The following is a 57,671-nucleotide window of genomic DNA, read 5'->3' on the forward strand; positions in this document are numbered from 1 at the left end:
GACGGTGATAAATATGACTTTAAATCAATATCAAGTAGGTCATCTTCTTAATATGATTTTACTTACTTTTTTGATGCTTAATACGGTTCATTCCAATATCTTATTTGCAGGTATATTTTTAATTTTGTCAGTTGTTCCAAGTTATTTCTTATTAGGTCAAATAGCTAAAACGAAACCTTATTTCGTGTTTTTACAATCACTTTGGGACTTCATCTTGTTTTCAGTATTTTGTTTCTTTATTAAGTAAGTTATCTATGAATTAAGCTACACCATGGAGTGTAGCTTTTTGTTTTGGTATACTATGAATTGGTGAAGTAAATGGAACTTATAAAAAATGAAAATTTAGCTGATTTATATTCTTTTTATGGTCAGTTATTAACGAAAGGGCAACAGGCCTATTTTGAAGATTATTATTATGATGATTTATCATTAGGTGAAATTGCTGATAATCATGGTGTTTCGCGTCAGGCTGTTTATGATAACTTACGCAGATCTAGTAAAAGCTTGGAAAACTATGAAAAGAAGCTTCACCTTAAGAGTGACTACGTTAAAATGGAAAATTTGGCTAGTAAGGCTTTAAAAGAGCTAAATAGTAATCCAGAGGCTTGTCACGATAACTTAACTAAGTTAATTAAATTAATTAGAGGAGAATAGTTAGATGGCTTTTGAAAATTTAAGTGAGCGAATTCAAAAAGCATTAAAAAATTTAACTGGGAAAGGTAAGGTTAGCGAAGCAGATATTAATGCTGCTAGTCGTGAAATTCGACTTGCCTTACTTGAAGCTGATGTTAATTTTAAAGTCGTAAAAGACTTTATTAAAAAAATTAAGGAAAGAGCTTTAGGTCAAGAAGTTCAAGGTAGTTTAACTCCCGGTCAACAAATTATTAAGATTGTTAATGATGAATTAACTAAGATGATGGGAGAAGAAGCTGCCAAGTTAAACAAAGCTCCCCATATTCCAACAATTATTATGATGGTTGGTTTGCAAGGTACTGGTAAAACTACTACTGTTGGTAAATTAGCTAAGTATTTAATGGATACTGAAAAGGCTCGTCCCTTATTGATTGCTGGTGATATTTACCGTCCTGCAGCAATTGATCAGTTAAAGCAAATTGGTGATCAATTGTCAGTACCTGTGTTTAGTGAAGATGAAAAAGATGTCGCTAAAATTGTGGCTGATGGTTTAGCTCAAGCTAAGGAAGCTAAAAATGATTATGTTTTAATCGATACCGCTGGTCGACTTGAAATTGATGAAGCGTTAATGGAAGAATTAGAACGAGTTAAAGAAGTAGCTAAGCCTGATAATATTGTCTTAGTTGTTGATGCAATGACTGGTCAAGTTGGTGCACAAGTTGCTGAGACTTTTGATAAGCGTTTAGATGTTACTGGTGTTATTTTAACTAAACTTGATGGTGATACTCGTGGTGGTGCTGCTCTTTCAATTAGAGCAGTTACTGGCAAGCCGATTCTGTTTACTGGTCAAGGTGAAAAATTATCTGAGCTTGAAGGTTTTTACCCAGATAGAATGGCATCAAGAATTTTGGGTATGGGGGATGTTTTAACCTTAATTGAAAAAGCCCAGAGAGATTACGATGCCAAAGAGGCAGAAAAAGTTGCGCAAAAGATGCGTGAAAACACTTTTGATTTTAATGACTTTATTGATCAATTAGAACAAGTTCAAAAGATGGGCCCACTTGACCAAATTATGAAGATGATTCCAGGCATGGCTAATAATCCACAACTTAAAAATTTCTCAATTGATGAAAAGCAAATCGCTCATACTAAAGCTATCGTTTACTCGATGACTGAAGCAGAACGTCAAGATCCAGATTTGCTTAATCCTTCTAGAAGACGGAGAATTGCCGCTGGTTCTGGTCGTCCAATTATGGAAGTTAATCGGATGATTAAACAATTTAAACAATCAAAAGATATGATGCAAAAAATTACTAGTGGTAATACCAAGGCTTTGGCAGGACTTCCAGGAATGGATTCACCAATGGCTCAAGCTGCAATGCGCCGTATGGGTAAGCAATTTAAGAAAGGTAAAAAGAAGCGTCTAAAACACATTAAAAGATTTAAATCATAAAAATTTAAACTGTTAAGGAAAAATACTTTACACCTTCTATTTTGTTTGGTATATTATATATCGTTAATTAATTAGGAGGAATTCAAACTATGGCAGTTAAAATTCGTATGCGTCGTATGGGTTCAAAGAGAAAGCCTTTCTACCGTATCGTAGTTGCTGACTCAAGAGCTCCACGTGATGGTCGTTTTATTGAAGAAGTAGGTTACTACAACCCAGTTTCACAACCTAAGGAATTAAAGCTTGACGAAGAAAAAGTTTTCGCATGGCTTCAAAAAGGTGCACAACCATCAGACACTGTTAGATCACTTCTTTCAGGTGCTGGCTTGATGCAAAAGTTGCACGACGCAAAATACAACAAGTAATTAGATTTACTTAGAAAGTTTGAAGTGAGAGCTTCAAACTTTTTTTATTAGCTAGAATGAGGATTTTTTAATGCAGTTTTATGATGTTGCCCAAGTTTTAACAAGTCATGGACTTAAAGGTGAAGTAAAGGTAAAGGTAATTACTGATTTTCCTGAGCAACGCTTTTGTGAAGGGGTTAAGCTTTTTATAAAAGATGATATGCGTCAATTAACCGTAGAAAGTGGACGACCATTTAAGCAATTTTGGCTGGTTACTTTTAAAGAAATTAAAGATATTAATGAAGCTGAAAGCTTATTTGGTAAAACTTTGGTAATTAGTGAAGAAGATCAAGAACAATTACCTGAAGGTCATTATTATTACCACCAGATTATTGGTTTATCAGTAGTAGATAATGAAACTGACGAATTGATTGGTAAAGTAACTGATATTGAAGCCCCAGGTGCTAATGATATTTGGCAAGTAACTCCTAAAGTGGGTAAACCATTTTGGCTTCCATATGTTCCAAGTTTTGTAAAGAGTGTTAATTTGGATAAAGAAGAGGTAAGAGTAGAATTGATGGAGGGATTACGCGATGAAGATTAATGTATTGACGCTTTTCCCAGATATGTTTACTCCATTACAGGTTTCTATGCTTGGCCGTGCTCTTGAAGATAAAAAATGGGATTTAAATTTAGTAAATTTCCGTGATTTTACTACTGATGTACACCACCATGTTGACGATACTCCATATGGTGGTGGGGCTGGGATGGTTTTGCAAATTATGCCAATAAAAAAAGCCCTTGATTCGCTTGAAAAAAAGGGAAAAGTTATTATTACTGCTCCACAGGGGAAAACTTTTAATCAAAAGATGGCTAAACGTTGGGCGGATGAAGAGCAAGATTTGACATTTATTTGTGGACATTATGAAGGCTTTGATCAAAGAGTTTATGAAATGGCCGATGAAGTTGTTTCAATTGGTGATTATGTTTTAACTGGTGGAGAATTGCCAACTATGAGCATGATTGATGCAACAGTCCGTCTTTTACCGGGAGTTTTAGGAAATTCAGCTTCTGCAGTGGAAGAAAGTTTTTCTCATGGTTTACTTGAATACCCACAATATACACGCCCTGCCGAATTTGAAGGAATGAAAGTGCCGGAAGTATTAATGAGTGGGAATCATGGGAAAATTGCTGAATGGCGTTTAAAAGAAGCTTTACGAAATACTCTTTTAAGGCGACCAGATTTATTAGAAACTCGAGAATTTACCCCAGAAGAAAGTAAATTATTAACTGAAATTAAGCTAGATCTTGAAAATAAGAACTAGACTTGTTAAACTATTCTGAGTGGTGTTTGTATCCACGTAATTAAGTTATGGGTATTCCGCTGGCAAGAGTATTGTTGAAGAATATCGTAGAAGGAGAAGATATATTATGGATCCATTAATTCAAGAATTGACTAAGGAACAACTTCGTGATGATATTCCTGCATTCCGCGCAGGTGACACTGTTCGTGTTCACGTACGTGTTGTTGAAGGTACTCACGAACGTATCCAACTTTTCGAAGGTGTTGTAATTAAGAAGAAGGGCGTTGGTATCAGCGCAACTTACACTGTTCGTAAGATTTCTTCAGGTATCGGCGTTGAACGTACTTTCCCAGTTAACGACCCACGTGTTGCTAAGGTAGAAGTTGTACGTCATGGTCGTGTACGTCGTGCTAAGCTTTACTACTTACGTAACTTACACGGTAAGGCAGCAAGAATTCGTGAAGTTCGTCGTTAATCTCACGTTAAAAAAGGCAGCTCGAAAGAGCTGTCTTTTTTTGTTTTTGCATGAAAGCGTTTTTTTGAAAAAGACTAATTCTTCAGATATAATTTAAGTATACAGTTATATTGCAATATTACAATAAATCGCCTGTTATGTGGGAGAAGAATCATGTTCAAGACAATTAAATTAAGTTTGTTTACGATTATTAGTATTGTAGCTTTCTTTTTATTAAGTACTGTAATTAGGCAATACGATTTAGAAACAATTCCAGGAGAGCAAAATGTTATAAAAGTATATGGCGATAAGCAGAAGGCCAATAAAGCACAAGTATTTTTTGAACTAAAGAAGGTGGCTCGAAAGGGCCACTACCAACTAACTTTAATTAGACAAAATACTATAAATAATTCAGTAACTAAATCAATCTATGTTTTTAACTCTGATTTACCATATAATGCCTCACTTTATCGAAATAGTGCTGTGAAGCAGTTTTCTAGTAAGGAAGTGGAATTGTTAGATCTTAAAGGAGAATACTATACTAATGCTTCATCATCTGAATTTGTTAAATTGCAATCTAAATTAACGGACTATGGCCTTAAATTTGAAGTAGGTAAGGATGATTTTTGGAAAGTTGCTTTTTTCAATGAAAATATCCTAAATTATCTTTTGATTTTTATTAGCGTATTCGCAATTTTCTTTACTGTTAGTGTTATGGAAAAGGTAGCAAATCTGAAAAAATATGCAATTTTACGACTTAATGGTTGGAATTTTTTCAAAATATTAGTTAGGGATTTATTAGATATTAGTCGGCCTTTTGCTATTATACTAAGTGCTTTGATAATCATTTTTGGCGTGGTTACTAGTTGGGAAATGAACCTGACAGGAATTATCTTTTTTGCAAAGTATGGACTAATTTTAGAACTTGTATTATTAATTTTTGCTCTGTTATTAGAATTGCTATCTTATTTTCCTTTACTGTTAGCAAAGTTAGGTGCAGCAATTAAAGGACAGACATATTCTGCTGCTTTAACTGCAGTAAGTTACTTGTTAAAGATAGTTTTACTAATAGTGGTCTTCTTTAATTTATTTATATTATATTCAAGCGTAAAAAATTTACATGACGACCAGAATATTATGAATATGTGGATTAGTCGAGGCAGTGGCTATACTATCCAGTATGGTTATGTTGATCCACAGGATAGGGCAGAAGAAGATAAATTGGGTAACTTAACTAAAAAATTGGTCGCTAAAAATTCAGATGTAATTATTAGTAGAACCAATCAGGAGTATCATCCTGCAAGCAATAATTTTGATGTTACTAATGGAAATGTATTAATTATTAATAAGAATTTCCTCAAATATAATAAATTAGAAGATTTAACAGGGAAGGACTTGTATAAACTACGCTATCAAGCCAAGACTCTTTATGTATTTGTCCCAATTACTCATAAGTCTAAATTATCTGAAATTAAGAAAAATGTGGTCGACTATACTAGCTTTCAACAAGAGTTGAGTGGAAGAAAAGGGCAAAAACTCAATTTTGAATATATTTTGATTAAAAATCCTGGCCAAGTTTTCAATTACTTAATAGGTAAAGAAATTAGCGATTCTATTTCAACTAATCCAGTGTTTATAGTTGATTCGGGTTTATTATCGAATGATTTCTATTTTTCTAGCGCGACAAAAGGAATGATTCAGTTTAAGAATTTGCAGAAATTAAAAACACAACTCAGTCAGTTGGGATTGCAAAGTTATATTGTAGGGATTACTGATGCTAAAACACGATTGTCAAACTTCAATATTACAATTTCAAGGAAATTGACAATTTTATCACTTACTATCGTACTTTCAATTGGTCAGCTATTTTTCTTGATGATTTTTATTGCTTCTTCATTTTTGCAAAAAGAACGTCCTCGGATGGCAATTAGAAAAGTATTCGGCATATCAAATTATGACTTAGTTTTAAAATTTACAAGTTTTAATTTATTAATTGATATTGGCGTTGCAATCTTAGTAGCAATTTTTTGTGGTATTAATTGGATCTTAATATTTGGCTTAATAGCCTATTTGATTTTGGAAACGAGTGCAATTATTGTGTTGGCGATGCGAGCTGAACGAGGCTTACTCACAACAATTAACCATGGCAATTAAGGGCGGTAATTAAAATGATTAAATTAAAAAATATTAGTAAAAGCTTTGGGAATCATTCAATCTTTGTAAATGTATCGGCTGATTTACATGCTGGCAAGAGTTATGCAATTATTGGTAAAAGTGGCTCAGGTAAGACTACTTTATTAAATATCATTGGCGGATTAGAAAGTGCAAGTAGTGGTCAAGTTGAGATAGATGGCCAAGTAGTTAAGGAAGCAAATTTGGCTAAATTCCGTAAAGATTACTTTGGCTTTATTTTTCAAAATTATGGACTAATTGATACAGATACAGTTGAACAAAATTTATTAATTGGACTTGCAAATCAAAAGATATCTAAAAAAGTGGCACAAGAAAAATTGAAATCTGTTCTTAAGTTGCTTGATTTGGATTATTTAAATTTAAGTCAAAAAGTTTTTGTGTTAAGTGGTGGAGAGCAACAAAGATTAGCACTTGCGAGAATTATTTTGAAAAAGCCAAAAATTATTTTTGCTGATGAGCCAACGGGTTCACTTGATCCAGATAATGCCCAAATAATTTTAAAGCACCTATTAAATGACTTTGGTTCTGATGCAACTATTTTAGTTGCAACACACGATCCACAAGTTTGGAAAAAATGTGATTATATTATTCAAGTTCAAGAAAAGAAAATAAAACTAATTAAAAATGAAGGAGAAGGACAATGAGCACGTTTAAAAAAGTTATGTTAACAGTTACAGGCGTTATTGTTGTAGCGATTTTTGCATTTTTCTTTGTTCATACACCACAAACAGATCGATTTAATCCTTTTATTCAGAAAACTACTAGTTATGCCAAAGTAAAGAAAGGAACGCAAAATTATTATCAAGTTCAAGCAATAAATCCAAAAACTGGCGAGAATCTATCATATAAACTTTCTGAAGTTGGCGGCTATGATAATAGCAAAGAATATATTGAAATTACTCATAAAGGGCAGTATGTTGAAAAAATAAGTTATATTTCCAAGGAAAAATTTGAAAAAGCTAAGCAAAAATAAAAAAAGTGAGAGTTGAAAAACTCTCACTTTTAAGTTAAGCGGATTTATTAGGGATATTTAGTCTATGAATGGCTTTCCCCTTTTTGCCAGCATAATTTTTTAATGCTTGCTTAACATGAATCTTTGATTTACTTGGGTTGAAATTTTTCTTCTTTAATTTGCTCATTGAAGTACCTCATATTGTAGAAATATCTTATGACATTTTGGAGAATTGATGTTTAACGTAATTTTACCATGAGTTTTCAACCTCGCTTTGTTTAATTAAAATATGAACTTAACGACTGTAAACAAAAAGAATCATGTTAATCACTCCTTTAACTTATTTGTTTAAATTATATCAAGATTAAAAATATAATACAAATAAACTGCACTATCTGATTTTTTTATGATAAGATTTGGATAATAAGTTTTTAGATATTTTAGTAAGAAGGGATAGCTATGAAGATTCTTGTCACTGGATTTGATTCTTTTGGTGAAGATAGGATAAATCCTGCACTTGAAGCAGTAAAACGTTTACCAGATAATATTGCTGGAGCTAAAATAATTAAATTAGAAATTCCTACCAAATTTAATATAAGTGCTGAAGTAGTTAAAGAGGCGATTGAAAATTATAAGCCAGACTACGTTTTAAATGTGGGACAAGCAGGAGGCCGCTTTGCTATTACACCTGAAAGAGTAGCAATTAATCTTGATGATGGCAGAATTGCAGATAATGCGGGATATCAACCTTTGAATCAAACTATTCAATCAGATGGAGCGACGGCTTATTTTACTCAATTACCAATTAAGGCAATGACTAAAGCGATTCGAGAAGTAGGTCTGCCGGCAACTGTTTCAAATAGTGCAGGTACCTTTGTATGTAATCATATTTTTTATCAAGTTCAATATCAAAGGGCAAAATTCTTCCCAGATATTAAAGCTGGCTTCATTCACATTCCTTATTTGCCTGAACAAGTTATTTCTAAACCGCAAATGCCATCTTTGTCATTAGCTGATGATATTAAAGGTTTAATTGCTGCAATTAGCGCAATTGTAGAGCGGGATGGACAAGGAGATATTAATACAATTGAAGGTAGTATCCACTAAAAAAGCTTTTCACAATGTGAAAAGCCTTTTTTATATCGAGTTACCTTTTACTAATGTAATTGGTAAAACATAATTTGAATCAGAAAGTTCTTCATGATTTATTCTTTTTATTAAAAGATCTACTAATAAGTTAGCAATTTCTTCTATTGGCTGGGCAATTGTTGAAAGATCGGGATTAAGTTGCCGCATGATTGATGTGCCATCATAACCAATGACCTTAATTCGCTCACAATCTTTGAAATGGTTGAAGCGACTATATTGCCAAAATAAGTTGGCTGAAAAGTCATCAGTAAAAAAGGCGCCATCAATTTCATGCTTACTAAGTAGCTTTTGAAATGCCATCTTTTTTAAATTAGCAGATTCATAAAAATTCATTGGTACTAAGATTTCTTGTAGACCATGTTCAATGATTGCATCATGATAGCCTTTAAGACGTAAATCAGTTGGATTATTAGACCCCTTGATATTACCAAAAAAAGCCACTTTTTTACAACCTGAATTAATTAAACTGTTAGTGGCAACCCAACCACCTTGATAGTTATCTGAACTGACAACTGGTACATCCGGACCGAGATTACGGTCAAATGAAACAATTGGCAGGCCTGTTTCTTGATACTCAGTAATATCTAAATTGTGAGTGCCAGATATGATTCCATCAACTTGATTAGCCTTTAACATGTTAAGATAGTCGCGTTCTTTATGGCTAGAATCTTGTACAGCATTACAGAGAATTAGTTTGTAATCTTTGCGATTAAGCAATTCTTCAATTCGACTGACTAATTCAGCAAAAAAAGGGTTAGTTAAACTAGGAACAATTGCACCAATTAAGCGAGTTTTTTTCCCTTGTAGAGAGCGGGCGAGGGAGTTAGGTTGATAATTGAGTTCGTTCATTGCAGAAAAAACTTTTTTACGCGTTTTTTCACTAATATATCCGTAATTATTGATAACTCGTGATACTGTAGTTGGTGAAACGTTAGCTAATTTAGCAACATCGGTTAATTTAACAGACATTAGATATCTGCCATTTCCCAATATTGACCTTTAAACTTGATATTTTCATCTAATAAAAGCTTATTGCTTCCTTTTTTAGGGAAGAAGCGAGCCGTTAATACGTGTTCCCCGTTATTTACAAATACTTCAATTAATGAATGATCCACGAAAATATCTAAGTCTAAAGTTGTGTTTTGTGGTAATTTGATTGCTCTCTCAGTTCCATATTTTTCATTTACAGTAAAGCCACTATTTTGCCGGTCGAGAATTAATTCTCCATTTGCAGTATCAATGTGTAATTTCAAACTTTCAGTATTGGTTTCATTTGCTGCAATGTGCAAAGTGGTCTTTTGGCTGGCAGCAACTTCTAATTTAAGTTCGTATTGATTCTTAGTGTCTAATTCTCCAGTGAAATTTACTTCTTCTTGACGCAAATTTTTAATGGTGGAAACAGGTTTTTGAATTAGTTGACCATCTTTAAGGCTCAATTCTTTTACTTGGCTATAACATCCTGACCAGTTTTCAATATCAGTAGGATAAGTTAAATCAGGCAAGCCCACCCAACTCAAGGCATATACTTTACCATCTGGCGCATTAAAAGGTTGAGTAGCATAAACATCAAAACCATCATCTAAATTCTGGATTGAATGTTTACTATCAAATTGAGCAGATGTGAAATCAAATTTATCACCAACTAAGACCATATTTGGATAAATATTTTCATATTTAACAATTGCCTTATCTAATCCTTGTGGGCAAAAAATTAAAACAGGTTTTTCATCAATAAAAACAAGGTTAGGACATTCAATCATGTAACCCATTTCTTCATTGGTGAAGTCAATATATCCTAGATCATGCCAAGGTCCTTTGATATCTTTTGCTTCGAAAAGGGCAATTTTTCCAGTTTTCGTAGCTTTATCTTGAGCTCCTAAAATACAGTAATATTTACCATTATGTTCAAGAATTTGGGGATCGCGAAAATGATCTGTAGTGTGTTGTGGTTGTTCAATTAATGAATTAGGTAATTTTTCGATATGGTTATTTTTATCCATAAAAGCACCCATTTGGTGTGGGTGTCTAACCCATTCAGTGTCTCGAGCATTACCTGTGTACATTAAGAATAACTTATCATCAATAACTTTTGCTGAACCGGAATAAGCTCCATGGCTATCTAATTCTGTATCAGGATAAATAGCTGTTCCTAAATCTTTCCAATGAACTAAATCTTTTGAAACGCAGTGTTCCCAAGATTTTAAACCATGAACTGGACCAAAAGGATATGATTGATAAAATACATGCCATTCATTATTAAAATAGGAAAAGCCGTTGGGGTCATTTAATAGTCCACTTTTTGGACGAATATGATAATGCAATTGATAAGGTGAGTTACTTGCCTGTGATTGTAATTCAAGTAAAGTCTTGGCAGACCATTTTTCATAAGGTAAGTAACGTTTTTCAGTTGACCATTCCATAATTATTCTCCTTGTTTATTTAATTTATAATCTTATTTTACATTATTGTCCCTATAAAATGTCAAGCGCTTAGCAATTAATAAATACTAATTTATCAATAATGTAAACCTTTTCGGAAAGCTTTTACATTTTTTAGTAAGAAAATTTATGTTAAACGATTGACAGAAAAAATATTATAAAGTATTATAGTAGCTGTAAGGGCTTTCAAATATTTATTTTAGAAACGAGGACGTGTAAACATGGCAATGGATTACAAGAAGGTTGCTTCTGAAGTTGTTGCTGCTGTTGGAAAAGATAATTTAGTAGCAGCAGCACACTGTGCGACCCGTTTACGATTAGTTTTAAAAGATTTTGACGCAGTTGATCAAGCAGCACTTGATAACAATGCAGATGTTAAAGGTACATTTAAGACTAATGGCCAATATCAAATTATTATTGGGCCAGGGGATGTAAACTTTGTTTATGATGAATTAGTAAAACTAACAGGTGTACAAGAAGCTTCAACAGAAGAGTTGAAGAAAATTGCTGACAAAGGTAAGCCATTTAACCCTGTAATGGCCTTCATTAAGTTATTGTCAGACATTTTTGTACCAATCATTCCTGCCTTAGTTGCAGGTGGTTTGTTAATGGCTTTGAATAACTTCTTAACACAACCTGGCTTGTTTGGACCTAAATCAATTGTTCAAATGAATGCAGCTGTTAAGGGTTTTTCAGATATTATTCAATTAATGTCTGCAGCACCATTTATTTTCTTGCCAATTTTAGTAGCTATTTCAGCTTCTAAGAGATTTGGTGCTAACCAATTCCTTGGTGCTGCAATCGGGATGATTATGACATCTCCTGATTTAGGTGCTACTGCAAAGTATTGGGACATTCTGGGATACCATGTAATGCAAACCAACTACAAGTATCAAGTTGTTCCAGTTTTAGTAGCAATTTGGGTATTATCAATTCTTGAAAAGAGATTCCACAAGATCTTACCACAAGCAGTTGACTTTACCTTTACTCCACTTCTTTCAGTAATGATTACTGGTTTCTTAACATTCACTGTTATTGGACCTGTTTTCAAAGAAGTTTCAGACTTATTAACTCAAGGTATTGTATGGCTTTACGATACAACTAGCTTTATTGGTATGGGTGTCTTTGGTTTGACTTATTCAGCAATTGTTACTACCGGTCTTCACCAAAGCTTCCCTGCAATTGAAACACAATTAGTTACAGAATTTGCTAAGAACCATGTTGGATCTGGTGACTTTATCTTCGTTGTAGCTTCAATGGCTAACGTTGCTCAAGGTGCAGCAACTCTTGCAATTTACTTCTTAACTAAGAATAAGAAGATGAAAGGTTTAGCATCATCAGCAAGTGTTTCAGCATTCTTAGGTATTACTGAACCTGCTTTGTTTGGGGTAAACCTTAAATACAAGTTCCCATTCTTCTGTGCATTAATTGGTTCAGGTGTTGCAGCAATGGTTGCTGGTTTAACTAAGGTTATCGCAGCTTCAATGGGTGCTGCTGGTTTTATCGGATTTTTATCAATCTACCCAAGTTCAATTCCATTTTATGTAATGTGCGAAATTCTTAGCTTTGCAGTTGCTTTCGCTTTGACATTCATGTATGGTAAAAAGAACTTAAAAGAAGAAACTGTTGATATGGCTCCTGTTGCAGCAACAGAAGCAACTGAAAAGCAAACTGCTGTTGAACAAAAAGTAGAAAAGCAACTTTCATTAAGTGATGAAGTTATTGCTAGTTCTGTTAATGGTAAAGAAGTAAGCTTGACTAGTGTTCATGATCAAGTCTTCTCAGCTAAGTTAATGGGTGATGGTGCAGCAGTTATTCCAGCTGATGGTAATATTTACTCACCAGTTGATGGGGAAGTTACTGTTGCTTATGAAACCAAGCATGCTTACGGTCTTAAATCAGATGATGGTGCTGAAATTTTAATTCACATCGGTATTGATACTGTTAACTTGAAAGGTGAACATTTTGAAAGCTTTGTAAAGCAAGGTCAACGAATTAAGAAAGGTGACAAGCTTGGAACAGTTGATTTAGCTGCTGTTAAGGAAGCAGGTTACGATACTACTGTAATGGTTATTGTAACTAATACTAATGATTATGCTTCAGTTGACAGAGTTCAAAACGATAAAGTTAAAGCTGGCGACAATTTAATCGCTGTTACAGCTCACTAAAAATTAATAAAGTAAAAAAGATGAAATCTAGTATAAAAGCTAGGTTTCATCTTTTTTGTTGTTAAAAAATTCATTTTTTAAATAAATAGTATAAAAAGTTTTGGCATTAGCTGAAAGAATTATTTTCAAAAATGTTTGAGATAGGTATATATTTTTTTAAGGCCTATGAGTTATAAATAGAATTATTTATCTAAAAGCATCGACAAAGTAAGCGCTTTTTGATATTATAATCTTAGATGAACGCGCGTACATTATTTCAAAAATGCAACCAAGGAGGATAGTAACATGGCGTATGATTACAAAAAAATTGCTAAGTCAGTTATAAAGGCTGTCGGTGGATATGAAAATATTAAATCTGCTCAACATTGTGCAACAAGATTAAGATTGATTGTTGATGATAGAGAAAAAATAAATGAAGAAGAAGTTGGAAAAATTGAAGGAGTTAAAGGAACCTTTTTTACAGGAGGTCAATACCAAATAATTTTTGGTACTGGACATGTAAACAGAGTTTTCTCTGAAGTTATTAAATTAGGTGTTGGTGAAACTACAGTTGCTGAAGCAAAAAAAGCTAAGTTAACTGGTAAAAATAAATTTCAAAAAGCTATCAGAACTTTTGGAGACGTATTTGTCCCCATAATTCCAGTTTTAGTGGCTACTGGACTATTTTTAGGATTAAAAGGTGCATTATTTAATAATAATTTCCTTTCTTTATTTGGTATGACAATCAAGGAAGTTCCAAAGATTTTGTTGGTATTAATAGATGTTTTATCAGCAACAACTTTTGCATTTTTACCTGCCATTGTTTGTTGGTCAACATTTAGAGTCTTTGGTGGATCACCGATATTAGGGTTGATTTTAGGACTTATGTTAGTTAATCCTGCATTACCTAACGCTTATTCTGTAGCTGATCCTTCAAGCGGTATTACGCCACTATATTTATTTGGAATTATTCCTGTTGTTGGCTATCAGGGAAGCATTTTACCGGCGTTTGTTGCAGGTTGGATTGGATCTAAGCTAGAAATAAAATTGAGAAAATTAGTTCCTGCTACATTTGATTTCATGATTACTCCCTTTTTAGTACTATTAATAATGTTACTGGTATCCTTATTAATTATAGGTCCTATATTACATGGTGTTGAATTAATTTTATTATCCTTTATGAAAACTGCGCTACATTTACCCTTTGGAATTGGTGGATTGATTATAGGATTCTTTTGGTCAATTATAACTTTGACTGGAGTTCATCACATTTCAAATATGCTAGAAATTAGCTTATTAGCTAACACAGGATTTAATCCAATGAATGCAATTTTATGTATGTGTGGATTTTCATCTGCTGGTGTATGTTTAGCAATTGCATTAAAAGCGAAAAAGAAGGAAGTGAGAGCTATAGGACCAAGTGCTACTGTTTCTGCACTATTAGGGATTGGTGAACCAGCATTATTTGGAGTTTTATTAAGATATAAAGTAACTCCATTTATTTTAAGCTGTTGTATAAATGGAATTGCTGGTATGCTTGCAATGATTATTGGATTACAGGGAACAGGAAATGGAATTACAACTATACCAGGTATTTTACTTTATGTTTATTCACCTAAACAATTAATACTGTATATAGTGTTGGCGGCAGCCACCTTTATTACCGCTTTTATTACTACTTGGCTTTTTGCTGTGCCGAAAGAGGTAATGAGTGAATAGAAGGGATGATTAAGTGATTTATGTTATTGAAAAAAATGATGAAAAATATTATTTTTTAAATACAAATAATACTAGTATTGTTTTATTAAAAAATAAGTATGATTATTTATTTATACTACATTGGGGTAGCTTAATATCTCCTACAAATTTAGATTATGTATTAAAAGAATTAAATAGAGCAAGTTATTTGGCAGATGCAAATGGTGTGAAAGACTTTAAATTAGAACAGATGCCACAAATTTATCCATCTTATGGTTATTCAGACTTGAGAGAGCCTGCATTTTCAATAAGATATCAAGATGGTTCAAGAATTACAGATTTAAGATATGACTCCTACAAAATTTATAAAACTAAGAAAAAACTAAAGGGATTACCTACTATTATTTCTAAAGAAAGTGAATCTATTGATTTAATCTTAATAGATAAAATAAAAAAAATAAAAATCACATTGACATTTTCTGTTTTTGACGCATATGATGCAATTACTCAATCAGTCAAAATAGAAAATTTAAGTAATGAAACTTGTTATATTGAAAAAGTCTGTTCAGCGTCAATTGATTTATTATTTAGTGATTTAGATATGTTTCAGTTAAATGGTGCTTGGGGAAGGGAATGCCATATTAATAAGAGACATCTAGTTCAAGGTTCTCAATCAATTTCTAGTGCACGTGGAGCTAGTGGTCATGGTCAAAATCCATTTATAGCACTGGCAACGAGGGGAACTAACGAAGAGTATGGTGAAATTTTTGCTTTAAATTTTGTTTATAGTGGAAATTTTTTAGGACAAGTTGAAGTGGATATGCATAAAAATACTAGGGTCCAATTAGGAATAAATCCTTTTGATTTTGAGTGGATTTTAGATCCTTCACAGTCTTTCCAAACTCCTGAAGTAGTGATGGTGTATTCCAATGAAGGATTAGGGAAGATGTCAAGAATTTTTCATAAATTATATAGAAATACTTTGGCTTCAAGAAAATATTTAAATAGTACCCCTCCTATTTTATTGAATAGTTGGGAAGCTAATTACTTTGATTTTACTAAAGAAAGTTTATTAAACTTAGCTGAAAAATCTTCCGAGATAGGTGTTGAATTATTTGTCATTGATGATGGCTGGTTTGCAAAAAGAAATGATACTACTTCTTCTATTGGTGATTGGGTACCTAATCAAGTTAAATTAGGTGGAAATCTGGATACTTTAATAAATAAAATTAAAAAGAATAAAATAAAGTTTGGACTATGGTTTGAACCAGAAATGGTATCTCCTAATAGTAATTTATATCGCTTACATCCTGAGTGGGTTATTCAAGTTAAAAATAGACGTATTGAAGAGTCTAGGGATGAATATGTATTAGATCTTTCTAATCCAGCTGTATGCGAGTATATTACAGAGATATTATCTAATTTTTTATCGGTTTATTCTATTGACTATGTAAAATGGGATATGAATAGAAACTTTACAAATCTTGGTTCTACCTATTTATCATCTGAAAGGCAAAAGGAGCAAGCGCATAGATATATTCTTGGATTATATTCTATATTAGAAAATTTGACCAAGCGTTTTCCTAATGTGATAATTGAAGGTTGTGCTGGTGGAGGAGGAAGATGTGATCCGGGCATGTTGTATTACATGCAACAAATATGGATAAGTGATGATACAGATGCTATTGAACGTTTACCTATCCAATATGGAACATCGTTAATTTATCCCTCAGTTTCGTTGGGCTGTCATATATCTGCTGTACCAAATCATCAAACAAACAGAATAACAAATTTAGATACAAGATCAACGGTTGCTATGTGGGGAAATTTGGGTCTTGAATTAGATTTAAACAATTTAAGAAAAGATGAATTAGAAATATTAAAGAATAAAATCTTATTTTATAAAAAAATAAGATCTATAGTTCAATTGGGTGATTTGTATAGGCTACAAGGCCTTGATGAAACAAATGAATACGCATGGATGTATATTAGTGAGAAACAAGATGAGATATTGGTATCATATGTTCAAATCATGGCACAACCAAATACTGTAGCGAAAAGATTACGTATTCCATATCTTGATGTAAATTTTAACTATTTAGATGTTGAAAATAATAGAGTATATAAAGGTGATGAATTGTATGCTTTAGGAGTATCAAAAGGTAGTTGTAAATATGATGGATATTCTAAGCAATGGTTATTTAGAAGAATATAAATTTTGAATTAGTAGTATATTTAAGAAGGATAGTTCAAATAATATTTAGTTACACAAAAATGAACCCAAATATTTAATCCGAAAAATATTAGGATAAATATTTGGGTTTATTTTAATAATAAATCAAGCAATATTAAGGAGGTCTAGATTATTTGTGCTATCATATTTTTTAAAATAATATTATATTTATAATGAGCAAGGAGGAAAATTTAATGACTAGTATGCAAGAAATCGCAGATAAAGCTGGCGTCTCACGAGCAACAGTTTCTAGAGTACTTTCAAATCATCCTTCAGTGAAAGCGGATACAAGGAAGAAAGTCATGTACTGGGTAAAAAAAATGAATTATGAACCAAATATGATTGCTCAAAGTTTGGCTGGAAATAGTACTAACTTGATAGGTGTTATTGTTCCTGAGATTGCATATCCATTTTTTAGCGAAATTATTGAAGCGATAGAGCGCCAGGCTTTTTATGAAGGATATAGTATTGTAATTTCTAACACAAATAGAAAAATCGAAAAAGAAAAAAATATTATTGCCGAATATAAAAAAAGAAAGGTGGACGGTATCATCGCCGTACCTGTATCTGAAAGAGAAAGTGTTTCTGTATACAAGAAAATATCTATACCTGTTACTGTAATTACAAAAAAAATTAATAATTTCAATTCTATATATATCTCTCACTATAAAGGGGGAGAACAAATTGCAAAGCATTTTATCAATTCTGGATTTAAGAAAATTGGATATATTGGTCCAATTAGTAATTCGACGTCAGCTAGAAAATTTGCAGGATTTAAAGATTATTTAAAAAATCAAGGAGTGCAATTAACAGATATCATTGAGTGTAATCCACCTAAAAATATGAATGCAACATTAGTTGCAGAATCAGTAAAAGAATATATAAGTAATAAAGAAATTGGAAGTGAAGTATTTTTTGCAAATGATGATATATCAGCATGTGAAGCGATAAATGCTTTTAAAATGCAAGGGTATGACATACCAAATGATATTAAAATTGCCGGTTTTGACAATACACTGTTAGCTAGAGAAATGAATCCAAGATTAACATCACTTGCACAACCATTGGAAGCGATTGGCAAAAAAGCGGTACAAGTACTGATTAATCAAATAAACTATCATACAAAACCACATATGTACGAAATGGAATCATATGTAGTTGAAAGAGAATCAACTTTAAATTTAAATATTAAGTAGTAATCTTATATGTATTAGGATAGTCAATTATTTGTTATTACAATTCTCAGGCTGTATATAGTTATATATATTAGCTTTTGGTTTACCATATCTTGATATTTGTCACGGATTTAAATCAGTAATTTATAATCTATAGTTTTTTCTATTGAGTGCCTATTTGAATTTTAAATTTGTTATTTATGTTTAGTTTTTAATCATATTACTTAAGACATGATACCGATCTTGAGTTGGAGTTAATAAGTTGTGCTTTATTGATCTTGTATTGCAATGCTTTTTATTGGAAAGAAATCAAAAAAATCAGCTCCAATTAAGGAACTGACTAAAATTTATATTTTAACTATTTAATTAACTAGAAGATATCATAGTTTCGAGAATTACTAAAACGTTCAAAACATTCATTCTATAATTTTAATAATCTCTATTTAATGCAACTACCTTTCCACAAATCTTAAAGTTAGTATCTGGCAAAAGTTCATCAGGATACATTTCTTTATTGTAAGCCTTTAAGCGCAACTGTTTAGAGCTACGGTCTCGAACCAGTTCTTTTAAAGTAGTACCATTATTTTCAGTATAAGCCACAACTAAATCACCTTGGGCAGCGACATTTTGATGGCGAACGATTACTAAATCATCTGGATAGATACCTCGTTCAATCATACTCATACCGTCAACTTTTAACATGTATAAAGGGTCACGCTTATCAAAACGCTCTGGTCGCTGCACGTAATATTCTGCTCCGCTATCATCTGCTAAAGCGGTATCTGGATCTCCAGCAGCAACAGTTCCAAGATATGGAATCCCAGGATCAACCCCTAAGGCATTTAAACCTTCTTGAGTAATTTCAAGAGCGCGTGGCTTACTTGGGTCTTTAAATAAATAGCCAGTTTTCACTAGACGATTGAGGTGGCCGTGAACTGTTGAAGTAGATGATAAATCAACTGCTTCACAAATTTCACGAACCGTAGGTGGAAATCCACGATCTTCAACTGTGTTATAAATAAATTCAAGAATCTTGAATTGGTTAGAATCTTCTTTTAATGTCATAATATTGTCTCCGTATCTGTTCTTATGCCTAATTATAGCAGATTGTGTCACTTTCAACAAACGCTTGTTCCTGAAAAAAAGCCTTTTTTTATTTCTTATAATAATGTAAACTTAATATTGTTGTGAGGTGAAAAACCTATGGATAAAAAAGAAGAAGAACGTGTTCGTAATCGAATTAACGAACTTTATCATAAAAAACAAACTGAAGGCTTAACCCCTGAAGAACAGGCGGAACGAGAAGAACTTCATAAAAAGTTTATTGCTAATTTTAGAGCTGGATTTAAACAACAAATAGAAAATCTGGTTTTAATTGATAAAAATGGCAAAGAAATTACTTCAGAAAAGGCGAAACGCGCACAACGCCGCAAAGGCTTAAGAAAAGACTAAAACGGAGGTAAAAGAGAATGAATTTAGGTTTAGCAATTATTTTAATCATCGCTGCTTTATTAATTGGCCTTGTTGGGGGCTTTTATGGAGCACGTGCATACATGAAAAAGTATTTCCAAGAAAATCCACCAATTAATCAAGATATGATTGTTGCTATGATGTCTCAAATGGGGCAAAAACCATCTGCTAAGAAGGTTAACCAAGTAATGAACATGATGAAGCATCAACAAAAGAACTAATTTTCAAAGCATTAGTTGATTATTGGAGAGGGATTTTTCCTGCTTCTTTTTTTACATATATCATTAAAAAATAAAGAGGAGGAATTTATGGATATTTTCATAAAATTAAGCTGGTTTTTTAAGAAATATAAAAAACGCTACTTTTTTGGTATTTTATTTTTAATTTTAACCTCCTTTGTTAATTTGATTCCACCACTCGCTCTCGGGAGAATGGCAGAACTACTTAACCAAGGAAAAATAAGTTGGATGGAATTTATTATTAATGTTCTTGGAATACTGGTAGCTGCACTTTTATTATATGTTTTTCGCTTTGGCTGGCGGAGTCAACTTTGGGGTGGCGCTCAGATCTTAGCTCGTGATTTAACCACAAAATTATATTGGCATTTTTTAAAGATGGATCGTACTTTTTATCAGCGCCATCGAACTGGTGATTTGATGGCCCATGCTACTAATGATATTTCTGCTATCCAATATGTAGCCGGTGATGGAATATTAGCATTAGTTGATGCAGTTTTTACTGGTGGAACGACATTAATTGCCATGATGATTTTTGTTGATTGGCGCTTGACTTTGATTGCTATGATTCCAATGCCTTTGCTTGCTTTAATGGCTCGCTTTCTAGGGACAAAGCTTCATGAAGCATATCGAAATAGTCAAGAAGCTTTTAGCCAATTAAACAATAAAACTCAAGAATCAATTACTGGGATTAAAGTTTTAAAAACATTTGGTCAAGCACAAGAAGATATTGCAGCATTCAATAAAATGACACATGATACAATTCGCATTAATAAACGTGTTTTTAAAATCGATTCATTATATGATCCGTTGACTACTCTAATTATTGGTTTTACTTATGTAATTACCATTATTGCTGGTGGTCAAATGGTCCAGTCTAATGAAATTAATATTGGACAACTTGTTTCATTTGTCGCTTATATCGGGAGTCTTGAGTGGCCAATGTTTGCTATTGGTTATTTGTTTAATTTGATTGAAAGAGGGAGTGCTAGCTACAAGCGAGTTATGAGCTTGTTAAGCGAAAAGTCTTTAATTAAAGACCAAGCAGATCATCAAGTTGCTACAATAACTGGCGATTTAGAAGTAAATATTGATCAGTTTAAATATCCTGATGAAAAAAATAGATTGGCCTTGCAGAATATTAATTTTAATCTACAACCTGGGCAAACTCTGGGACTAGTTGGAAAAGTTGGAGCAGGTAAATCGACAATAATTGAACTGCTAATGAGAGATTTTGACAATTATCAGGGGCAAATTAAATTGGCTGGCAAAAACATCAAAGATATTGCTTTAGATTCGTATTTGAGTCAGATTTCATATGTGCCACAAAAGAATTTTTTGTTTTCAGTTTCGATTGCAGATAATATTCGCTTTGCTGAACCAGAAGCTACACTCAAGCAAGTTAGAAAAGCAGCTCAAGAAGCAGCTTTAGATAGTGATATTATGCTTTTTCCCAATAAATATGACACTTTAGTTGGAGAAAATGGTGTTTCGCTTTCTGGAGGTCAAAAACAACGCTTGGCAATTGCCAGGGCTTTAATAAAGGACAGTCAAATTTTAATTCTAGATGATGCCTTATCAGCAGTTGATGCCAAGACAGAAAAGAATATTTTAAATAATTTGCAAAAGTGTCGAAAAGATAAAACAACGATTATTGCTGCTCATCGTCTAAGTAGTGTAATGAATGCTGATTTGATTTTAGTTTTAAAAAATGGTCAGGTTATTGAACGAGGTACACATCAACAGTTACTTGCAGAAGATGGTTGGTATAAGGAGATGTGGGATAGACAAGAACTTGAAAAGAAGGTAGGTGAAGGAATTGAATAAGGATTACGAATCTATCTGGTCTAAGGCAATTAGCTTTAAAGAACAAAAACAAATATTTAAGCGAATTTTTAAATTTGTTTTGCTATATAAAGTAGAATTTTTTGCGTCATTGCTCGGGGCATTATTAGTAAGTGTGATAAATATTCTCTTGCCAAGATTTTTACAATATTACATGGATCACTTTTTGGCTCATAAGAATGCAACATGGCAGATTATTTATGGGGTAGCAGCTATTTATTTGCTTGGGCTAATTAGTAAGGCACTGCTCCAATTCTTTTATGAGTATTATTATTCCCTAGCTGGAGAGAAAACATTAGAAAAAGTTCGGCGTGTTTTATATCAGAAATTACATCAATTAGGGATGCGTTATTTTGACCAAAACCCAGCTGGATCAATTCTATCCAGAATAACTAATGACACTATGACTTTAAGTACTTTTTTATCAATGTTTTCTGCAGTTATGATTGGAATTATTTCTATGATTACAGCTTTTGTAGCAATGTATTATACTGATAAGATTGCCGGCTTAATTATTCTGGCATTTTTACCGTTATTACTTTTGGTTATGTGGCTGTATTCCTACTATAATTCACGATTATACCGAGAATATCGAGAGCGCAATAGTTTGATAAATACCAAATTAAATGAAAGTATTACAGGAATAAATGTTATTCAACAATTCCGGCAAGAAAAGAGAATTCAAGCTGAGTTTGAAGATATTACCAATGCACAATTAAAAACAAGAATGAAGCTTGTAAAAATGAACGCTCTTTTACTTTCTCCACTTACTAGTTTGCTTTACAATGTTGCAATTGCGGTCAGTTTGCTTTATTTTGGCTTTCCAACAAGAAGCGTTTTTGTGGCAGCGGGTGTTATTTATGCTTTTTCCAATTATATTCAAAGCTTTTTTAATCCAATTAGTTCAATGATGGATTCTTTAACATCATTTACAGATGGTATTGTTGCGGGAAAACGAATTTTTAAAATTCTAGATGAAACAGAATTGGAACCTCAACAGTCTGTTGATTCTAATGCCAAAATTGAATTAGGAAAAATTGAGTTTAAACATGTTTCTTTTTCTTATGATGGTAAAAATGACGTTTTACATGATATTTCTTTCACTTTAAAACCTGGCCAAACACTTGGAATAGTTGGTCATACTGGAAGTGGAAAAAGTTCTTTAATAAATATTATGATGCGTTTTTATGAATTTCATTCAGGCCAGATTTTATTAGATGGTCATGATATTCGAAATTTTAGTCCAGCTGAATTACGAAAAAAGATGGGCTTAGTTTTGCAAGAACCATTTATGTTTTATGGGGATATTAAAAGTAATATTCGCTTGTATAATAAAGAAATTAGTGATGAAGCTATTGTCAAAGCAGCTAAGCAAGTCCAAGCTGATAGTTTTATTGAAGAACTACCTGATAAGTATGACAGTAAAGTGATTGAAGGTGGAAGTGAATTTTCAAGTGGTCAACGTCAGTTAATATCTTTTGCTAGAACTTTGGTAACTAACCCTAAAATTTTGGTTTTAGATGAAGCGACTGCTAATGTAGATACTGAAACAGAAACGCTAATTCAAAATGGATTGAAGAAATTACGTCAAGGAAGAACTACTTTGGCAATTGCCCATCGGCTTTCAACAATTAAAGATGCAGACAAAATTATTGTACTTGATCGAGGAAAAATTGTTGAAACAGGTAATCATGAGGAATTGTTATCTAAGAAGGGCTATTATTATGATTTATATCGTTTACAACAAGAACGTGGATAGAAAAAATGAAGTGCAACTGCACTTCATTTTTATTTAGGAATATATTTGAAATTTGGATTTTGATCATGATCAAGTTTTGCCCAGGCATCTTCTAATTGCTTATATAGAATAGGCGTAGTTTCTTGATCAATCTTAGATTTACGATCAATTGTTATGGGATTGCCAATCACAACTTCAAGTGGTTTTCGTTTGAGGAAGTCTTTAAAAGTAAGCGGACCTTGATATACAACTGGTAAAAGTGGTTTGCCAGACATTTTAGCAATGACAAAAGCTCCGCTCTTTAATTCAGCAGAATGACGAGTTCCGGAAGGGAAAATCATCAGTGAATCTTGATCTTTACGCAAGCCTTTTACTGGAATAGTTAATGCAGATGGTCCTGGATTTTTCCTATCTACTGGAAACGCACCAGCATGGCGTAAAATAAAAGATAAAATTGGATTCTTAAAGAGTTCCTTTTTTGCCATAAACATATAAGTCATTGGGCTGGTTGCAAGTGCAAATAAAATTGGTTCCCACCATGTGCGATGGGGAGCAACTAAAATGTATGTTCCTTCTGGCAATCTTTCTTTATTATGAACGTGTAAATGCCCATTTAAAATCCAGACGATAAATCTAACAATCGGCCGAATGATTTTGTAAAACATAAATTACCTCCAATATTGTAGACTTATTATATCAAATAAGATGAAAAGGACAAAAAGCAAATTATGAAACTTAAAAATGGTGAAAAAATTGATCACATTTATAGTAATCAAATTCAAATAATTCAAGATAAAGAAGCTTTTAGTTTCTCATTGGATACAATTTTATTAGCAGCAGGCTGTTTAGATTACATTAAAGATCGTGATCAAATAGTTGAGTTTTGTGCCGGAAATTGTGCGGCTAGTATTTACTTGGCGCATCGAACAGAGGCACATTTTAAAACAATTGAAATACAAGATCATGCATATGACCAGGGGAAAAGATCAGTTGAACTTAATCATTTAGAAAATAGAATTGAGTGCTTTTTGGGTGATGTGAATGATGCAACTAAGTTTGTGGGGAGACAAAACAATATGGTTTTGGTTAATCCACCATACTTTAAAGTTGCGCCTGGTCATGTTGTTAATCCAAATGAAAAAAAAGCGCTCGCTAGACATGAGATTTTAGTAGATCTAGAACATATTATTTTGCAAGCTAGCCAAGTATTAAAAAATAAAGGCCGGTTAGTAATGGTACATCGACCAGAGCGTTTAGGTGAAATTTGCTATTTTTGTCAAAAATATAATTTACCTGTTAAAAAGATACAGCCATATACGTCTAGTTCCCATAAAGAGAGCAATCTTATTGTTATTACGGCTAGTAAAAATGGAGCAAGTGATGGATTGATTTTGAAAAGCCCAATAGTAACTCAGACAAGTGATGGGCATTATAATCCAGAAATCAATCAATTTTTATTGGCCCAAGAAGCAGAGCTAAAGAATAAGTATTATTTTTACGTCTTACTTTGCAATGATAATACTCTGTATGGCGGTTTTACAACTGACCTGAAGCAGCGGTTAAATGCACATAATAGTGGTAAAGGAGCAAAATATACCAAAAGTAGAAGACCTGTAAAAATGATTTATCACGAATGCTTTAATGATAAACAGCAAGCTCTAAAACGTGAATACTGGTTTAAACATCATTCTAGAAGTTGGAAGGAACAATTCTTAAAAGACCATAATGTTACAATATAATTTTTAAATGCGACAGTTGAAATTTTAATACCGCTTTGATAAAATAAGACAGTATGCGTATTTGCATATAATTAAAAAACACACATCAAGGGCGATTGGCATATGGTGCCGAAAGGTCAAGTGTCGAGTTGATCCCTTGAGAGGTATTAAACCATAGGAGGATTTTTTTATGTCAGTTGTAACAATGAAGCAATTGCTTGAAGCTGGTGTACACTTTGGTCACCAAACTAGAAGATGGGATCCAAAGATGAAGCCATACATCTTTACTCAAAGAAATGGCATCTACATTATCGACTTACAAAAGACCATCAAGATGTTAGATGATGCATACAACTACGTTAAGGCTGTTGCACAAAACGATGGTGTATTCTTATTCGTAGGTACTAAGAAGCAAGCACAAGAAGCTATTAAGGAAGAAGCTACTCGTGCAGGTCAATACTACGTAAACCAACGTTGGTTAGGTGGTACTTTGACTAACTGGACTACTATTCAAAGTCGTGTTAAGCGTTTGAAGCAATTGAAGGCTATGTCAGAAGATGGCACTTTCGACTTGTTACCTAAGAAGGAAGTTGCTCTTTTGACTAAGGAAATGGATAAATTACAAAGATTCTTAGGTGGTATCGAAGATATGCCAAGAATTCCAGATGTAATGTTCGTTGTTGACCCTAAGAAGGAAAAGATTGCGGTTCACGAAGCAAACAAGCTTGGTATCCCTGTTGTTGCCATGGTTGACACTAACACTGATCCTACTCCAATTGACGTAATCATTCCAGCTAACGATGACGCAATTCGTGCTATTCGTTTAATTGCCGGTGCTATGGCTGATGCCGTAATTGAAGGCAAGCAAGGCGAAGACGATGAAAACGTTGAACAAGAAATGGCTGATAAGGCTGCAGAATCTACTGACGAAAAGTCAATGGAAGAAGTAGCTAATGAAGCTGACGAAGATTAATTTTTACTTTTAGTTCCATAGGAGGAATTATTAATGGCAAAAATTACTGCTGCACAAGTTAAGGAATTACGTGAACGTACCGGTGCTGGTATGATGGACTCCAAGAAGGCTTTAGTTGAAGCTGAAGGAGACATGGAAAGAGCAATCGACATCTTAAGAGAAAACGGTGTTGCTAAAGCTGCTAAGAAGAGTGGCAGAATTGCTGCAGAAGGTTTAGCAGAATTCGCATTTGAAGGTAATACTGCTGCACTTGTTGAAGTTAACTCAGAAACTGACTTTGTTGCTTCAAACGACAAGTTCATTAACTTAGTTAATGATATTACTAAGGCTGTTTTAGCTGCAAAGCCTAAGAACATGGAAGAAGCATTGAATGCTCCTTTAGCTGATGGCACTATTGAAAGTGCAACAACTAATCTTACAGCCGTAATTGGTGAAAAGATTACTTTCAGAAGATTTAAGCTTATCAACAAGAACGATGATGAAGTATTTGGCGCATACAAGCACAATGGTGGTGCTATCGTTGCATTAGTTACCTTAAAGGGTGGCAACGAAGAAGCAGCTAAGAACATTGCAATGCACGTTGCTGCAATTAACCCAGAATACTTGAATAAGGATTCTGTTCCTGCAGACGAATTAGAACGTCAAAAGGCTGTATTCACTAAGGAAACTGAAAATGAAGGCAAGCCAGCTAACATCGTTCCTAGAATTGTTGAAGGTCGTGTAAACAAGTACTTGAGCGAAATCTGCTTGGTTGATCAAGCATATGTTAAGGACTCAGACATGACTGTTGAAGCTTACGCTAAGTCACAAAACGCTACTGTAGTTAACTTTGAACGTTTCGAAGTTGGTGAAGGCATCGAAAAGAAGCAAGAAGACTTTGCTGCTGAAGTTCGTGAACAAATGAAGTAATTTTCAAAAAAAGAAGCACTCTGTGCTTCTTTTTTTTGCTTAAAATTATTCAGATATAAGATAATCAACAAAACATTCTAGACTCAAGTATGGTAAAATGTTAAAAGCAAAACACTAGGAGGTTATTATGAGTCAAGTTAAGTATAAACGAATCATTTTAAAGGTTAGTGGTGAAGCTTTAGCCGGACCTAAGGGTGTAGGTATTGATCCAATTGTCATTAGCCACTTAGCAAAAGAAATTAAATCAATTCATAATTTAGGTGTTGAAATTGGTGTTGTCTGTGGTGGTGGTAACATGTGGCGTGGGGAAACTGGTGCCAAGCTTGGAATGGAACGTTCACAAGCAGACTACATGGGAATGCTCGCAACAATTATGAATGGTTTAGCCTTGCAAGATGGTTTAGAACATGTAGGTGTTCCTACGAGAGTTCAAACATCAATTGAGATGAGACAAGTTGCTGAACCATATATTAGAAGAAGAGCAGTTCGTCACCTTGAAAAGGGACGTGTTGTGATTTTTGGTGGTGGTACTGGTAACCCATATTTCTCAACGGATACTACAGCAGCTTTACGAGCAGCCGAAATTGATGCAGATGTAATTTTAATGGCAAAAAATGGTGTTGATGGTGTATATTCAGCTGATCCAAAAATTGATCCTAGTGCAACAAAATATGATGAATTAACTCAATTAGATGTAATTTCAAAGAACTTGAAAGTAATGGATAGAACTGCAAGTTCATTATCAATGGATACAGATATTCCATTAATTGTCTTTAACGTGAATACTGAAGGTAACATCAAGAAAGTTATCGAAGGTGAAAATATCGGTACAGTAATTAGAGGTGGAAAATAATGACAAACGATGTAATCGCTAAAGCAAAAGAAAATATGGATAAATCTATTGCGGTTTATCAAAAAGAATTAGGAAATATTCGTGCTGGTGTTGCAAATGCTAGTTTATTAGAAGGGGTTAAGGTAGATTACTACGGTGTACCTACTCCTTTGACACAAATGTCAAGTGTTACTATTCCTGAAGCTCGTGTTCTTTTAGTAACTCCTTATGATAAGTCTAGTTTAGACAATATTGAACACGCTTTGCTAGCAAGTGATTTGGGACTTACTCCGGCAAATGACGGTAATGTAATTCGCTTGGTAATCCCTCAATTAACTGGTGAACGTCGTGAAGAAATTGCCAAGCAAGTTGGTAAACAAGCTGAACAAGCAAAGATTGCAATCAGAAATGTTCGTCGTGAAGCTATGGATAGTTTGAAAAAACAAGAAAAAAATGGCGATATTACTGAAGATGAACAAAAGCGTTTAGAAAAGGATGTTCAAAAAGTTACTGATGACGCCACTAAACGTGTTGATCAACTTGCAGATGAAAAGCGTAAAGAAATCACTAAGGGCTAATCAATGACAAAAGAAAAAGAGTTAAATCATCTTGCCATTATTATGGATGGTAATGGTCGTTGGGCTCAAAAGCGCCATCTCCCACGAGTAATGGGGCATAAACAAGGTATGCAAAATATCGAAAAGATTGCCTTGGCAGCAAATGAAATGGGCGTAAAGGTTTTAACACTTTACGCTTTTTCTACAGAGAATTGGGGACGACCAACTGATGAAGTTAGTTATTTGATGAAGTTACCCATTACTTTTTTCGATAAGTTTATGCCTAAATTGATGGAAAATAATGTAAAAGTTAATATAATGGGCTTTTTAAATGAGTTACCAGATAAGACCTTGGCTGTAACCCAGAAAGCTATGGAAGATACTAAAAATAATACTGGTATGATTTTAAATTTTGCCTTTAATTATGGATCAAGAAGGGAAATAACTACTGCAATTAAGAAAATTGCTAAGCAAGTTAAAAATGAAAGTATAACTCTTGAAGATATTAATGATAAATTGGTTAATCAAGAGTTGTTAACAGCCAATTTACCTTATCCTGATCCAGACTTGATTTTAAGAACATCAGGTGAACAGAGAATTTCTAATTTTCTATTATGGCAATTAGCATATTCAGAATTAGCTTTTACAGATAAATATTGGCCTGACTTTAATGAAGAAGATTTGAAAAAAGTAATTATGGATTTCCAAGGGCGTGATCGCCGATTTGGTAAATTATAAAGAGAGAATATATGAAACAACGTACAATTACGGCAGTGATTGCCTTAATTTTATTTATACCAATTGTTGTTGCAGGTGGCTATTGGATTGATTGGCTTGCAGCAGCATTAGCAGCAGTTGGAATTAGTGAAATTTTTTTGATGAAGAAGCAAATTCTTTTATCAATTGATTTTTTATTGGCTCTACTTGCTACATTGACCTGGACGGTTCCCAAGACATTTTTTAATGTCTTTCCAAAAGAAGTAACTAGACCTGGGATTTATTTTACGATGGTTATGTTGCTTTTGACATGGACAGTCTTATCAAAGAACAAAACCAGCTTTGATGACGTTGGTGTTTATACGCTAGCATCTCTATATATCGGAACGGGTTTTCATTACTTAGCAGCTATTCGAAATATTGACCATGGATCGATGTTAGGACTAGCTTTATTAGGCTATGTCTTTGTTGTGGTTTGGTCAACGGACATTGGTGCTTACATGATTGGCAAAAAGTTTGGAAAGCATAAATTATGGCCTGTGATTAGTCCCAATAAAACTTGGGAAGGATCTATAGGTGCAGTTGTTTGTGCAATTGCTTTTTCTGCAATCTATATTAATGTAGTACCATTAGTAAAAGATTATAGTTATCTTATCTGGACTAGTGCTATTTTATCAATTGTTGGTCAAATGGGTGATTTAGTAGAATCTGCTTATAAACGTTATTACGGAGTAAAGGATTCAGGTAAAATTTTGCCAGGACATGGTGGTATTTTAGATCGCTTTGATAGCATGTTATTTGTTTTACCTGTAATCGCTCTATTTTTTATTAAGGGATAAATATGACTACAGTTTTAATTTTTCTAGTCATTTTTGGACTATTAGTATTTGTACATGAATTTGGTCACTTTTTCGTTGCGAAAAAAAGTGGTGTTTTAGTGCGAGAATTTTCTATTGGAATGGGTCCCAAACTATTCCAAACTAGAAAGAAAAATACCAGTTATACCGTACGCTGGCTTCCATTAGGGGGATATGTGCGATTAGCTGGTAAAGATGATATTAGTACAATTGATCCAGGGACCAATGTTATTTTGGCTTTAGATGAGGCGGGTAAAGTTGTACGAATCGACGCTTCAGAATCTGATATAACGATTTCAGGCATTCCTTTACAAGTAACTAAGGCTGATTTGGTAAAAGACCTCACTATTCAGGGTTATGAAAATGGTGATGAAAGCAAAGAATTTAAGTATTCCGTTGATCATGATGCAACAATCATTGATAATACCGGGACAGAATTAACAATAGCTCCTGAAGACACACAATTCCAAAATGCTAAAATTTGGCAAAAAATTGCGACCAATATTGCAGGACCACTGATGAATATAATTTTAGGTTTTGTAATTTTTATTATTTGGTCAATATCAACAGTTGGTCCTTCAACAACAACTGTTGCACGAACTTTGGAAGATTCACCAGCAAGTACTGTTTTGAAGAAAAATGATCAATTAGTTGCTGTAAATGGGAAAAAAGTTACTAGTTTTGAGAATTTTAGTGAAAGAGTTGCTGAAAATAAAAGCAAAACAATGCAACTAACTATTAAGCGAGGCAACAAAACAAAGACTGTTTCTCTTAAACCCAAACTCGTTAAGTACAATGGTGAAAAAGCATATCAAATTGGGATATATGCTAAATCTGATGAACGTTTTTCTGTGAAATTGGCTAGAGGGTGGAACATGGCTGTGAATACAACCGGTTTGATTTTTAAAGCGGTTGGTAATTTAATTAGTCATTTTAGCTTAAACAAGTTATCAGGTCCTGTAGGGATTTATTCTCAGACTAGTCAAGTAAGCAAGTTTGGTATTTCAGCTGTTGTAGTCTTTTTAGCTATGATATCAATTAATTTGGGAATCATGAATTTGTTACCAATTCCTGGATTAGATGGCGGCAAGCTCTTATTGAATCTAGTTGAATTGATTCGCGGAAAACCAATTTCTGAAGAACATGAAACTGCAGTTGAAATTGCTGGAGTTGTATTTTTATTAATTTTGATTATATTAGTAACAGGTAACGACATTTATCGCTACTTTATTAAATAAATTATTTAGGGAGTTAATTATGCGACAATCGAATTTTTTTATGCCAACTTTGAAAGAAGCTCCTGCTGATGCAGTAGCAGCAAGTCATAAAATAATGATTAGAGGTGGATATATACGTCAGGTAACTGCTGGTGTGTATTCATACTTACCTTTAGGCTATCGGGTATTACGTAAAGCTGAAAGAATCATTGAAGAAGAAATGGATCGGATTAATGTTCCCGAAATGATTATGCCACATTTATTGCCAGCTACTTTGTGGCAAGAATCTGGTCGTTACTATAAATATGGTGATGAAATGTTTAAGCTAAAAGATCGTCATGGTCGTGATAGTCTTTTAGGTCCAACTCATGAAGAAACATTTACTGAAATTATTGCTAAAAACTTAAAGAGTTACAAGCAAATGCCTCTTGCACTTTACCAAATTCAAACTAAGTTCCGTGATGAAAATCGTCCAAGATTTGGTTTATTGCGCGGTCGTGAATTTGTAATGCTTGATGGCTACAGCTTTGCAGCTACAAAAGAACAGTTAGATAAGCAATTTGATGACCAAAAAGCAGCTTACAAGCGTATCTTCAAACGTGCAGGTGTTACTGTTCACCCTGTTATTGCAGATTCTGGTACAATGGGTGGTAAAAACTCAACAGAATTTCAAGCTCCAGCAGCAATTGGGGAAGACACCATTGCTACTAATGAAAAAGGTACATATGCTGCAAACCTTGAAATGGCAAAGAGCATTGATACCTTTAAGCAAGAACCTGAAGAATTGAAGCCAATGGAAAAAGTTGCTACACCTGGTTGCGAAACTATTGAACAATTGACTGAATTTTTGCGTGTGCCTGCTACTAGAATTGTGAAGAGTATCTTGTACATGGCTGATGACCAAAAGATTTTAGTCTTAATTCGTGCTGATAAGCAAATTAACGAAGTAAAATTGGGTCATTTATTAGATGCAAATGAAGTTCGTGAAGCAACTGCAGAAGAATTGGTTAATGTTACTGGTAGCGAAAAAGGTGGAGTTGGTCCAGTTAAAGCTGATTGGGCAGATAAGATTATCGCTGATGAAACAGTTAAGGACTTGTACAACATTGTTGTTGGGGCAAATGAAACTGGTTATCAATTCCAAAACGCTAATTTGAATCGTGACTTCAAAGTTGATGAATTTTCAGACATTAGAACTGCAAATGAAGGTGAACCAGATCCAGTTGATCATTTGCCTCTTCAATTTACTACTTCAATTGAAGTTGGACACATCTTTAAGTTGGGTACCTACTATACTGAAACTATGGGTGCTGATTTCCTTGATCAAAATGGTAAAGCACAACCAGTTATTATGGGCTCATACGGTATTGGTGTAACAAGAATGTTATCTGCAGCAGTTGAGCAAAACTTGACCGAACACGGTGTTGCATGGCCAAAGGAAATTGCACCATTTGCTCTTCACCTGATTCAAATGAAGATGAAGGATGAAGTTCAAACTAAATTAGCAGAAAGTTTATATGCTAAATTTAGCGATAAATATGACGTTCTTTATGATGATCGTAATGAACGTGCAGGTGTTAAATTTGCAGATGCAGATTTAGTAGGAGCACCATTAAGAATTACAATTGGTAAGAAAGCTGCCGATGGTATTGTTGAAGTTAAGCGTCCCCTTGATGAAAAGGCAAGTGAGGTAACTTTAGCAGAACTTGAAGCATTAGTTGCAAAAGAATTGGATTAGGTAATATTTGTGGCAGATTCAAATAAACTTTTTTTAAGATTTTTGAAGCAGATTAAGTTTCCCAACTCTTTTAGTGACAATGATTTACTCGAAAAGGGTAAAATCGAAAACGTGGATGTTTACGGAAAAAAGCGTAAGTGGGATATCCACGTTTTTTTTGATACGCCACTAAAGTTTGATACTTATGAAGCATTAATTAAGCTCACAGAACAAGAATTTAGTCCCTTTGTTGATGTGAATATTATGATATCAACGGCTGACGGTTCGGATAGATATTTGCCTGATTATTGGTCATTTGTGGTTAGTCATACTGAAAATATGACTGTAATGGCTCGTGAATGCTTGTCTAGTAAAAAGCCAGTTAAAGTTGCAAGTGATTGGATAATTGGAGTTGAAACTCCGATGCTTGCCAATTCGATTTCACAATCTGATTTAGATAATTTGAGTTTTGATTTGCGTAGATATGGTTTCTTTAATATAAAGTTGAAACTGCAAGTTAAGAATCAAAATGAAGAAGCAAATCTGGCAAGTTTGGAACAATTAGAACAGTTGCAAGCAGAACACGAAAAAAGCATGAATGAGGCTTTTAAAAATATTCCTCCTAAGCCTAAGAGAGTTGCACCAAATAATAATCGGCAAACAAGAGAAAAGAACTTTGGTAAAGCAGACATTCCTGCTAGTGAAATAATCGGAATGAAAGAGATTGAAGATGGGATGAGAAATATCGTCATCGAAGGAAATATCTTCAATATTGATTCCCATGAATTAAAATCTGGAGCTTATATTTTTTCAGGAGAAATTACTGACTATTCAGATTCTATTGCCTTCAAAAAATTTGTTAAAGATAAAGAGCAGATTGAAATGTTGAAGGGTATTAAGCCAGGAGTATGGGCTAGAATGTCTGGAAGTGCCTTAGATGATCAATATGTTCATGACGTTGTTTTTAATATTAATAATTTCAAAATTATTGAACATATTGGTCGGACAGAAAAGTATGAAGGTGATAAAAAGCGAGTAGAGCTCCATTTACATACTATTATGAGTCAGCTTGATGCAACTAATACTGCAACTGATTTTATCTCTACAGCTAAAAAATTTGGACAAAAAGCGATAGCAATTACAGATCACGGAGATGTACAGTCATTTCCTGAAGCATATAGCGCTGGCAAAAAACAAGAAATGAAAATTTTGTACGGATTAGAAGCTAATATGGTAGATGATCACGCTTTATTAGTTTTAAATCCAGCGCCTATGACTTATGAAAACCGTGAATTTGTAATTTTTGACGTTGAAACTACTGGTCTTTCATCAGTTTATGACACTATAATTGAAATTGGGGCCGTAAAAATGAAAGACGGCGAAGTGATTGAAAGATTTGATGAATTTATTAATCCGCATCATCCATTAAGTGAAACTACAATTAATTTAACTTCGATTACTGATGAAATGGTTTCAAAAGCTGATGATGAAGCTGAAGTTATAAAGAGATTTCAGGAGTTTTATGGAGATCGTCCTCTTTGTGGGCATAATGTTCAATTTGATGTGGGATTTGTTAATGCTGCGTTAAGAAGAAGTGGTTTAAAGGAAATTACTCAACCTGTCGTAGATACTTTAGAGGTTTCTCGTTTACTTCATCCTGAACAAACTAAACATACTCTTGATTCACTTTGTAAAAAGTATAATGTCGTTCTTGAACACCATCACCGTGCAAATCAAGATGCTGAGGCAACTGGATATTTGATGTTTAAATTGTTAGATGCGTTTAATGACAAGTTTGAGCAAGATGATTTAGGAAAAATGAATGATTATGCTAAATTTGGTCAAGTATATAAACGTGCTAAACCAGCTCATATGACAGTCTTAGCTTTAACCCAAAAGGGCTTAAAGAATATGTATAAACTAGTTTCTTTAGCAAGTACACAGTATTTTTATCGTGAACCTAGAACACCTATTTCAGAATTAAGAAAATATCGAGAAGGTTTGCTGTTTGGTAGTGGTTGCTGGAAGGGTGATGTATTCATCACCATGATGCAAAAGGGTTATGATGAAGCAAGAGAAAAAGCCAAATTCTATGACTTTTTAGAAGTTCAACCACCAGCTGCGTATTCACAATTAATAGCAGATGAATTGATTAAAGATGAGAATCAATTAGAAGAAATTCTAAAAAACATTTACAAATTAGGTCAGGAATTGAATATCCCAGTTGTTGCAACAGGGGATTGTCATTATCTAAATCCGGAAGATAAAATTTATCGAGAAATTTTAATTGCAGCTCAAAGATCAAATCCTAATCGTAATAAACCACAACCAAAATTGCATTTTTATTCTACTCAAGAGATGTTAGATGCTTTTAGTTTTATGGGAGAAGATATTGCTAAAGAAATAGTGATTGATAATACTAATAAAATCGCTGATGAAATTGAAGATATTGCTCCCGTAAAAAGTGGTCTTTATCCACCACACATTAAAGATGCAGATCAACAAATGACAGATTTAACCTATAATAAAGCCTATGAATTGTATGGAAAGCCATTACCTAAAATTGTTAAAGACCGAATTGAATTAGAACTAAATTCAATTATTTCTAATGGGTATGCTGTTATTTATTTGATTTCACAAAAACTAGTGGCCAAGTCTAATAAAGATGGATATTTGGTTGGTTCTCGTGGGTCAGTTGGATCTAGTCTGGTTGCAACAATGTCTGGAATTACAGAGGTAAATCCTTTGGCGCCACATTATCGTTGCCCTAAATGTAAATATTCACATTTCTTTGAAAATGGTGAATATGGATCAGGGTTCGACTTGCCAGACAAAAAGTGTCCAGAATGTGGTACAGAATTAGTAAAAGATGGCCAAGATATTCCATTTGCAACTTTCTTGGGATTCCATGGTGACAAGGTTCCAGATATTGATTTGAATTTCTCAGGAGATTATCAACCTGTAGCTCATAATTATATTAGAGTTATGTTTGGACCAGCTAATTCATTTAGAGCGGGAACTATTTCTACTGTTGCAGATAAGACAGCTTATGGATATGCTAAGCATTTTGAAGAAGAACGTAATTTAAACTTGCGTTCCGCTGAATTAGATCGCTTAGCAACTGGGACGTCAGGTGTTAAAAGAACCACAGGTCAGCACCCAGCTGGGATTGTTGTAGTTCCGGATGACATGGATATATATGATTTTACTCCAGTGCAATATCCGGCAGATGATTTAAATGCAGCTTGGTTAACAACACACTTTGATTTCCACTCAATTCACGATAATATCTTAAAGTTTGATATTCTTGGACACGATGATCCAACTATGATCAGAATGTTGCAAGATTTAAGCGGAGTTGACCCAATGACAATACCACCTGATGATCCAGGAGTTATGTCATTATTTTCTGGAACAGATATTTTAGGAGTAACTCCTGAACAAATAGCTTCAAAGACAGGAACACTGGGTGTACCAGAATTTGGAACAAAATTTGTTCGCGGAATGCTTGAAGAAACAAATCCAACGACTTTTTCTGAATTGCTACAAATCTCAGGATTATCACATGGTACTGATGTTTGGCTAGGAAATGCAGAAGACTTAGTTAACAATGGAACTTGCAAATTAAAGAATGTTATTGGATGTCGTGATAATATTATGATGGACTTGATTCACTGGGGAGTTAAGCCAGAAGTAGCCTTTTCAACAATGGAATCTGTTCGACATGGTCGTGGAATTAGTGATGATGATATGGCTGTCTTAAAAAAGAACAATAATATTCCTGATTGGTATATTCCATCTTGCTTGAAAATTAAGTATATGTTCCCTAAAGCACATGCTACTGCCTATATTTTAATGGCTTTGCGAATAGCTTGGTTTAAGGTTTACTATCCAGTGATTTATTACACTTCATATTTTTCAGTTAGAGCAGATTTGTTTGACCTTGTGGCTATGAGCCATGGTAAAAATTCTGTTAAAGCGGCTATTAAGAAGATTCAAGATCAAGGAAATGATGCAAGTGCTAAAGATAAATCTTTATTAACAGTTTTGGAAATTGCCAATGAATGCTTAGAACGTGGTATAAAAATAAAAATGGTAGATGTCAATGAATCAGAAGCGTTAAACTTTAAGATTATTGATGATCACACTATTTTGGCACCATTTAATGCTGTTCCTGGTTTAGGTGATAATGCTGCTAAGCAAATAGTTGCAGCAAGAGCTGAACAGAAATTCTTATCCAAGGAAGATTTAAGAACGAGAGGTAAAGTTTCACAAACTATTATGGATTATTTAGAAGTCAATGGTGTTTTGGAAGGGATGCCTGAGCAAAATCAATTGTCGCTATTTTAATTTTTGCTAGATTGTGATATAATAACAAACGTAGTTCGAATAGCCAATTCGAGTGAGCAGTAATGCTCACTCTTTTTAGTACGGAGGAAGATTTTTTGACAAAAATCATTGATCTTGTAACGGATTTAGTTACCCCTTTAGCTGAAAAGCGTGGGGACGAATTAGTTGATGTTGAATACGTAAAAGAAAAAAATCAATATTATTTGCGTATCTATGTTGATCGCGGAGAAAGTGGAATTGACATTGAAGAAATTGCCGCTTTAAGTGAAATAGTTTCTGAAGAACTAGATAAGTTAAATCCTGATCCTTTTACAGAACCATATATGTTGGAGTTATCTTCACCAGGTTTGGAACGTCCAATTAAGAATGAACGCGATTGGAATAAGGCTTTAAATAAATATATCCACGTAGCTTGCTACCAAAAGATTGATGGACAAAAGTCTTTTGATGGTACTTTATTAAGTAGAGATAATAAAAAAATTACGTTAAAAATCAAGATTAAAACTCGGACTAAAGAGTTGGAAATCCCAATTGGGGCAATTGCAAACGCTCGATTTGCAATTGAATTTTAGAAAGGGCTGATTAAAAACTTATGACTAAAGAAATGTTAGAAGCTTTTGCCACTTTAGAAACTGAAAAGGGTATTAAGCAAGAAATTATTGTTGATGCAATTAAGGCTGCCCTTGTAGCAGCATATAAAAAGAATTACAATCAAGCCCAAAATGTTGAAGTTGACTTGGATGAAAGAAAGGGTAACTTCAAAGTGATGGCTATTAAGACGGTTGTTGATGAAGTTCAAGATGATCGCTTAGAAGTTAGCTTGAAAGATGCACTCGAAATTAATAAAGCATATGAAGTGGGCGATGAAATTAAATTTGAAGTAACTCCTAAAGATTTCGGGAGAATTTCAGCTCAGACAGCTAAGCAAGTAATTATGCAACGCCTTCGTGAAGCTGAAAGAAATCACATTGTCAGCGAATATTCACAATATCAAGATGAACTTGTGACAGGTGTTGTAGAACGTCATGATAATCGTTTTGTTTATGTCATGATTGACAAAGTTGAAGCAGTTATGCCACGTGGCGACCAAATGCCAAATGAAGTATACAACCCACAAGATAAGATTCGAGTTTTGGTAACTAAAGTGGGTAATGATACTAAAGGAGCTCAAATTGTTGTTTCAAGAACTGCACCAGATATGGTTAAGCGATTATTTGAACAAGAAGTTCCTGAAGTTTACGATGGTACTGTTCAAATTGTATCGGTAGCACGTGAAGCTGGAGATAGAACCAAGATTGCTGTTAAATCAGATGATCCTAACATTGACCCTGTTGGTACTTGTGTAGGTCCAAAGGGAGCTCGTGTTCAAAATGTAGTTAATGAATTAGGTGGAGAAAATATTGATATTGTAAAATATGAAGATGATCCAGCTGACTTCATTGCTAATGCTCTTAATCCTGCAGAAGTAATTGCTGCTCAATTTGGTGAAGATGAAGATGAAAAGAGTGCATTAGTTATCGTTCCTGATTACCAATTATCTTTAGCAATTGGTAAGAAAGGACAAAATGTACGTCTTGCTGCTCGTTTAACAGGCTATAAGATTGATATTCGTCCAGAATCTCAAGTTGAATTTGTTGATGAAGACAATGGAAACAGTGAAAATGCTGGTGAAGAAAAACCAGCAGATAATGAAGAATAGGTGATTTTTTTGAAAAAAAGAAAAGTCCCAATGAGAAAAGATTTGTTGACGAACACTATGCAGCCAAAAAAAGATTTGGTAAGAATTGTCATCAACAAAGAAAAAGAAGTTTCAGTTGATCCAACTGGTAAAAAACCGGGACGTGGAGCCTATGTTTCATTAGAACCTGAAAAGATAACTGAAGCTCAAAAGAACAAGATTTTAGACCGAAGTTTAGGTACTAAAATTGATGATAGTTTTTATAAAGAACTTTTTGAATATGTGGATCATCAAAAGGCAAGAAAAGAATTATTTGGTGATAAATAAGTGCATAATCGTGAAAAGACAATAAATTTTTTAGGACTAATTCAAAGAGCCGGAAAACTGGTTTCTGGCACAGATATGGTGATTTCATCAATAAAAGCTAGAAAGGTTAAATTAGTAATTATAGCTAGTGATCTGTCGCAGGCAACTCGGCAAGAAGTTGTAAGCTTAGCGCAAAAAAACAGTTTGCCAATTATTGATGAATTTTCTGAGCTTGAAATATCTCAAGCAATTGGTAAAGCTAGAAAAGTTTTAGCAGTTAGCGATTTGGGATTTAGTAAAGCACTACAAAAGAAATTAAATGAAGGAGTGTGATCTGATGGCTAAGCAGAGAATATATGAATTAGCAAAGCAATTAGGTTTGAATAATAAGGTCTTGGTTGATAAGGCTAAAGAATTAGGCTTTAATATCAAAAACCACATGTCATCACTTTCTGATACAGAAGTGAATGAATTGAAAAATAAGGTGAAGCCTTCCACTCCAGCTAAGAGTCAAAATGATGAAAAGAAAACAGAAAAAAAAGATAATAAAATCAAACTTTCTGTTTCCTCAATCAGAAGACCAGCTTCACAATCAAAGAATCATTCAAAGCATCAACATAGTGATCAAGCTAAAAAGCGTAGCAATGATTCTTCAAACAAGCGACGCAATCGTCACGAAAGTAATAAAAAACAAAATAATAAGTCACCTAAAGTCAATAAGGCTAGAGACTTATTAGCAGAACTCCAACAAAAGCAACGTGCTGAAGAAACAACATTAGCCAAAGAATCTGAAAAAGCTCGTAAAATTTGGCACGAAGAAAAGAATAAAGTTCAGAACGAAGATACAGAAAACCAAAATTCTCAAAAGAAAGATACTAACGAAGTGACTAATCAACCAGAAGAAAAGAAAACCAAAAAGGTTTTAGGACCAAAAATTCTTAAACCATCTCCTGCTAGAAATCGTCCTAAGACTGAAGAAAATAAGCAAAAACAAAATCAGAAATCAAAACCTAAGAGAAAACCAGCTATGAATCGGACACCACAAATTCCGGTAATGCCAGAAGAAAGTGTTAAACCTGATTCACGTAGAAATGGTAATGGACACGGCAGAAATACTGGAAAACCAGGTAGAAAGGGCCGTGACAATAATAACTTTGACCGTCGTAATGAACATTCAGATAAGATGGAAAGAAGAAAACGGAAGAACAAGCATAATAATCATGCTGAAGAAGTTAGAAAGCCAAAAACAGTTCGTAAAGAACGTCCATTACCTGAAGTACTTGTGTTTGAAGAAGGTATGAATGCACAAGACTTAGGTAAACTTTTACACAGAGAACCAGCTGAAATTGTTAAAAAGCTTTTTCTGCTTGGTGTTATGACTAACCAAAACCAATCCCTTGATAAAGATACAATTGAACTTTTAGCTGCAGAATATGGTATTGAATCAAAGGAAAAAGTTCATGAAGATATTTCCGATATTGATAATCTTTACCAAAAAGAAGTTGAAGCTTCTAAAGAGTCTAAGCATCAAGAAAGCAGACCGCCAGTTGTAACCATTATGGGTCACGTTGACCATGGTAAGACTACTTTGCTTGATAGATTACGTCATACTAATGTTTCAGAACATGAAGCTGGTGGTATTACTCAAAAAATCGGTGCTTACCAAGTTCGTGTTGATGATCGTTTAATTACATTCCTTGACACACCTGGTCACGCTGCCTTTTCAAATATGCGTGCTCGTGGGGCTGAAGTAACTGATATTGTTGTTTTAGTAGTAGCAGCTGATGATGGTGTAATGCCTCAAACCATTGAAGCGATTGACCATGCCAAAAGTGCAGGTGTTCCAATTATTGTTGCAATTAATAAGATGGATGCACCAGGTGCAAACCCAAGTCACGTTACAGAACAGTTAATGAAATATAACTTAATTCCTGAAGATTATGGTGGAGATACTATCTTTGTTAAGATTTCTGCTAAAACAGGGGATAACGTTGAAGAATTATTGCAAATGATTCTTTTACAGGCTGATGTTCTTGAACTTAAAGCAGATCCTCATCAAAAAGCAATTGGTACAGTTGTTGAAGCACGTTTGTCACGTGGTCGTGGTCCAGTAGCAGATATCTTAGTTCAACAAGGTACTCTTGAAGTAGGTGACCCAATTGTTGTCGGAAATACATTTGGACGTGTTCGTGTTATGACAAATGATAAGGGACGCCGAGTTAAGAAAGCTACTCCATCAATGCCAGTTGAAATTACTGGTTTGAATGATGTACCAGAATCAGCTGATAAGTTTGTAGTCTTTGAAGATGAAAAGACAGCACGTGCAGTTGGTGAACAACGTGCCCAAAATGCTTTGCAAAAGCAACGTGAGAAGGTACAACATGTTACTCTTGATAACTTATTTGATACAATGAAACGTGAAAACATGAAGGAAGTTGGCATTGTATTAAAGGCTGATGTTCAAGGGTCAGTTGAAGCTCTTTCTCAATCACTTGAAAAGATTGAAGTTGAAGGCGTACGAGTTAATATTATTCACTCAGGAGTAGGTGCAATTAATGACTCTGATGTTACGTTAGCAAGTGCTTCAAATGCTTTCATTATTGGATTTAACGTTCGGCCAACTGCAACTGCTAAATCACAAGCTGAAAGTGATGAAGTTGATATTCGCTCATACAGCGTTATTTATAAAGCAATCGACGATGTAGAAGCAGCCATGAAGGGTATGCTTGAACCAACATACGAAGAAAAAGTAACTGGTAACTTAACTATTCGTGAAACTTGGAAAGTTTCAAAAGTTGGTACAATTGCTGGTGCATTTGTTGATTCAGGATATATTCATAGAGATAGCGGTATTCGTGTTATCCGTAATGGTGTTGTTATCTATGATGGTCAAGTGGCCTCCCTTAAGAGATTTAAAGATGATGTTAAGGAAGTTAAGCAAGGCTTCGATTGTGGTTTAACAATTGAAAACTATAATGACCTTAAAATTGATGATGAGCTTGAAGCATATGAAATGCAAGAAGTTAAGCCTAAGTAAGGAGAACTAGCATGAAACACAGAATAGGTCGGGTTGAAGGAGAAATTTTGCGAGAATTATCAAAAATTTTGCAAAAAAAGATTCGTGACCCACGTTTGAGTGATGTAACCTTGACTGCTGTTGAATGTACCAATGATTTCTCTTATGCTACAGTTTATTATTCTTTATTGACTGAAGATGGAAATAAAGAAAAAGAAGTAGCCGAAGGTTTAGAAAAAGCAAAGGGATTAATGAGACACTTATTAGGCCAAGAATTGACTGTTTATAAAGTGCCTGAATTAATCTTTAAGAGAGATACTTCGGTACAATACGGTAGTAAAATTGATAAATTAATTGCTCAACTAAAAAAGCAAGAAAATGACAGATAAAAAAGCGCCCTAGGGCGCTTTTATTGTAGGTGGAAATATGATAAATGGAATTTTAGTGATTAATAAAAGTAAGGGTATGACGAGTGGAGATGTTGTCTATAAATTAAGAAAAATTTTAAAAACCAGAAAAATTGGTCATGCTGGGACGCTTGATCCAGAAGTAGAGGGAGTCTTGCCGATTGCAATTGGACAGGCAACTAAATTAATTGAATTAATGCATGAAAGACCAAAATCATATACTGGTAGAGGGTTATTAGGCTTTTCTACTGATAGTTATGATACAGAAGGAAAGGTTTTGCAAAGAAAAGCTGTATCTGAAAAAATTCCTTTAGAAGAAATTCAAAAAGGGATGAATAGCTTTTTAGGCAAAATAGATCAAGTCCCACCAATTTATTCTGCAGTCAAAGTAAATGGAAAACGACTTTATGAGTATGCAAGAGAAGGGATTCAAGTAACTCGACCTGTAAGAAGTGTAGAGATTTTTAAATATAAGCTACTAGAACCTGTTAATTACCAAAATGAACAAGAAGAATTTGGCTTTAACATTGAGTGTTCCAAAGGAACGTATGTAAGAAGCTTAGTAAATGATTTGGGTGAAAAATTAGGTTACCCAGCAGTTATGACATATTTACAAAGAACTAGTAGTTCGGGTTTTAATTTAGAGAAAGCAGTGAAGCTAGAAGAATTAGAAGCCAATCCTGAATTAGTTCTTAAATATATTTTGCCAATTGATTCATTCTTTGCTGATTATGAAACAATTGATATGAGCGAACAAATTTGGAAGAAAGTTAAAAATGGGAATGCGATTTCATTAAGAAATGATGCAAAAAAGATCGCTTTACGCTACAATAAAAAAGTCAAAGCAATTTATGAATTGAAATCGCATACATATAGACCATATTTAATGCTTTTACAAAATGAATAATAGTAGAAGGAATCAATTTTGGAAATAATTCATCTTAGTTATCCTATTAAAAAAGAATTAACTCGCACTCATGTAGTTTTGGCTTTGGGGTTTTTTGATGGGGTACATATTGGACATCAAAAATTAATTAAACGCGCTCAAGAAGTAGCAAAGAAAAAAAGTTTACCTTTAATGGTATTGACTTTTGATCGCCATCCTAAAGAAATCTATTTAGGTAGAACGGATTTTGAATATTTGGATAATCTTCCTGAAAAAGCTGAAAAAATGGAAAAATTGGGAGTTGACTATCTTGCTGTTGCTCCATTTACAGAGGGCTTTAGTAAGTTAAGTCCACAAGAATTTGTCGATCAAGTTATCATAAAATTAAAAGCAGATGCGGTAGTAGCTGGATTTGATTATACTTATGGGCCAAAAGATATTGCTAATATGGAAAATCTACCATATTTTGCAAAAAATAGATTTGAAATTGTTATTTTGCCTGAACAAACTAGTGGTGGTTGCAAAATAGGTTCAACTGCAATTAGACAAGCAATTCGCAATGGAAATTTAGAATTAGCTACTAATTTGTTAGGAAGTCACTATATAATGTCAGGAATTGTTGGACATGGTTTACGCAATGGGCATAAACTTGGCTTCCCGACAGTTAATTTGGTTTTAAATGATCGCAAAGTTATTCCTAAAATTGGAGTTTATGCAACAAGAACTTTGGTTCATGGCAAGTGGTATGATTCAATGACTAGTGTTGGCTATAACGTAACAATCCAAACTGGTAAAAAAATTTACATAGAGTCACATTTATTTGATTTTGATGAAGATATTTATGATGAAGAAATAAGTATTGAATGGTATCACTATACTAGAGGCGAAATAAAATTTTCTAGTTTAGATGAATTAAAAGAGCAACTTATTAAAGACGAGAAAGAAATTCGGAAATACTTTAAGAATATAAAGAACTAGGTAACTAGTTCTTTTTTTGCATAAAAAATTAGCAAAGGACTTGCATTAGTGCTAATTTATTAGTATATTATTCATGTTAGCACCTGAGAGTTATGAGTGCTAATTAAGAGGTCGAGAATATGTTAACCGAACGTCAAGAGCTTATTTTGAAAACAATCATTAAGGACTTCACGCAGACGCATGAGCCCGTAGGCTCCAAAACTGTGATGAGTCAACTGCCAATGAAGGTTTCTAGTGCAACCATTAGAAATGAAATGGCGGTGTTAGAAGAACAAGGTCTTATTGAAAAGACACATTCTTCAAGTGGTCGTATTCCATCAAGTGATGGTTATCGCTACTACCTTGATCATTTAGTTGAACCATTACAACTACCTGAGTCTGTTTATAATCAAATTGTTTGCCAATTGGATCGTCCATTTCATCAAGTGAATGAAATTGTGCAAGAAGCAGCTAAGATTTTGTCAGATTTGACAAATTATACTGCTTTTGCAGAAGGGCCAGAATCCAGACATGTTTTAATAACTGGTTTTAGGATTGTCCCTTTATCTAATCGACAAGTTATGGCAATTTTGGTTACAAATAATGGAAATGTTCAAAGCCAAGTCTATTCTCTACCAAGATTTACTAATGGTGAAGAAATAGAAAAGGCTGTTCGTTTAATAAATGATGAATTGGTTGGTAAAAGCTTATCAGCTGTTTCACCAGAAATGCTTAGTGAGTTAGTGAGTCACCAATTAGGTGGCAATGCTGATGATTTATTAAGTTTGCTAGCAGACGTCTTGAAAGATGCGGCTAGTGAACAGATGTATGTTGATGGTCAAATAAATCTTTTGAATAATGCTACAGGCAATGTTCAAGACATTCGATCTTTGTATGAAATGTTTGATCAAAATGACATGATTAGTAGCTTATTGAGTTTTGAAGGTGATGATTCTGATGAGCATTTTCCAGTTCAAGTTAAATTGGGTTCAGAACTTCCAAGTGATTTACTAAAAAATTATAGTTTACTTACAGCAAGCTATAGTGTTGGAAGTCATGGCAGAGGCACAATTGCCTTATTGGGACCAACGAATATGCCTTATTCACAAATGATTGGTTTAATGGAATATTTCAGACAGGAATTAGCGAAGAAACTACTCGATTATTACGGAAAATTTCAGTAAAGGAGGGAAGGTCTTGAGTAAAAAAGAATTTCCAAGTGAAAAAGACCTTGATCAAAAGCCTAAAGAAGATTTAAAGCATAAGGAAACAAAAATAACTTCTTCTAAGGCTGATAAAGATACCCAAAAAGTTGGGGAAGATCTTGCTAAAGAAATTGAGCAATTAAAAGCTGCAAAAGCTGAACTTGAAGATAAATATCTACGAAGTGAAGCTGAAATTCAAAATATGCAAAATCGCTACAATAAAGAACGTGCGCAACTTATTAAATATGAATCCCAATCTTTAGCAAAGGATATTTTACCAGCAGTTGATAATTTGCAAAGGGCTTTAAGTGTAAAAGTAGATGATGAAGCTTCTAAACAATTAAAAAAGGGTGTTGAAATGACCTTAGATGCTATGGTTAAGGCAATGGCTGATCATGGTATTACTGAAATTAAGGCTGAAGGTGCAAAATTTGATCCTAATTTGCATCAAGCTGTTCAAACAACAGTTGCAGAAAATGATGAACAAAAAGATCACGTTGTTCAAGTTTTGCAAGCGGGCTATCAATATAAAGATCGGACTTTACGTCCAGCAATGGTTATTGTTGCCCAATAATTAATTAAGCTTATTTAAAAAATAAAAAGAAATAAGAAAGGACTTTTTGATATGTCAAAAGTTATTGGTATTGACTTAGGGACTACTAACTCAGCAGTTGCTGTTTTGGAAGGTAAAGAACCAAAGATTATTACTAACCCTGAAGGTAACAGAACTACACCATCTGTAGTTGCTTTCAAGGATGGAGAAATTCAAGTTGGTGAAGTAGCAAAGCGTCAAGCAATCACTAACCCAAATACTATTGTGTCAATTAAGCGTCACATGGGTGAAGCAGGATACAAGGTTAAGGTTGGCGACAAGAGCTATACTCCACAAGAAATTTCTGCGATGATTTTGCAATACATCAAGAAGTTCTCAGAAGATTATCTTGGTGAAGAAGTAAAGGATGCAGTTATTACTGTTCCTGCATACTTCAATGACTCACAACGTCAAGCAACTAAGGATGCTGGTAAGATTGCAGGATTAAATGTTCAAAGAATTATTAATGAACCTACTGCATCTTCACTTGCTTATGGTCTTGATAAAGATGAAGAAGATGAAAAGATTTTAGTATACGACCTTGGTGGTGGTACTTTCGACGTTTCCGTTTTGGAATTAGGTGACGGCGTCTTCCAAGTACTTTCTACTAATGGTGATACTCACCTTGGTGGTGATGATTTCGACCAAAAGATTATGAATTGGTTGATTGAAAACTTCAAGGCTGATAATGGTGTAGACTTATCTAAGGATAAGATGGCACTTCAAAGATTAAAGGATGCTGCTGAAAAAGCTAAGAAGGACTTATCAGGTGTAAGTTCAACTCATATATCACTTCCATTTATTTCTGCAGGTGAAAGTGGTCCACTTCACTTGGAAGCTGATTTAACTCGTGCTAAATTTGATGAATTAACTCATGACTTAGTTGAAAGAACTAAGATTCCATTTGATAATGCGTTGAAAGATGCTGGCTTAACTGTTAACGATATTGATAAAGTTATTTTAAACGGTGGTTCAACTCGTATTCCAGCTGTTCAAGAAGCAGTTAAGAAGTGGAGTGGCAAAGAACCTGACCACTCAATCAACCCTGATGAAGCTGTTGCCTTAGGTGCAGCTGTTCAAGGTGGTGTTATTTCAGGTGATGTTAAGGATGTTGTTTTACTTGATGTAACTCCTTTATCACTTGGAATTGAAACCATGGGTGGAGTCTTCACTAAGTTAATTGATAGAAACACTACTATTCCAACTTCAAAAAGCCAAATCTTCTCAACTGCTGCAGATAATCAACCAGCTGTAGATATTCACGTTTTGCAAGGTGAACGTCCAATGGCAGCTGATAACAAGACATTAGGTAGATTTGAGTTAACTGATATCCCAGCTGCACCACGTGGTGTGCCACAAATTCAAGTTACCTTCGACATTGACAAGAACGGTATCGTAAATGTTTCTGCTAAGGACATGGGTACTGGTAAGGAACAAAAGATTACTATCAAGTCATCATCAGGTTTATCCGACGAAGAAATCAAGCGTATGCAAAAAGAAGCAGAAGAACACGCTGATGAGGATAAAAAGAAGAAAGAAGAAGCAGACTTACGTAATGAAGTAGATTCATTAATCTTCACTACTGAAAAGACTTTGAAAGAAGTTGGCGACAAGGTTCCTGCAGATGAAGTATCTAAAGTTAAGGATGCTTTGGAAGCACTTAAGAAAGCTCAAAAAGATAACAACTTAGATGAAATGAAAGAAAAGAAGGACGCTTTATCTAAGGTTGCACAAGATTTAGCAGTTAAGTTGTATCAAGCCAATGGTGCTCAAGGTCAAGCAGGCCAAGCTGGTCCAAACCCATCAGATAATAATGATGGCAATAATGGAGATACTGTCAATGGTGACTTTAAAAAAGTAAACCCTGACAAGTAATGCTATAATGGTTGAAAGTTAAGGACTAATTTTAGTCCTTTTCTTTTATCAAAGATAAGGAGCGTTAGAAAATGGCGACAAGTCGCGATTACTATGACATTCTGGGATTGGATAAAAATGCGAGTGAGCAAGATATCCAGAGAGCTTACCGGAAGTTATCCAAAAAATATCACCCAGATATTAATAAAGCACCAGACGCAGAAGAAAAATTTAAAGAAGTTAACGAAGCTTATGAAGTATTACATGATAAGCAAAAACGCGCACAATATGATCAATTTGGCCAAGCTGGTGTAAATGGTCAGGCCGGATATGGTGCTGGTAATGGTCAATATGGTGATTTCAGTAACTTTAGTGGTTTTGGCGATATTTTTAGTGATATTTTTGGTGGAGCTAGTCAAAGACATGTTGATCCAACAGCCCCTGTTAAAGGTGACGATTTAGACTATACAATGACAATTGACTTCATGGATGCCATTAAAGGTAAGACTTCTAACGTAACTTACACTAGAAGTGAAACTTGCGAAGTTTGTCATGGTACTGGGGCAGAGAAGGGAACCCATCCGATTACTTGTGACAAGTGTCATGGTAGTGGATATATGACAGTTACTCAACAATCCATGCTTGGTGTAATTCAAAGACAGACTTTATGTGATAAGTGTCATGGAAAAGGTGTTATTATTGAACATCCTTGTGCTACTTGTCATGGTGCAGGTCATACTGATAAAAAGCAAACTCTTGAAGTTAAGATCCCTGCTGGGATTGACAATGGTCAACAAATTCGATTGAGTGGTCAAGGTGAAGCTGGGAAAAATGGTGGACCTTATGGTGACTTATACATTGTCTTTCGAATTAGACCAAGTAAAGACTTCACTCGTCGTGGTAACACAATTTATACAACTGTTCCAATTTCATTTGCTCAAGCAACTTTGGGTGATGAAATTAAAATTAAGACTGTTAATGGCGAAACTAGTCTGAAAATCCCTGCTGGCACTCAACCTGGTGCTAAGTTCACTATTCGTGGAGAAGGTGTACCTTATCTTCGTGGAGATGGCAAAGGTGACCAGATCTCAACTGTTGAAGTAGTAATCCCTAAGTCAATTAACGACAAACAAAAACAAGCCTTGGTTGATTTCGTTAAAGCTGGCGGAGACTCAATAACTCCGCAGGAAAAAAACTTCTTTGAACGATTAAAAGACAAATTAGGCTAAATTATGAATTAGTAAAAAGAGCTGTAAGGCTCTTTTTTTGTTAGCATTGACTATAAAACTTAATATTATTTTACTTGAATTAATATATAGCTAAATATTAGTGAGATTTTCTCTTTTTATTTGTCCCTTAATGCCTATTTGCTATAATAGGAATAGACTAAAAAGGATGGAACTATATGGACCTCAAAAAACTTAAAGATTATCAAAAACACATTCGTAATTTTTCAATCGTTGCCCATATTGACCATGGTAAATCAACGATTGCTGATAGAATTTTGGAATTAACTGATACTGTTGCTCAAAGACAACTGAAAAGTCAAATGCTTGATGATATGCCTTTAGAGCGTCAAAGAGGTATTACTATTAAGTTAAACTCAGTTGAAGTAAAGTATCATGCTAAAGATGGCGAAGACTATATTTTTCACTTGATTGATACCCCAGGACACGTTGATTTTTCATATGAAGTATCACGTTCGCTTGCCGCATGCGAAGGGGCTTTGTTAGTAGTTGATGCTTCTCAAGGTGTACAGGCTCAAACTTTGGCTAACACTTATTTAGCAATTGATGATGATTTAGAAATTTTGCCTGTTATCAATAAAATAGATTTACCATCTGCAGACCCTGAAAACGCCAAAATGGAAATTGAAGAAATGTTAGGTCTTGATGCTAGTGATGCAGTTGAAGTTTCTGGTAAAACTGGATTAGGAATTCCAGAGTTGCTTGAGCGAATTGTAACTGACATTCCGGCACCACAGGGAGATTTGGAAGCACCTCTTAAGGCTTTGATTTTTGATTCTAAATATGATGATTACCGTGGGGTTGTTTTAGCTGTTCGAATTGAAGATGGAATGGTAAAGCCTGGAGACGAAATTGAAATTATGAATACTCACAAAAAGTATGAAGTTACTGAAGTGGGTGTTTCTAACCCTCATCCTGTAAAAAAAGATATGCTTGTTGCAGGAGATGTAGGTTATTTAACAGCTAATATTAAATCCGTTCGTGAAACTAGAGTTGGGGATACAATTACATCAGCAAAAAAGCCGACTGAAGAAGCATTACCAGGTTATCGACAAATTCCTCCAATGGTTTTCAGTGGGATGTATCCAGTTGATAATAGCAAATATGACGACTTGAAAGAAGCCTTAGAAAAGTTGCAATTAAATGATGCTGCACTTGAATTTGAACCTGAAACTTCAACTGCGTTAGGATTTGGTTTTAGATGTGGATTTTTAGGTTTGCTTCATATGGACGTGGTGCAAGAAAGATTAGAGCAAGAATTTGATCTTGATTTAATTATGACGGCTCCATCTACTGATTATCATGCGATAATGAACGATGGAACTACCAAGGTGATTGATAATCCTTCAGATTTACCAGATGCGGGTGAATATAAGGAAGTTCAAGAGCCATATGTTAAAGCTGAAATAATGGTTCCTAATGATTTTGTAGGTCCTGTAATGGAATTGTGTCAAAGAAAACGTGGCGAATTTCAAACGATGGACTATTTAGATAAATATCGAGTAAATGTTATTTATCATATTCCTTTAGCTGAAATAATTTTTGACTTTTTCGATGATCTTAAATCCTCAACTAAGGGGTATGCATCGCTTGATTATGAAATCATTGGCTATCGCGCAACTGATTTAGTAAAAATTGATGTCTTACTCAATAAAGAGCCAATTGATGCGTTAAGCTTTATTGCACACAGATCTGATGCACAGGCTCGTGCTCGCCAAATGACTTCATTATTGAAAAAGCTTATTCCTCGTCAGAATTTTGAAGTTGACATTCAGGGAGCTATTGGTGCAAAAATCATTTCACGTGCAACGATTAAACCATATCGTAAAGACGTTACAGCTCGGATTCATACTGGTGATCCGGATCGACGTGCAAAATTGCTTGATAAGCAAAAGCGTGGTAAGAAACGGATGAAGGCGGTTGGAAAAGTAGAAGTTCCACAGGATGCTTTCATGGCAGTTTTGAAAATGAATGATGACGATATCAAGGGAAAGTAAAATGACGGATGACAATAAACAAAAATTAAGTAAGAAATCTAAAACTAGCAAGAAAACAATTTTATTAAGAGTTTTAGCAGTTATTTTATTCATTGTTGGTATTATTTTGGTCTTTAATGGTCCAATTCAAGAGTATTTTGTTAAACAAAACCAAACTTCAACCTTGCAAGGACTAACGAAAAAAACAGTAGCAGCTAATCAAAAGAAAAAAGGAATGTTTGATTATAGCAAGGTACAGGATATTGATATTGCCAAGGTTACGCGTTCACGTGTAAAAAATACCGCTAATGCTATAGGTGCAATTGCGATTCCAAAAGTTAATCTATATTTGCCAATTTTGCTAGGATTAAGTGATGATTCATTGTCTACTGGTGCTGGTACAATGAGAGAAGATCAAGTGATGGGAAAAGGAAATTATCCATTAGCTGGTCACTATATGACTGCCAAAGGTGTTTTATTTTCACCAATTGAAGATACCAAAATTGGTCAAAAGGTATATTTAACTGACTTAAAGAAAGTTTATGTTTATAGAATTTACATGAAGCGAGTTGTAGATCCAACCGCTGTTTGGTTAGTCAATAATACCAAAAGTAATATCGTAACATTAATCACATGTGCTGACGGTGGTATAAATCGTTGGGCCGTTCGTGGTAAATTAATCCAGACCAAAAAAGCAACAACTAAGAACTTGAGTGTATTTAAATTAAAATAATGACTTGGAAAAAAAGAGAAGCAACAGAATTATCGAGTGAATTAATAGAAAAATATCAACTTAGCCCACTTACGGCTAAGTTATTTTCTTTGCGTGAAATTAACACAGATGAGAAATTAAATTATTGGCTTAATAGTACAGAGGAAGATTTTGCAGATCCATATTTAATGCATGGGATGCAAGAAACCGTTGATCGCATTAATCAAGCAATTGATAATTTTGAAAAAATTACAATTTATGGTGATTATGATGCAGATGGTATTACTGCTACAACAATTATGTATGAAACCCTAGCAATTTTAGGAGCAGATGTCCATTACTTTATTCCTGATCGTTTTAAAGATGGATATGGACCAAGTATGAAACGTTATCAACAAATCGTTGCAGATGGGACTAAATTAATTATTACCGTTGATAATGGTGTAACAGGGATTGAAGAAGTGAGGTATGCTCAAGATAATGGGTGTGATGTTATCGTGACAGACCATCATAGTTTTCAAGAGCAAATGCCTGAGGCAAAAGCAATAGTTCACTGTAATTATCCAAATCAAAAATATCCATTTGATGATTATTGTGGTGCTGGGGTTGCTTACACAATATGCCGCGCCTTAATGGAAGATACTATGCCTGAACTAATAGAATTAGCGATGATTGGGACAATAGGTGATATGGTGAAAGTATCTGGAGAAGGCCATATTATTGTTAAGCGTGGTTTAGAATTGCTAAATCATACGCAACGACCAGGATTACGCGCTTTAATTAAAGAAGCAGGGCTTGAGTTAGGGAATATTGATGAAACAGATACTGGCTTTCAAATTGCTCCAAGGTTAAATGCAACAGGTAGATTAGCAAGTGCAAGATTAGCTGTTGATTTACTTTTATCAGACGACTTAGAGGAAGCCCAAAAATTAGCCAAAAAAGTTGAAGAATTAAATAATGAACGTAAAGAATTGACCCAAAAAGTATATGAGTCTGCTTTAAATCAAATAAAGAAATTTGGATACAATAGCCAAAATACTTTAGTTTTATATGATTCTAGCTGGCACGAAGGGGTTTTGGGTTTAGTAGCGAATAAAATAGTAGAAAAAGTTCATAAACCAACAATTTTACTCACTAAAAATGAAGATGGCTTAGTCAAAGGATCTGGAAGAAGTAATGCAGGTTTTAATTTATTTGAGGCCTTATTTAAATTAAAAGATTCTTTATTTGAAAATTTTGGTGGACATGATTTTGCTTGTGGTCTGTCACTAAAAGAAGATAAGATTAATTCTTTGCGGAAAGCATTTGAAAATAGTTATCAAGCTAGTTCGAATAATGCTATTGATTATTATGATTTGGATTTAGATACCAATAGTGTTGATTTATCAATTTTAGATGATATGAAAAAAGTTGGACCTTTTGGAACAGATAATCCAGAGCCGGTATATTGCGTTAAGGAACCAGAAATTTCTTCTTTATTTGTAATTGGAAAAGATAAAAACCACTTAAAATTTAATGTTGGCAACTTGAAAATAATAGGTTTTAATATGGCCTATTTGACTCAGAACTTGTTACCATATGTTACAGCAATTTATTTGAACATTAGTAAAAATATGTGGCAAAAGAAGCTTTCTCTGCAGGGGCAACTGAAATCAATAGATTTTGGTGTACCAAGTTTTTCTTTAGGCAAGAATAAGGCAATAGATTTTCGAAGACAAAGGCATATTTTAGGTTTTGCGGATCGGTTTGTTTTGTTTGATGAACATAATTTAAATAAGGCAGTTGGTCAGTTGGGAATTGACCAAGATAAAATTATTTTGGCAAAAGATTATGAAGGAAGCGGAGAGATTGTTACTTTGCTTGATGCGCCACATAATCGTCAGGAATTGGATCAAGTTCTAAAAAACGAATATCAGCAATTATATTTACGATTTATGATAGATCAATTACCAATTTCGATGATGCCTAGTCGAACAGAGTTTGCTAAAACATTAAAATATGTTTATTCACACCCCAATCTTAAACCAGAAGATTATCGGCTTGTAGCACCATATCTTGGTCTTGATGGAGATAGTATTTACTTTATTTTGAGGGTGTTTTTAGAGCTAGAGTTTGTTAAAATGGATAAGGCAGAACTTGTTCCAAATAAGGTGGCTAATCATAAAAAATTAACTGATTCGCGCTATTTCTTAGGGACGCAGTCACAGCTGAATTTTGTAACAAGTTTGAGAACCATGCCGTCTAGTCAATTGCTAGCGTATGTTAACCAGCATTTAAAATAACGGAGGTCGTTATCAACATGACAGTTGATTTTAAGAAGTATATTGCAAGCGTGCAGGATTTTCCTAATAAGGGAATTGTTTTTCGGGATATCACTCCTATCTTGTCTGATGGTGAAATCTTTAGAGCTGCAACTCATGAATTAGCAGAATATGCCAAAAAACGTGGTGCAGACGTAATTGTTGGACCAGAAGCACGTGGTTTTATTGTGGGATGTCCAGTTGCTACTGAATTAGGAGTAGGATTTGTTCCTGCAAGAAAGCCTCACAAATTACCTCGTGAAGTTGAAAGAGCATCATATGATTTAGAATATGGTTCAAATAGTTTAGAAATGCATAAAGATGCTATTAAACCAGGTCAAAAAGTTGTTATTTGTGATGACTTGATGGCAACAGCTGGAACTTTACATGCTGCTATTGAATTGATTGAACGGCTTGGTGGAGAAGTAGTTGGTGCAGCTTTTTATGTTGAATTACCTGATTTAAAGGGTAGAGAAAAGTTGCCAAATATTGATATCTTTTCACTTGTTCAATACCATGGTGCTTAATTATATTGAATAAGAAAAAGCTCACTTCATTTGAAGTGAGCTTTTTGCATATCAGAATTATCTATTTTTCATAATAGGCTGATAAATTAAGTCAATTATTATTGCGCTTATTAGAGAAACGATAATAACTAAGCCAAGATTAATTATCGAAATCTGTGTCATTGCAATTCCAAGTAACGCTAATGCAAAGGTTAAGGCTACATCAATAATTTGAACTGTACCTACTAAACGGGATGGATGTGATTGCCAGAAGTAAGTTTTGGTTCTAGTTATTAATACGATTAACATCGCACTTAACACGCAGTATACGTAAACCATTGTTCCAACTTGACCTTGCGTGAAACCTAGTTTATTGTTCATAAACCAAACAAATAAACAACCAATTAATGTCCAACCAGAAGCCAGTGACATTGAAACTTTTGCCATTCGGTCTATGTTCCAATTTTCAGGTTTATAAGTAATATGGGTATTGTCTGTTCCAATCATCATAGTAACCATATTATTCATAATAGTGTAAATAACCATCGCATTTAAGGCCATTGGTAGATATCCAAATAAAAGATATCCAAAGGTTAAAATCATTGTTAACTCAGCAGTTCTTGATAACTTAGTTAATGACCAAGTCGTCATCCTTTGGTAAACTCTGTGACCAGCATCTAAGATTTTAACAATTGGCATTAAACCATCATCAAGTAATACCATCTTACCGCTTCGCTTAGCAACATCGGCAGCGTTAGCTACAGCAATACCAACTTCTGCTTGTTTTAAAGCAGGAGCGTCGTTGACACCATCACCAGTCATTCCAACGATAAAGCCTTTTTCTTGGAAGAATTTGACCATTTTAAGCTTGTCTTCTGGTAAAACATCAGCAATTCCTGCAAGAGAATCTAAGTCTGTTTGTTCATTAAAGTCATGAATAGAAATTACATTTCCAGTTAATGAAACTTGTTTTGCTACAGCTGCGGCAGTTCGTTGATTATCACCAGTTAACATTATTGGTCGAATACCACGCTTTTTGAGTTCTGCCAAAGCAGCTTTAGAATCACTTCTTACTTTATCTTGCAATATAAAGACCGCAGCTAACTTATTGTCAATTAGCAATGCAACAGAACGGCCAGCTGTAAAATCGATGTCTTTAATTTTTTCATTGGCATTAGTATCAATTAAAGATAATTGTTTAAATGAGCCAAGTTTTAAATTTTGACCATTTACAACTGCTTCAGAATATCCAGTATCAGAAGTAAATGGGACAAATTTTTCTGGAGTTAGAGAAGTAAGGCCTTTTTGTTCTGAATATTCAATAATTGCAGCATCAATTATTGAGGTGTTACGTTTATCAGTGGCAGCTTCAGCAAATTGTAAAACTTCAGAATCTGATAATGAACTCAAGTTAGTCAAACTAGACACAGCTGTTTTATTTTCAGTAATTGTGCCAGTTTTATCTAATAAAATTAAATTTAGGTTGGCAGCATCTTGAATTCCTGTTAAATCAGAAGTTAAGACGCCTTCTTTACTTAAACGCTTGGCTTCAAATGAATTAGAAATTGCAAACGTTGATGGCATAGCAACTGGAATTGAAGCAATGAACATCATAGCAAGGAAAGGTAGCATTTGGATTACTCCGTGAATACCTTCTCCGCGCATAAAAGCAGCAATAATGATAATAATTGTCAGAGTCAAACTAAGCATACAAAGGTAAAAAATAATCTTAGTTAACAATTGTTGTAAGTGTCCTGGAGCAGCTGATTGATTAATCAGATTAATAGTTTTACCTGAACGGGAATTAGCACCAGTTGCTGTGACAATTGCTAAACCAGAACCATCTACAACAGTTGTTCCAGCATAAGCAGTATCATTTAATTGCTTATTAACTGGTGCGGATTCACCAGTTATAGAGCTTTCATCGCAAGTGATTTTACCATCTTTTAAACTAACATCGGCAGCTAAAACATCTCCGCGCTTTAAATTTATTAAATCTCCAACAACTAATTGTTTGGAATTTAATTTAATCCACTTACCATCACGTTCTACAGCTACAGTAGGGGTTAGCTCATGAGAAATATCATTTAAAACTCTGCGAGACTTTTTCTTTTGAGTAGCTCCATTGTATGCTGCAAATAACAGCATTAATAAGACGAATCCAGCTTGAATACCTTTTCCTAAAACTAATTCAAGTAGTAAAGCAGCCTCTAAAATCCAAGCAGATAGATTCCATAACTTAGATAAGAAAGCTTTCCAAAAATTAAATTCAGGTTCTGGTACTTCATTTGGACCATCCTTTTTCAGCCGTTTTTCTGCTTCAGCAGAAGTAAGGCCATGTAATTGTGTTTCCATACATTTCCCCCATGTCTACAATAGTTTCTTTAAAATAGTTTATCAAAAAAATAATCTAATTAACTATTTCGTTACTGAAAAATAAGAATTTAAATAAATTTCATGAACTGCCGCTAAAATTATGTTGCGCAAAATTTCTTTTTCTGTAGTTTGAGTTTTTCCAATATTATCAAGTTGAGTTTTTAACTGATAAACGTATTCTAAACAGTTAATACTTTCTTCTCTTAAATATTGATAAGCGACATCAATATTATAGCTGTTATCTTGCATTTTTATGGCAACCTTTAAATTATCAAGTGAAAGGACTGGCTTAGCAAATGCAATAAAAATTAGACGCGCAATTTGCTGTCGACTATAACGTTTCTTGA

Annotated in this window: 52 protein-coding genes (1 of these 52 only partly in view); 45 read left to right on the forward strand and 7 right to left on the reverse strand. The window is 34.1% G+C overall.

Going from position 1 to position 57,671, the window contains the following annotated elements:
- Nucleotides 1-13: 13 nt before the first annotated feature.
- The 10 genes from ACNDLV_RS02530 to ACNDLV_RS02575 all read left to right on the forward strand — a co-directional run bounded on the left by ACNDLV_RS02530 (nucleotide 14) and on the right by ACNDLV_RS02575 (nucleotide 7,351).
- The gene (locus ACNDLV_RS02530) at nucleotides 14-247 is read left to right on the forward strand and encodes a hypothetical protein (RefSeq protein WP_006586894.1); all 234 of its coding nucleotides are present in this window, start codon (nucleotides 14-16) and stop codon (nucleotides 245-247) included.
- Between the two features lie 71 nt (nucleotides 248-318).
- Nucleotides 319-654: a YlxM family DNA-binding protein gene (gene ylxM / locus ACNDLV_RS02535; protein ID WP_006586893.1), complete on the forward strand. Its 336-nt coding sequence runs from the start codon at nucleotides 319-321 to the stop codon at nucleotides 652-654.
- A 4-nt stretch (nucleotides 655-658) separates the two neighbouring features.
- Complete coding sequence (gene ffh / locus ACNDLV_RS02540; protein WP_006586892.1) at nucleotides 659-2,086, forward strand: signal recognition particle protein; 1,428 nt, start codon at nucleotides 659-661, stop codon at nucleotides 2,084-2,086.
- Nucleotides 2,087-2,175: 89 nt separating this feature from the next.
- Nucleotides 2,176-2,448: a 30S ribosomal protein S16 gene (gene rpsP / locus ACNDLV_RS02545; RefSeq protein ID WP_006584894.1), complete on the forward strand. Its 273-nt coding sequence runs from the start codon at nucleotides 2,176-2,178 to the stop codon at nucleotides 2,446-2,448.
- Between the two features lie 70 nt (nucleotides 2,449-2,518).
- The gene (rimM, locus tag ACNDLV_RS02550) at nucleotides 2,519-3,031 is read left to right on the forward strand and encodes a ribosome maturation factor RimM (protein WP_006586891.1); all 513 of its coding nucleotides are present in this window, start codon (nucleotides 2,519-2,521) and stop codon (nucleotides 3,029-3,031) included.
- Nucleotides 3,021-3,752: a tRNA (guanosine(37)-N1)-methyltransferase TrmD gene (gene trmD, locus ACNDLV_RS02555; RefSeq protein ID WP_006586890.1), complete on the forward strand. Its 732-nt coding sequence runs from the start codon at nucleotides 3,021-3,023 to the stop codon at nucleotides 3,750-3,752. The genes rimM and trmD overlap by 11 nt, the downstream gene beginning before the upstream one ends.
- Before the next feature lie 106 nt (nucleotides 3,753-3,858).
- Entirely contained in the window at nucleotides 3,859-4,206 is a 348-nt protein-coding gene (rplS, locus tag ACNDLV_RS02560) for a 50S ribosomal protein L19 (protein ID WP_006584892.1), read from the forward strand.
- Nucleotides 4,207-4,359: 153 nt separating this feature from the next.
- The gene (locus ACNDLV_RS02565; protein WP_006586889.1) at nucleotides 4,360-6,339 is read left to right on the forward strand and encodes a bacteriocin-associated integral membrane family protein; all 1,980 of its coding nucleotides are present in this window, start codon (nucleotides 4,360-4,362) and stop codon (nucleotides 6,337-6,339) included.
- 14 nt (nucleotides 6,340-6,353) lie between these two features.
- Entirely contained in the window at nucleotides 6,354-7,022 is a 669-nt protein-coding gene (locus ACNDLV_RS02570; protein WP_006586888.1) for an ATP-binding cassette domain-containing protein, read from the forward strand.
- Entirely contained in the window at nucleotides 7,019-7,351 is a 333-nt protein-coding gene (locus ACNDLV_RS02575; protein WP_006586887.1) for a YxeA family protein, read from the forward strand. Before ACNDLV_RS02570 ends, ACNDLV_RS02575 begins: the two co-directional genes overlap by 4 nt.
- 34 nt (nucleotides 7,352-7,385) lie before the next feature.
- On the opposite strand, the gene ACNDLV_RS02580 is transcribed toward ACNDLV_RS02575, so the two are convergent.
- Nucleotides 7,386-7,517 (reverse strand): hypothetical protein, encoded by a 132-nt coding sequence (locus ACNDLV_RS02580; protein WP_006586886.1) that lies wholly within the window; start codon nucleotides 7,515-7,517, stop codon nucleotides 7,386-7,388.
- Between the two features lie 272 nt (nucleotides 7,518-7,789).
- On the opposite strand from ACNDLV_RS02580, the gene pcp reads away from it, so the two are divergent.
- Entirely contained in the window at nucleotides 7,790-8,437 is a 648-nt protein-coding gene (gene pcp, locus ACNDLV_RS02585; RefSeq protein ID WP_006586885.1) for a pyroglutamyl-peptidase I, read from the forward strand.
- Between the two features lie 30 nt (nucleotides 8,438-8,467).
- Here pcp and ACNDLV_RS02590 read toward each other — a convergent pair whose 3' ends face one another.
- A complete protein-coding gene (locus tag ACNDLV_RS02590; RefSeq protein ID WP_006586884.1) occupies nucleotides 8,468-9,448 on the reverse strand; it encodes a LacI family DNA-binding transcriptional regulator in 981 nt (326 codons plus the stop codon).
- A complete protein-coding gene (locus ACNDLV_RS02595) occupies nucleotides 9,448-10,899 on the reverse strand; it encodes a sucrose-6-phosphate hydrolase (RefSeq protein ID WP_006586883.1) in 1,452 nt (483 codons plus the stop codon). Before ACNDLV_RS02595 ends, ACNDLV_RS02590 begins: the two co-directional genes overlap by 1 nt.
- Before the next feature lie 245 nt (nucleotides 10,900-11,144).
- Here ACNDLV_RS02595 and ACNDLV_RS02600 point away from each other — a divergent pair, with 245 nt between their 5' ends.
- The 4 genes from ACNDLV_RS02600 (at nucleotide 11,145) to ACNDLV_RS02615 (ending at nucleotide 18,191) form a co-directional block, all read left to right on the forward strand.
- Nucleotides 11,145-13,085 (forward strand): sucrose-specific PTS transporter subunit IIBC, encoded by a 1,941-nt coding sequence (locus ACNDLV_RS02600; protein WP_034530359.1) that lies wholly within the window; start codon nucleotides 11,145-11,147, stop codon nucleotides 13,083-13,085.
- A 285-nt stretch (nucleotides 13,086-13,370) separates the two neighbouring features.
- Nucleotides 13,371-14,783: a PTS transporter subunit EIIC gene (locus ACNDLV_RS02605; RefSeq protein ID WP_006586881.1), complete on the forward strand. Its 1,413-nt coding sequence runs from the start codon at nucleotides 13,371-13,373 to the stop codon at nucleotides 14,781-14,783.
- Between the two features lie 13 nt (nucleotides 14,784-14,796).
- Nucleotides 14,797-16,977, forward strand: a complete 2,181-nt coding sequence (locus ACNDLV_RS02610) for an alpha-galactosidase (protein ID WP_006586880.1) — start codon at nucleotides 14,797-14,799, stop codon at nucleotides 16,975-16,977.
- Nucleotides 16,978-17,189: 212 nt separating this feature from the next.
- Nucleotides 17,190-18,191, forward strand: coding sequence for a LacI family DNA-binding transcriptional regulator (locus ACNDLV_RS02615; RefSeq protein WP_006587355.1), 1,002 nt, complete (start codon nucleotides 17,190-17,192; stop codon nucleotides 18,189-18,191).
- 408 nt (nucleotides 18,192-18,599) lie between these two features.
- On the opposite strand, the gene lexA is transcribed toward ACNDLV_RS02615, so the two are convergent.
- On the reverse strand, nucleotides 18,600-19,235 hold the full coding sequence (gene lexA, locus ACNDLV_RS02620; RefSeq protein ID WP_006586878.1) for a transcriptional repressor LexA: 636 nt from the start codon (nucleotides 19,233-19,235) through the stop codon (nucleotides 18,600-18,602).
- Nucleotides 19,236-19,373: 138 nt separating this feature from the next.
- On the opposite strand from lexA, the gene ACNDLV_RS02625 reads away from it, so the two are divergent.
- The 4 genes from ACNDLV_RS02625 (at nucleotide 19,374) to ACNDLV_RS02640 (ending at nucleotide 23,480) form a co-directional block, all read left to right on the forward strand.
- Complete coding sequence (locus tag ACNDLV_RS02625; RefSeq protein ID WP_006584889.1) at nucleotides 19,374-19,622, forward strand: DUF896 domain-containing protein; 249 nt, start codon at nucleotides 19,374-19,376, stop codon at nucleotides 19,620-19,622.
- A gap of 17 nt (nucleotides 19,623-19,639) precedes the next feature.
- Complete coding sequence (locus ACNDLV_RS02630) at nucleotides 19,640-19,861, forward strand: YneF family protein (protein ID WP_006584888.1); 222 nt, start codon at nucleotides 19,640-19,642, stop codon at nucleotides 19,859-19,861.
- An 87-nt stretch (nucleotides 19,862-19,948) separates the two neighbouring features.
- The gene (locus tag ACNDLV_RS02635) at nucleotides 19,949-21,703 is read left to right on the forward strand and encodes an ABC transporter ATP-binding protein (protein ID WP_034535761.1); all 1,755 of its coding nucleotides are present in this window, start codon (nucleotides 19,949-19,951) and stop codon (nucleotides 21,701-21,703) included.
- Nucleotides 21,687-23,480 carry an ABC transporter ATP-binding protein gene (locus tag ACNDLV_RS02640; protein ID WP_006586876.1) on the forward strand — a complete coding sequence of 598 codons (1,794 nt, stop codon included), beginning with the start codon at nucleotides 21,687-21,689 and terminating at the stop codon, nucleotides 23,478-23,480. Before ACNDLV_RS02635 ends, ACNDLV_RS02640 begins: the two co-directional genes overlap by 17 nt.
- A gap of 29 nt (nucleotides 23,481-23,509) precedes the next feature.
- Here the strand turns inward: ACNDLV_RS02640 and ACNDLV_RS02645 are convergent, their stop codons facing one another.
- Entirely contained in the window at nucleotides 23,510-24,124 is a 615-nt protein-coding gene (locus ACNDLV_RS02645) for a lysophospholipid acyltransferase family protein (RefSeq protein WP_006586875.1), read from the reverse strand.
- A 63-nt stretch (nucleotides 24,125-24,187) separates the two neighbouring features.
- Here ACNDLV_RS02645 and ACNDLV_RS02650 point away from each other — a divergent pair, with 63 nt between their 5' ends.
- The 26 genes from ACNDLV_RS02650 to ACNDLV_RS02775 all read left to right on the forward strand — a co-directional run bounded on the left by ACNDLV_RS02650 (nucleotide 24,188) and on the right by ACNDLV_RS02775 (nucleotide 54,969).
- Entirely contained in the window at nucleotides 24,188-25,198 is a 1,011-nt protein-coding gene (locus ACNDLV_RS02650) for a GIY-YIG nuclease family protein (protein ID WP_006586874.1), read from the forward strand.
- A 169-nt stretch (nucleotides 25,199-25,367) separates the two neighbouring features.
- Nucleotides 25,368-26,150: a 30S ribosomal protein S2 gene (gene rpsB, locus ACNDLV_RS02655; RefSeq protein WP_006586873.1), complete on the forward strand. Its 783-nt coding sequence runs from the start codon at nucleotides 25,368-25,370 to the stop codon at nucleotides 26,148-26,150.
- A gap of 33 nt (nucleotides 26,151-26,183) precedes the next feature.
- Nucleotides 26,184-27,059: a translation elongation factor Ts gene (tsf, locus tag ACNDLV_RS02660; protein WP_006587353.1), complete on the forward strand. Its 876-nt coding sequence runs from the start codon at nucleotides 26,184-26,186 to the stop codon at nucleotides 27,057-27,059.
- A gap of 127 nt (nucleotides 27,060-27,186) precedes the next feature.
- Nucleotides 27,187-27,912: a UMP kinase gene (gene pyrH, locus ACNDLV_RS02665; RefSeq protein WP_006586871.1), complete on the forward strand. Its 726-nt coding sequence runs from the start codon at nucleotides 27,187-27,189 to the stop codon at nucleotides 27,910-27,912.
- The gene (frr, locus tag ACNDLV_RS02670) at nucleotides 27,912-28,469 is read left to right on the forward strand and encodes a ribosome recycling factor (protein ID WP_006586870.1); all 558 of its coding nucleotides are present in this window, start codon (nucleotides 27,912-27,914) and stop codon (nucleotides 28,467-28,469) included. The genes pyrH and frr overlap by 1 nt, the downstream gene beginning before the upstream one ends.
- Nucleotides 28,470-28,472: 3 nt before the next feature.
- Nucleotides 28,473-29,186 carry an undecaprenyl pyrophosphate synthase gene (gene uppS / locus ACNDLV_RS02675; RefSeq protein ID WP_006586869.1) on the forward strand — a complete coding sequence of 238 codons (714 nt, stop codon included), beginning with the start codon at nucleotides 28,473-28,475 and terminating at the stop codon, nucleotides 29,184-29,186.
- A gap of 11 nt (nucleotides 29,187-29,197) precedes the next feature.
- Nucleotides 29,198-30,004, forward strand: a complete 807-nt coding sequence (locus ACNDLV_RS02680) for a phosphatidate cytidylyltransferase (protein ID WP_006586868.1) — start codon at nucleotides 29,198-29,200, stop codon at nucleotides 30,002-30,004.
- A 2-nt stretch (nucleotides 30,005-30,006) separates the two neighbouring features.
- Complete coding sequence (gene rseP, locus ACNDLV_RS02685) at nucleotides 30,007-31,260, forward strand: RIP metalloprotease RseP (protein ID WP_006586867.1); 1,254 nt, start codon at nucleotides 30,007-30,009, stop codon at nucleotides 31,258-31,260.
- 19 nt (nucleotides 31,261-31,279) lie between these two features.
- The gene (locus tag ACNDLV_RS02690) at nucleotides 31,280-32,977 is read left to right on the forward strand and encodes a proline--tRNA ligase (protein WP_006586866.1); all 1,698 of its coding nucleotides are present in this window, start codon (nucleotides 31,280-31,282) and stop codon (nucleotides 32,975-32,977) included.
- A gap of 9 nt (nucleotides 32,978-32,986) precedes the next feature.
- Nucleotides 32,987-37,306: a PolC-type DNA polymerase III gene (locus ACNDLV_RS02695; RefSeq protein WP_006586865.1), complete on the forward strand. Its 4,320-nt coding sequence runs from the start codon at nucleotides 32,987-32,989 to the stop codon at nucleotides 37,304-37,306.
- Nucleotides 37,307-37,401: 95 nt separating this feature from the next.
- A complete protein-coding gene (rimP, locus tag ACNDLV_RS02700) occupies nucleotides 37,402-37,878 on the forward strand; it encodes a ribosome maturation factor RimP (protein WP_006587352.1) in 477 nt (158 codons plus the stop codon).
- Between the two features lie 20 nt (nucleotides 37,879-37,898).
- Nucleotides 37,899-39,005, forward strand: coding sequence for a transcription termination factor NusA (nusA, locus tag ACNDLV_RS02705; RefSeq protein ID WP_006586863.1), 1,107 nt, complete (start codon nucleotides 37,899-37,901; stop codon nucleotides 39,003-39,005).
- Nucleotides 39,006-39,014: 9 nt separating this feature from the next.
- Nucleotides 39,015-39,311 carry an RNase P modulator RnpM gene (gene rnpM, locus ACNDLV_RS02710; protein WP_034530357.1) on the forward strand — a complete coding sequence of 99 codons (297 nt, stop codon included), beginning with the start codon at nucleotides 39,015-39,017 and terminating at the stop codon, nucleotides 39,309-39,311.
- The gene (locus ACNDLV_RS02715; RefSeq protein ID WP_006586861.1) at nucleotides 39,312-39,623 is read left to right on the forward strand and encodes a L7Ae/L30e/S12e/Gadd45 family ribosomal protein; all 312 of its coding nucleotides are present in this window, start codon (nucleotides 39,312-39,314) and stop codon (nucleotides 39,621-39,623) included.
- A 4-nt stretch (nucleotides 39,624-39,627) separates the two neighbouring features.
- A complete protein-coding gene (infB, locus tag ACNDLV_RS02720) occupies nucleotides 39,628-42,327 on the forward strand; it encodes a translation initiation factor IF-2 (protein ID WP_034535760.1) in 2,700 nt (899 codons plus the stop codon).
- Between the two features lie 11 nt (nucleotides 42,328-42,338).
- The gene (locus ACNDLV_RS02725; RefSeq protein WP_006586859.1) at nucleotides 42,339-42,695 is read left to right on the forward strand and encodes a ribosome-binding factor A; all 357 of its coding nucleotides are present in this window, start codon (nucleotides 42,339-42,341) and stop codon (nucleotides 42,693-42,695) included.
- A 37-nt stretch (nucleotides 42,696-42,732) separates the two neighbouring features.
- Complete coding sequence (gene truB, locus ACNDLV_RS02730) at nucleotides 42,733-43,620, forward strand: tRNA pseudouridine(55) synthase TruB (RefSeq protein ID WP_006587350.1); 888 nt, start codon at nucleotides 42,733-42,735, stop codon at nucleotides 43,618-43,620.
- Between the two features lie 18 nt (nucleotides 43,621-43,638).
- A complete protein-coding gene (gene ribF, locus ACNDLV_RS02735; RefSeq protein WP_006586857.1) occupies nucleotides 43,639-44,577 on the forward strand; it encodes a riboflavin biosynthesis protein RibF in 939 nt (312 codons plus the stop codon).
- Nucleotides 44,578-44,696: 119 nt separating this feature from the next.
- Entirely contained in the window at nucleotides 44,697-45,740 is a 1,044-nt protein-coding gene (gene hrcA, locus ACNDLV_RS02740; protein WP_006586856.1) for a heat-inducible transcriptional repressor HrcA, read from the forward strand.
- A gap of 13 nt (nucleotides 45,741-45,753) precedes the next feature.
- Entirely contained in the window at nucleotides 45,754-46,335 is a 582-nt protein-coding gene (gene grpE / locus ACNDLV_RS02745; RefSeq protein WP_006586855.1) for a nucleotide exchange factor GrpE, read from the forward strand.
- A 51-nt stretch (nucleotides 46,336-46,386) separates the two neighbouring features.
- Complete coding sequence (gene dnaK, locus ACNDLV_RS02750; protein ID WP_006586854.1) at nucleotides 46,387-48,228, forward strand: molecular chaperone DnaK; 1,842 nt, start codon at nucleotides 46,387-46,389, stop codon at nucleotides 48,226-48,228.
- Nucleotides 48,229-48,299: 71 nt separating this feature from the next.
- Complete coding sequence (gene dnaJ / locus ACNDLV_RS02755) at nucleotides 48,300-49,436, forward strand: molecular chaperone DnaJ (protein ID WP_006586853.1); 1,137 nt, start codon at nucleotides 48,300-48,302, stop codon at nucleotides 49,434-49,436.
- Between the two features lie 176 nt (nucleotides 49,437-49,612).
- Complete coding sequence (lepA, locus tag ACNDLV_RS02760) at nucleotides 49,613-51,451, forward strand: translation elongation factor 4 (protein ID WP_006586852.1); 1,839 nt, start codon at nucleotides 49,613-49,615, stop codon at nucleotides 51,449-51,451.
- 1 nt (nucleotide 51,452) lies between these two features.
- Nucleotides 51,453-52,163 (forward strand): class A sortase, encoded by a 711-nt coding sequence (locus ACNDLV_RS02765; RefSeq protein ID WP_006587349.1) that lies wholly within the window; start codon nucleotides 51,453-51,455, stop codon nucleotides 52,161-52,163.
- Nucleotides 52,163-54,424, forward strand: coding sequence for a single-stranded-DNA-specific exonuclease RecJ (gene recJ, locus ACNDLV_RS02770; RefSeq protein ID WP_006586850.1), 2,262 nt, complete (start codon nucleotides 52,163-52,165; stop codon nucleotides 54,422-54,424). The genes ACNDLV_RS02765 and recJ overlap by 1 nt, the downstream gene beginning before the upstream one ends.
- A gap of 17 nt (nucleotides 54,425-54,441) precedes the next feature.
- Nucleotides 54,442-54,969 (forward strand): adenine phosphoribosyltransferase, encoded by a 528-nt coding sequence (locus tag ACNDLV_RS02775; RefSeq protein ID WP_006586849.1) that lies wholly within the window; start codon nucleotides 54,442-54,444, stop codon nucleotides 54,967-54,969.
- Between the two features lie 57 nt (nucleotides 54,970-55,026).
- On the opposite strand, the gene ACNDLV_RS02780 is transcribed toward ACNDLV_RS02775, so the two are convergent.
- Together ACNDLV_RS02780 and ACNDLV_RS02785 are read right to left on the reverse strand one after the other, a co-directional pair.
- The gene (locus ACNDLV_RS02780) at nucleotides 55,027-57,303 is read right to left on the reverse strand and encodes an HAD-IC family P-type ATPase (RefSeq protein WP_006586848.1); all 2,277 of its coding nucleotides are present in this window, start codon (nucleotides 57,301-57,303) and stop codon (nucleotides 55,027-55,029) included.
- Nucleotides 57,304-57,366: 63 nt separating this feature from the next.
- Nucleotides 57,367-57,671, reverse strand: the 3' portion of a protein-coding gene (locus ACNDLV_RS02785; RefSeq protein WP_006586847.1) for a DUF1836 domain-containing protein. The gene runs 205 nt beyond the window's last position; 305 of the gene's 510 nt are visible here — the last part of the coding sequence; its start codon lies beyond the right edge, outside the window; its stop codon occupies nucleotides 57,367-57,369.

The organism is Lactobacillus fornicalis (assembly GCF_055362665.1).

Bases quoted from the DNA above. Each gene is read 5' to 3' on its own strand.
- pyrH (WP_006586871.1), top strand. From the start codon at position 27,187: ATGAGTCAAGTTAAGTATAAACGAATCATTTTAAAGGTTAGTGGTGAA.
- ACNDLV_RS02630 (WP_006584888.1), top strand. From the start codon at position 19,640: ATGAATTTAGGTTTAGCAATTATTTTAATCATCGCTGCTTTATTAATT.
- ACNDLV_RS02605 (WP_006586881.1), top strand. From the start codon at position 13,371: ATGGCGTATGATTACAAAAAAATTGCTAAGTCAGTTATAAAGGCTGTC.
- ACNDLV_RS02530 (WP_006586894.1), top strand. From the start codon at position 14: ATGACTTTAAATCAATATCAAGTAGGTCATCTTCTTAATATGATTTTA.
- ACNDLV_RS02595 (WP_006586883.1), bottom strand. From the start codon at position 10,899: ATGGAATGGTCAACTGAAAAACGTTACTTACCTTATGAAAAATGGTCT.
- ylxM (WP_006586893.1), top strand. From the start codon at position 319: ATGGAACTTATAAAAAATGAAAATTTAGCTGATTTATATTCTTTTTAT.
- recJ (WP_006586850.1), top strand. From the start codon at position 52,163: ATGACTTGGAAAAAAAGAGAAGCAACAGAATTATCGAGTGAATTAATA.
- tsf (WP_006587353.1), top strand. From the start codon at position 26,184: ATGGCAAAAATTACTGCTGCACAAGTTAAGGAATTACGTGAACGTACC.
- dnaJ (WP_006586853.1), top strand. From the start codon at position 48,300: ATGGCGACAAGTCGCGATTACTATGACATTCTGGGATTGGATAAAAAT.
- ACNDLV_RS02565 (WP_006586889.1), top strand. From the start codon at position 4,360: ATGTTCAAGACAATTAAATTAAGTTTGTTTACGATTATTAGTATTGTA.
- pcp (WP_006586885.1), top strand. From the start codon at position 7,790: ATGAAGATTCTTGTCACTGGATTTGATTCTTTTGGTGAAGATAGGATA.
- rpsB (WP_006586873.1), top strand. From the start codon at position 25,368: ATGTCAGTTGTAACAATGAAGCAATTGCTTGAAGCTGGTGTACACTTT.
- truB (WP_006587350.1), top strand. From the start codon at position 42,733: ATGATAAATGGAATTTTAGTGATTAATAAAAGTAAGGGTATGACGAGT.
- uppS (WP_006586869.1), top strand. From the start codon at position 28,473: ATGACAAAAGAAAAAGAGTTAAATCATCTTGCCATTATTATGGATGGT.
- ACNDLV_RS02645 (WP_006586875.1), bottom strand. From the start codon at position 24,124: ATGTTTTACAAAATCATTCGGCCGATTGTTAGATTTATCGTCTGGATT.
- ACNDLV_RS02625 (WP_006584889.1), top strand. From the start codon at position 19,374: ATGGATAAAAAAGAAGAAGAACGTGTTCGTAATCGAATTAACGAACTT.
- nusA (WP_006586863.1), top strand. From the start codon at position 37,899: ATGACTAAAGAAATGTTAGAAGCTTTTGCCACTTTAGAAACTGAAAAG.
- ffh (WP_006586892.1), top strand. From the start codon at position 659: ATGGCTTTTGAAAATTTAAGTGAGCGAATTCAAAAAGCATTAAAAAAT.
- ACNDLV_RS02650 (WP_006586874.1), top strand. From the start codon at position 24,188: ATGAAACTTAAAAATGGTGAAAAAATTGATCACATTTATAGTAATCAA.
- ACNDLV_RS02615 (WP_006587355.1), top strand. From the start codon at position 17,190: ATGACTAGTATGCAAGAAATCGCAGATAAAGCTGGCGTCTCACGAGCA.
- trmD (WP_006586890.1), top strand. From the start codon at position 3,021: ATGAAGATTAATGTATTGACGCTTTTCCCAGATATGTTTACTCCATTA.
- ACNDLV_RS02780 (WP_006586848.1), bottom strand. From the start codon at position 57,303: ATGGAAACACAATTACATGGCCTTACTTCTGCTGAAGCAGAAAAACGG.
- ACNDLV_RS02590 (WP_006586884.1), bottom strand. From the start codon at position 9,448: ATGTCTGTTAAATTAACCGATGTTGCTAAATTAGCTAACGTTTCACCA.
- ACNDLV_RS02635 (WP_034535761.1), top strand. From the start codon at position 19,949: ATGGATATTTTCATAAAATTAAGCTGGTTTTTTAAGAAATATAAAAAA.
- ACNDLV_RS02725 (WP_006586859.1), top strand. From the start codon at position 42,339: ATGAAACACAGAATAGGTCGGGTTGAAGGAGAAATTTTGCGAGAATTA.
- ACNDLV_RS02600 (WP_034530359.1), top strand. From the start codon at position 11,145: ATGGATTACAAGAAGGTTGCTTCTGAAGTTGTTGCTGCTGTTGGAAAA.
- rplS (WP_006584892.1), top strand. From the start codon at position 3,859: ATGGATCCATTAATTCAAGAATTGACTAAGGAACAACTTCGTGATGAT.
- ACNDLV_RS02575 (WP_006586887.1), top strand. From the start codon at position 7,019: ATGAGCACGTTTAAAAAAGTTATGTTAACAGTTACAGGCGTTATTGTT.
- hrcA (WP_006586856.1), top strand. From the start codon at position 44,697: ATGTTAACCGAACGTCAAGAGCTTATTTTGAAAACAATCATTAAGGAC.
- ACNDLV_RS02765 (WP_006587349.1), top strand. From the start codon at position 51,453: ATGACGGATGACAATAAACAAAAATTAAGTAAGAAATCTAAAACTAGC.
- ACNDLV_RS02775 (WP_006586849.1), top strand. From the start codon at position 54,442: ATGACAGTTGATTTTAAGAAGTATATTGCAAGCGTGCAGGATTTTCCT.
- rpsP (WP_006584894.1), top strand. From the start codon at position 2,176: ATGGCAGTTAAAATTCGTATGCGTCGTATGGGTTCAAAGAGAAAGCCT.
- lepA (WP_006586852.1), top strand. From the start codon at position 49,613: ATGGACCTCAAAAAACTTAAAGATTATCAAAAACACATTCGTAATTTT.
- infB (WP_034535760.1), top strand. From the start codon at position 39,628: ATGGCTAAGCAGAGAATATATGAATTAGCAAAGCAATTAGGTTTGAAT.
- rseP (WP_006586867.1), top strand. From the start codon at position 30,007: ATGACTACAGTTTTAATTTTTCTAGTCATTTTTGGACTATTAGTATTT.
- ACNDLV_RS02680 (WP_006586868.1), top strand. From the start codon at position 29,198: ATGAAACAACGTACAATTACGGCAGTGATTGCCTTAATTTTATTTATA.
- ACNDLV_RS02690 (WP_006586866.1), top strand. From the start codon at position 31,280: ATGCGACAATCGAATTTTTTTATGCCAACTTTGAAAGAAGCTCCTGCT.
- dnaK (WP_006586854.1), top strand. From the start codon at position 46,387: ATGTCAAAAGTTATTGGTATTGACTTAGGGACTACTAACTCAGCAGTT.
- ACNDLV_RS02570 (WP_006586888.1), top strand. From the start codon at position 6,354: ATGATTAAATTAAAAAATATTAGTAAAAGCTTTGGGAATCATTCAATC.
- rimM (WP_006586891.1), top strand. From the start codon at position 2,519: ATGCAGTTTTATGATGTTGCCCAAGTTTTAACAAGTCATGGACTTAAA.
- lexA (WP_006586878.1), bottom strand. From the start codon at position 19,235: ATGACATTAAAAGAAGATTCTAACCAATTCAAGATTCTTGAATTTATT.
- ACNDLV_RS02580 (WP_006586886.1), bottom strand. From the start codon at position 7,517: ATGAGCAAATTAAAGAAGAAAAATTTCAACCCAAGTAAATCAAAGATT.
- frr (WP_006586870.1), top strand. From the start codon at position 27,912: ATGACAAACGATGTAATCGCTAAAGCAAAAGAAAATATGGATAAATCT.